General features: G+C 63.2%; 54 protein-coding genes, 3 tRNA genes and 2 pseudogenes (2 of these 59 cut by a window edge). 36 read left to right on the top strand and 23 right to left on the bottom strand.

The genetic code is table 11. The annotated features are described in order from the left end of the window. A protein-coding gene (locus tag DXK50_RS06250; RefSeq protein ID WP_212629711.1) for a carbon-nitrogen hydrolase family protein crosses the window boundary here: on the top strand, positions 1-835 show its 3' portion. The gene continues 188 nt to the left of window position 1, outside the view; 835 of the gene's 1023 nt are visible here — the last part of the coding sequence; its start codon lies beyond the left edge, outside the window; its stop codon occupies positions 833-835. Then, positions 832-1923, top strand: coding sequence for an AraC family transcriptional regulator (locus DXK50_RS06255; protein ID WP_212629712.1), 1092 nt, complete (start codon positions 832-834; stop codon positions 1921-1923). Before DXK50_RS06250 ends, DXK50_RS06255 begins: the two co-directional genes overlap by 4 nt. A 168-nt stretch (positions 1924-2091) precedes the next feature. On the opposite strand, the gene DXK50_RS06260 is transcribed toward DXK50_RS06255, so the two are convergent. The 4 genes from DXK50_RS06260 to DXK50_RS06275 form a co-directional block, all read right to left on the bottom strand. Next, positions 2092-2168 (bottom strand) — tRNA-Asp (locus DXK50_RS06260). 108 nt (positions 2169-2276) lie between these two features. Next, positions 2277-2353 (bottom strand) — tRNA-Asp (locus DXK50_RS06265). 32 nt (positions 2354-2385) lie between these two features. Beyond that, a tRNA-Val gene (locus DXK50_RS06270) sits at positions 2386-2461 on the bottom strand. 88 nt (positions 2462-2549) lie between these two features. Beyond that, a complete protein-coding gene (locus DXK50_RS06275) occupies positions 2550-3023 on the bottom strand; it encodes a MarR family winged helix-turn-helix transcriptional regulator (protein ID WP_161866951.1) in 474 nt (157 codons plus the stop codon). Between the two features lie 108 nt (positions 3024-3131). On the opposite strand from DXK50_RS06275, the gene DXK50_RS06280 reads away from it, so the two are divergent. The 5 genes from DXK50_RS06280 to DXK50_RS06300 all read left to right on the top strand — a co-directional run bounded on the left by DXK50_RS06280 (position 3132) and on the right by DXK50_RS06300 (position 11389). Next, positions 3132-4901 carry an N-acetylglutaminylglutamine amidotransferase gene (locus tag DXK50_RS06280; RefSeq protein ID WP_212629713.1) on the top strand — a complete coding sequence of 590 codons (1770 nt, stop codon included), beginning with the start codon at positions 3132-3134 and terminating at the stop codon, positions 4899-4901. A 130-nt stretch (positions 4902-5031) separates the two neighbouring features. Further along, positions 5032-6771 carry an N-acetylglutaminylglutamine synthetase gene (ngg, locus tag DXK50_RS06285; protein WP_161866953.1) on the top strand — a complete coding sequence of 580 codons (1740 nt, stop codon included), beginning with the start codon at positions 5032-5034 and terminating at the stop codon, positions 6769-6771. A gap of 63 nt (positions 6772-6834) precedes the next feature. Further along, on the top strand, positions 6835-8034 hold the full coding sequence (locus tag DXK50_RS06290; RefSeq protein WP_161866954.1) for an osmoprotectant NAGGN system M42 family peptidase: 1200 nt from the start codon (positions 6835-6837) through the stop codon (positions 8032-8034). A gap of 288 nt (positions 8035-8322) precedes the next feature. Then, positions 8323-11073, top strand: coding sequence for a hybrid sensor histidine kinase/response regulator (locus tag DXK50_RS06295; protein ID WP_212629714.1), 2751 nt, complete (start codon positions 8323-8325; stop codon positions 11071-11073). A 64-nt stretch (positions 11074-11137) separates the two neighbouring features. Continuing rightward, positions 11138-11389 (top strand): YheU family protein, encoded by a 252-nt coding sequence (locus tag DXK50_RS06300; RefSeq protein ID WP_212629715.1) that lies wholly within the window; start codon positions 11138-11140, stop codon positions 11387-11389. Here DXK50_RS06300 and DXK50_RS06305 read toward each other — a convergent pair. From DXK50_RS06305 to ttcA, 3 genes are all read right to left on the bottom strand, one after another. Further along, on the bottom strand, positions 11379-12050 hold the full coding sequence (locus tag DXK50_RS06305; RefSeq protein WP_212629716.1) for a DNA-3-methyladenine glycosylase I: 672 nt from the start codon (positions 12048-12050) through the stop codon (positions 11379-11381). The two genes, DXK50_RS06300 and DXK50_RS06305, sit on opposite strands and share 11 nt — an antisense overlap. A 142-nt stretch (positions 12051-12192) precedes the next feature. Further along, positions 12193-13266, bottom strand: coding sequence for a 3-deoxy-7-phosphoheptulonate synthase (locus tag DXK50_RS06310; RefSeq protein ID WP_212629717.1), 1074 nt, complete (start codon positions 13264-13266; stop codon positions 12193-12195). A gap of 510 nt (positions 13267-13776) precedes the next feature. Continuing rightward, positions 13777-14601 (bottom strand): tRNA 2-thiocytidine(32) synthetase TtcA, encoded by an 825-nt coding sequence (gene ttcA / locus DXK50_RS06315; RefSeq protein ID WP_013716338.1) that lies wholly within the window; start codon positions 14599-14601, stop codon positions 13777-13779. 101 nt (positions 14602-14702) lie between these two features. On the opposite strand from ttcA, the gene DXK50_RS06320 reads away from it, so the two are divergent. From DXK50_RS06320 to DXK50_RS06335, 4 genes are all read left to right on the top strand, one after another. Further along, positions 14703-15296 (top strand): DNA-J related domain-containing protein, encoded by a 594-nt coding sequence (locus DXK50_RS06320; protein ID WP_212629718.1) that lies wholly within the window; start codon positions 14703-14705, stop codon positions 15294-15296. A 166-nt stretch (positions 15297-15462) separates the two neighbouring features. After that, entirely contained in the window at positions 15463-16062 is a 600-nt protein-coding gene (locus DXK50_RS06325) for a Yip1 family protein (RefSeq protein ID WP_161866960.1), read from the top strand. 134 nt (positions 16063-16196) lie between these two features. Then, on the top strand, positions 16197-16859 hold the full coding sequence (locus DXK50_RS06330; RefSeq protein WP_161866961.1) for a Yip1 family protein: 663 nt from the start codon (positions 16197-16199) through the stop codon (positions 16857-16859). 60 nt (positions 16860-16919) lie between these two features. Next, on the top strand, positions 16920-17414 hold the full coding sequence (locus DXK50_RS06335; RefSeq protein WP_212629719.1) for a SprT family zinc-dependent metalloprotease: 495 nt from the start codon (positions 16920-16922) through the stop codon (positions 17412-17414). A gap of 28 nt (positions 17415-17442) precedes the next feature. On the opposite strand, the gene DXK50_RS06340 is transcribed toward DXK50_RS06335, so the two are convergent. The 3 genes from DXK50_RS06340 to DXK50_RS06350 all read right to left on the bottom strand — a co-directional run bounded on the left by DXK50_RS06340 (position 17443) and on the right by DXK50_RS06350 (position 20318). Then, positions 17443-17850: a lysozyme inhibitor LprI family protein gene (locus DXK50_RS06340; RefSeq protein WP_212629720.1), complete on the bottom strand. Its 408-nt coding sequence runs from the start codon at positions 17848-17850 to the stop codon at positions 17443-17445. Between the two features lie 55 nt (positions 17851-17905). Next, positions 17906-19087, bottom strand: coding sequence for a CaiB/BaiF CoA transferase family protein (locus DXK50_RS06345; protein ID WP_212629721.1), 1182 nt, complete (start codon positions 19085-19087; stop codon positions 17906-17908). Between the two features lie 91 nt (positions 19088-19178). Next, positions 19179-20318 (bottom strand): acyl-CoA dehydrogenase family protein, encoded by a 1140-nt coding sequence (locus DXK50_RS06350; protein ID WP_212629722.1) that lies wholly within the window; start codon positions 20316-20318, stop codon positions 19179-19181. Positions 20319-20483: 165 nt separating this feature from the next. Between DXK50_RS06350 and DXK50_RS06355 the strand changes: the two genes are divergently transcribed. The 3 genes and pseudogenes from DXK50_RS06355 to DXK50_RS25355 all read left to right on the top strand — a co-directional run. Then, a complete protein-coding gene (locus DXK50_RS06355; protein ID WP_212629723.1) occupies positions 20484-21482 on the top strand; it encodes an AraC family transcriptional regulator in 999 nt (332 codons plus the stop codon). Between the two features lie 203 nt (positions 21483-21685). After that, positions 21686-22315, top strand: a pseudogene (locus DXK50_RS25350) (PAS domain-containing protein); the annotation flags it as partial. Between the two features lie 150 nt (positions 22316-22465). Then, positions 22466-22897, top strand: a pseudogene (locus DXK50_RS25355) (methyl-accepting chemotaxis protein); the annotation flags it as partial. A 173-nt stretch (positions 22898-23070) separates the two neighbouring features. Here DXK50_RS25355 and DXK50_RS06365 read toward each other — a convergent pair. The 4 genes from DXK50_RS06365 to DXK50_RS06380 form a co-directional block, all read right to left on the bottom strand. Then, a complete protein-coding gene (locus DXK50_RS06365) occupies positions 23071-24453 on the bottom strand; it encodes an ATP-binding protein (RefSeq protein WP_161866966.1) in 1383 nt (460 codons plus the stop codon). Further along, positions 24450-25127, bottom strand: coding sequence for a response regulator transcription factor (locus DXK50_RS06370; protein WP_161866967.1), 678 nt, complete (start codon positions 25125-25127; stop codon positions 24450-24452). Before DXK50_RS06370 ends, DXK50_RS06365 begins: the two co-directional genes overlap by 4 nt. 69 nt (positions 25128-25196) lie before the next feature. After that, entirely contained in the window at positions 25197-25802 is a 606-nt protein-coding gene (locus DXK50_RS06375) for an outer membrane beta-barrel protein (RefSeq protein ID WP_161866968.1), read from the bottom strand. A 112-nt stretch (positions 25803-25914) separates the two neighbouring features. Further along, on the bottom strand, positions 25915-27087 hold the full coding sequence (locus DXK50_RS06380) for an MFS transporter (protein ID WP_161866969.1): 1173 nt from the start codon (positions 27085-27087) through the stop codon (positions 25915-25917). 236 nt (positions 27088-27323) lie between these two features. On the opposite strand from DXK50_RS06380, the gene napE reads away from it, so the two are divergent. From napE to DXK50_RS06405, 5 genes are read left to right on the top strand one after another with little or no spacing between them, the layout of a single operon-like run. After that, on the top strand, positions 27324-27491 hold the full coding sequence (napE, locus tag DXK50_RS06385; RefSeq protein WP_161866970.1) for a periplasmic nitrate reductase, NapE protein: 168 nt from the start codon (positions 27324-27326) through the stop codon (positions 27489-27491). A 27-nt stretch (positions 27492-27518) separates the two neighbouring features. Then, entirely contained in the window at positions 27519-27779 is a 261-nt protein-coding gene (locus DXK50_RS06390) for a chaperone NapD (protein ID WP_161866971.1), read from the top strand. Continuing rightward, entirely contained in the window at positions 27776-30280 is a 2505-nt protein-coding gene (gene napA / locus DXK50_RS06395; RefSeq protein WP_212629725.1) for a nitrate reductase catalytic subunit NapA, read from the top strand. Before DXK50_RS06390 ends, napA begins: the two co-directional genes overlap by 4 nt. An 11-nt stretch (positions 30281-30291) precedes the next feature. Then, positions 30292-30777 (top strand): nitrate reductase cytochrome c-type subunit, encoded by a 486-nt coding sequence (locus DXK50_RS06400; RefSeq protein WP_161866973.1) that lies wholly within the window; start codon positions 30292-30294, stop codon positions 30775-30777. 9 nt (positions 30778-30786) lie between these two features. Next, positions 30787-31383, top strand: coding sequence for a cytochrome c3 family protein (locus DXK50_RS06405; protein ID WP_161866974.1), 597 nt, complete (start codon positions 30787-30789; stop codon positions 31381-31383). A 54-nt stretch (positions 31384-31437) separates the two neighbouring features. Here the strand turns inward: DXK50_RS06405 and DXK50_RS06410 are convergent, their stop codons facing one another. Further along, complete coding sequence (locus tag DXK50_RS06410; protein WP_212629996.1) at positions 31438-31896, bottom strand: TlpA disulfide reductase family protein; 459 nt, start codon at positions 31894-31896, stop codon at positions 31438-31440. Positions 31897-31941: 45 nt separating this feature from the next. Between DXK50_RS06410 and DXK50_RS06415 the strand changes: the two genes are divergently transcribed. Together DXK50_RS06415 and DXK50_RS06420 are read left to right on the top strand one after the other, a co-directional pair. Beyond that, a complete protein-coding gene (locus DXK50_RS06415) occupies positions 31942-33348 on the top strand; it encodes a PilZ domain-containing protein (RefSeq protein ID WP_212629726.1) in 1407 nt (468 codons plus the stop codon). Positions 33349-33461: 113 nt separating this feature from the next. Further along, entirely contained in the window at positions 33462-33854 is a 393-nt protein-coding gene (locus tag DXK50_RS06420) for a hypothetical protein (protein WP_161866976.1), read from the top strand. A 47-nt stretch (positions 33855-33901) separates the two neighbouring features. Here DXK50_RS06420 and DXK50_RS06425 read toward each other — a convergent pair whose 3' ends face one another. Both DXK50_RS06425 and DXK50_RS06430 read right to left on the bottom strand, forming a co-directional pair. Next, a complete protein-coding gene (locus tag DXK50_RS06425) occupies positions 33902-34105 on the bottom strand; it encodes a hypothetical protein (protein ID WP_212629727.1) in 204 nt (67 codons plus the stop codon). A 195-nt stretch (positions 34106-34300) separates the two neighbouring features. Continuing rightward, positions 34301-35518, bottom strand: a complete 1218-nt coding sequence (locus tag DXK50_RS06430; protein WP_212629728.1) for a virulence factor BrkB family protein — start codon at positions 35516-35518, stop codon at positions 34301-34303. A gap of 137 nt (positions 35519-35655) precedes the next feature. Here DXK50_RS06430 and arsC point away from each other — a divergent pair, with 137 nt between their 5' ends. The 4 genes from arsC to DXK50_RS06450 are packed head-to-tail and all read left to right on the top strand — an operon-like array spanning position 35656 to position 37716. Beyond that, positions 35656-36009 (top strand): arsenate reductase (glutaredoxin), encoded by a 354-nt coding sequence (gene arsC, locus DXK50_RS06435; protein WP_212629729.1) that lies wholly within the window; start codon positions 35656-35658, stop codon positions 36007-36009. Further along, entirely contained in the window at positions 36006-36602 is a 597-nt protein-coding gene (gene wrbA / locus DXK50_RS06440; protein WP_212629730.1) for an NAD(P)H:quinone oxidoreductase, read from the top strand. Before arsC ends, wrbA begins: the two co-directional genes overlap by 4 nt. 2 nt (positions 36603-36604) lie before the next feature. Continuing rightward, entirely contained in the window at positions 36605-37015 is a 411-nt protein-coding gene (locus tag DXK50_RS06445; RefSeq protein WP_161866981.1) for a DUF2069 domain-containing protein, read from the top strand. Then, a complete protein-coding gene (locus tag DXK50_RS06450) occupies positions 37015-37716 on the top strand; it encodes an alpha/beta fold hydrolase (protein WP_212629731.1) in 702 nt (233 codons plus the stop codon). The genes DXK50_RS06445 and DXK50_RS06450 overlap by 1 nt, the downstream gene beginning before the upstream one ends. On the opposite strand, the gene hda is transcribed toward DXK50_RS06450, so the two are convergent. The 3 genes from hda to DXK50_RS06465 form a co-directional block, all read right to left on the bottom strand. Continuing rightward, positions 37694-38398 carry a DnaA regulatory inactivator Hda gene (gene hda, locus DXK50_RS06455; RefSeq protein WP_024308852.1) on the bottom strand — a complete coding sequence of 235 codons (705 nt, stop codon included), beginning with the start codon at positions 38396-38398 and terminating at the stop codon, positions 37694-37696. The genes DXK50_RS06450 and hda overlap by 23 nt on opposite strands. After that, the gene (locus DXK50_RS06460; protein ID WP_212629732.1) at positions 38395-39477 is read right to left on the bottom strand and encodes an AI-2E family transporter; all 1083 of its coding nucleotides are present in this window, start codon (positions 39475-39477) and stop codon (positions 38395-38397) included. The genes hda and DXK50_RS06460 overlap by 4 nt, the downstream gene beginning before the upstream one ends. Positions 39478-39548: 71 nt before the next feature. Continuing rightward, positions 39549-40592, bottom strand: a complete 1044-nt coding sequence (locus tag DXK50_RS06465) for a DUF2066 domain-containing protein (RefSeq protein ID WP_212629733.1) — start codon at positions 40590-40592, stop codon at positions 39549-39551. A 238-nt stretch (positions 40593-40830) separates the two neighbouring features. Between DXK50_RS06465 and purM the strand changes: the two genes are divergently transcribed. From purM to DXK50_RS06480, 3 genes are read left to right on the top strand one after another with little or no spacing between them, the layout of a single operon-like run. Further along, complete coding sequence (purM, locus tag DXK50_RS06470; protein ID WP_161866985.1) at positions 40831-41889, top strand: phosphoribosylformylglycinamidine cyclo-ligase; 1059 nt, start codon at positions 40831-40833, stop codon at positions 41887-41889. Then, positions 41889-42533, top strand: coding sequence for a phosphoribosylglycinamide formyltransferase (gene purN / locus DXK50_RS06475; protein ID WP_212629734.1), 645 nt, complete (start codon positions 41889-41891; stop codon positions 42531-42533). The genes purM and purN overlap by 1 nt, the downstream gene beginning before the upstream one ends. Positions 42534-42541: 8 nt before the next feature. Beyond that, complete coding sequence (locus tag DXK50_RS06480) at positions 42542-43258, top strand: DUF3108 domain-containing protein (RefSeq protein WP_161866987.1); 717 nt, start codon at positions 42542-42544, stop codon at positions 43256-43258. Positions 43259-43339: 81 nt separating this feature from the next. On the opposite strand, the gene DXK50_RS06485 is transcribed toward DXK50_RS06480, so the two are convergent. Continuing rightward, positions 43340-44548 (bottom strand): ammonium transporter, encoded by a 1209-nt coding sequence (locus DXK50_RS06485; protein ID WP_212629735.1) that lies wholly within the window; start codon positions 44546-44548, stop codon positions 43340-43342. A 372-nt stretch (positions 44549-44920) separates the two neighbouring features. Between DXK50_RS06485 and DXK50_RS06490 the strand changes: the two genes are divergently transcribed. From DXK50_RS06490 to DXK50_RS06520, 7 genes are all read left to right on the top strand, one after another. Further along, entirely contained in the window at positions 44921-45238 is a 318-nt protein-coding gene (locus tag DXK50_RS06490) for an ElaB/YgaM/YqjD family protein (protein WP_161867667.1), read from the top strand. Positions 45239-45246: 8 nt separating this feature from the next. Next, entirely contained in the window at positions 45247-45606 is a 360-nt protein-coding gene (locus tag DXK50_RS06495; protein WP_161867666.1) for a phage holin family protein, read from the top strand. Then, positions 45603-45899, top strand: a complete 297-nt coding sequence (locus tag DXK50_RS06500; protein ID WP_161867665.1) for a hypothetical protein — start codon at positions 45603-45605, stop codon at positions 45897-45899. The genes DXK50_RS06495 and DXK50_RS06500 overlap by 4 nt, the downstream gene beginning before the upstream one ends. A 96-nt stretch (positions 45900-45995) precedes the next feature. Next, the gene (locus tag DXK50_RS06505; RefSeq protein ID WP_212629736.1) at positions 45996-47159 is read left to right on the top strand and encodes an EAL domain-containing protein; all 1164 of its coding nucleotides are present in this window, start codon (positions 45996-45998) and stop codon (positions 47157-47159) included. A 72-nt stretch (positions 47160-47231) separates the two neighbouring features. Beyond that, a complete protein-coding gene (locus DXK50_RS06510; protein WP_161867663.1) occupies positions 47232-48563 on the top strand; it encodes a deoxyguanosinetriphosphate triphosphohydrolase in 1332 nt (443 codons plus the stop codon). A gap of 6 nt (positions 48564-48569) precedes the next feature. Next, positions 48570-49634, top strand: coding sequence for an FUSC family protein (locus DXK50_RS06515; protein ID WP_161867662.1), 1065 nt, complete (start codon positions 48570-48572; stop codon positions 49632-49634). A gap of 68 nt (positions 49635-49702) precedes the next feature. After that, entirely contained in the window at positions 49703-52654 is a 2952-nt protein-coding gene (locus tag DXK50_RS06520; RefSeq protein ID WP_212629737.1) for an HD domain-containing phosphohydrolase, read from the top strand. Between the two features lie 135 nt (positions 52655-52789). On the opposite strand, the gene DXK50_RS06525 is transcribed toward DXK50_RS06520, so the two are convergent. Next, a complete protein-coding gene (locus DXK50_RS06525; protein ID WP_024308874.1) occupies positions 52790-53131 on the bottom strand; it encodes a YggL family protein in 342 nt (113 codons plus the stop codon). Between the two features lie 245 nt (positions 53132-53376). On the opposite strand from DXK50_RS06525, the gene dacB reads away from it, so the two are divergent. Next, positions 53377-54813, top strand: a complete 1437-nt coding sequence (dacB, locus tag DXK50_RS06530) for a D-alanyl-D-alanine carboxypeptidase/D-alanyl-D-alanine endopeptidase (RefSeq protein ID WP_161867660.1) — start codon at positions 53377-53379, stop codon at positions 54811-54813. Between the two features lie 78 nt (positions 54814-54891). Here the strand turns inward: dacB and rlmKL are convergent, their stop codons facing one another. Beyond that, positions 54892-55415, bottom strand: partial view of a bifunctional 23S rRNA (guanine(2069)-N(7))-methyltransferase RlmK/23S rRNA (guanine(2445)-N(2))-methyltransferase RlmL gene (gene rlmKL / locus DXK50_RS06535; RefSeq protein WP_212629738.1) — the 3' end only. It continues 1657 nt past the right edge of the window; only the last 524 of its 2181 coding nucleotides appear in the window; its start codon lies beyond the right edge, outside the window; the stop codon is at positions 54892-54894.

The following is a 55415-nucleotide window of genomic DNA, read 5'->3' on the forward strand; positions in this document are numbered from 1 at the left end:
CGACTATCAGAGCCTCGCGCGCCTGCGCCTGAAACTCGCTGCCTATCTGGACCACGCCCGTGACCAGGGCCTGCTCAACGAGCGCACCGTCGTCGTGCTGCCCGAGCATATCGGCACCTGGCTTTTGGCCGTGGGCGAGAAGGAAGCGCTACACCGCGCCGCCGAACGCCAGCAGGCCATGCGCTGGCTGGTGGCGACCAACCCCATGGATTTTCTCGGCGCGCTGCTGAATGCGGGGAGCGAAGCGCGCCTGGACGACGCCATGCTACGCACCAAAGCGAAATCGATGGCGCATGACTACCAGCAGCTGTTCGGCGACCTGGCCCGCGACTACCAGATCACCCTGGTGGCCGGCTCGATCGTCCTGCCCGAGCCTCGCGTGGAGCTGGGTCGCCTCGAAGTCGGGCGCGGGCCGTTGTACAACACCAGCCTGGTATTCGACCGGGCCGGCAACCCGTTGGGCCAGCCACAACGCCACACCTTCAGCGCTGCCAATCTGAAAACCGCAGCGCCGGCGACCCTGCAGGTGCTGGATACCCCTGCCGGCCGGCTTGGCGTGCTGCTGGGCGGCAGCATCGGTCAGTTGCAGAACGAAGCGCTCAATGGCGACGCCGCCGAACTTCTGGCCATGCCCAGCGACCTGGATGGCCAGAGCGACGATGCCGAACTCGGCGAGCGACTGCAGGCCCACGGCATTCGTGCGGCAATGAAAGTCCATCTGCGCGGCAGGCTGTGGGAACGCAGCGGCCAGCCTCAAGCCCTGGCGTTCGATGCCGGTCGTAGCGAACGAGGCTCGGACGAGCGCGGCGCGCAACTGATCAACCTCTGGTTATGAAAACCTCTCGCGTTCGTCTCGGCGACCTTTCCGTCGGCTTCACTCTGGCGCTGGCCGATGCACTGCGCGCCAAAGGCCGGCCGCCCGAGCCGCTGTTCGAGCAGTTCGGCCTGGATGCCGCCCGTCTGAGCGAACCAAGGGCGCGCCTGTCGATTCCCCGTTTCATGCGCCTCGGCCACAGCGCCATAACCTTGTGCGGCGATCCGGCATTGGGCCTGGACATGGGTCGCCACAGCCATCTGAGCCAGATCGGCCTGGCTGGCATCTGCGCCATGCAGGCGCCGGACCTTCGCGAAGCAGCGCGCACCCTGACCCGATTCGAACCGCTGTACGCCGCCAATTATCGAGGCCGTTCCGGTTTTCGCGAAGACGCCCGCGGCGCCTGGCTGCACTTCTATTCCATCAGCCCGTACAACGCCTATAACCGCTTCGTGGTGGATTCGGTGCTGGCAGGCTGGCAGACCAACCTGGGCCAGGTGGTCGATCGCACCATCCTCCTGGAAAAGATCGAAATCGAATTTCCAGCGCCGGACTATGGCGAGCGCTACGAGGCGCTGTTCGGCTGCCCGGTAGAGTTCAGCGCTGGCGCCAACCGCCTGCGCCTGAGCAATGAAACCCTGGCGCTGCGCAACCCGCGGCATTGCCCCGGCACCTGGCGGCATCTTGTGGAGTTATGTGAACGCGAACTGGAGCAGCTGACCCGCACGCGAAGCCTTCGCGAACGGGTGATCCAACTACTCGGCCCATTGCTGCACGGGCACGAACCGGATCTGGATGAAGTCGCGCGCAGCCTGCACCTGCCGAGCTGGACGCTACGGCGCAGGCTAACTGAGGAAGGCACGCAGTTTCGCAGCATCCTCAACGATACCCGCCGCGACCTGGCCACGGCCTATATCCGTGACACCGAGCTGGCCTTCGGCGAGATCGCCTACCTGCTCGGCTTCGCCTCGGCCGAAGCCTTCCAGCGCGCCTTCAAACGCTGGCTGGGGCAAACGCCGGGCGACTATCGTCGCGCACAGCGCAGGGCGAGCGGTGAAGCTCAGAGTTCGGTGGCGTCGTCTTCGACATCAGCGTCGGACGCGTCCTGAACGAGGGCATCGCGCTCGAGCAGCTCTTCCTGATAATCGTCCATCGGGCATTCTCCTGGGTCATTTCGCCTGATCGATAGCAAGCTACTTTGCCCGCATGAAGACAAGATGACGAAAAGTCGCAGGCAAAGAAAAACCCGCTGATCTTGCGATCAGCGGGCTTCTATATGGCGCAGCGGACGGGACTCGAACCCGCGACCCCCGGCGTGACAGGCCGGTATTCTAACCGACTGAACTACCGCTGCGTGTCGGCTGGACTTGCGTCCAAAGAACTCTTGAAACTCTGTAGCATCCGATGGCGCCCTTACGGGCCTTGCCATCTCGAACCGAGCCAAGCTCGATCCGGGAAATAATGGCGCAGCGGACGGGACTCGAACCCGCGACCCCCGGCGTGACAGGCCGGTATTCTAACCGACTGAACTACCGCTGCGCGTCGGCCGGACTTGCGTCCGAATTCGCTAATGGTGGGTGGTGACGGGATCGAACCGCCGACCCTCTGCTTGTAAGGCAGATGCTCTCCCGGCTGAGCTAACCACCCATGTGCCTTAGCGAGGCGCGCACTTTATGCAGGTGGCGAAGCTAAGTCAACACCCTGCTTGAATTTTTTCTGAAAAAAGCGCGTCGACTCAGTCCATCTCGCCGCACAGCTCGGCGGCCCTCAGCAACGCCGCCGTCAGATTGTGGCGCTCCCAATCGGCCAGCACGGCAAAACGCTGGTTGAACTCCGGCGGCATCAGTGAAGGCGCCTGCTGAATCAGCTCGCGGCCCGCATCACTTATCAGCAGCCATTGCCTTCGACGATCCTGATTGTCGCGCTGGCGCTGCAACAACCCATGCTCCTCAAGGCGATCGAGCAAACCGGAAAGCGTCGCGGCCGTCAGGCTGACGCGGCTGCTGAGTACGCTGGCAGTCATGCGAGTCTCGCTGGCCAGTACTTGCAGGACCATCAACTGCATGGGGGTCAGACCGCCAAAACGGGCCAGACGCTTGGCGTGCACTTCCCCCGCCTGCTGCAGACGCCGCAGCGCCTGAAATAGTGGCATTTCAAAGGCCATGACAGATGACAGATCTATTTCAGCAGGAACTTTTTTAGCTTCCATAAACACCAATCCTTAACCACCATTACTTTGACATGAAAGCATTTTCTTGTTTTGGTGTAAAAGGCTCGGCCACGAGCCACTCCCCAACGGCAACACCGGTAAGGAACTATGTGCGGAATAGCTGGAGAACTACGTTTTGATCGACGCCCCGCGGACCTGGCGGCAGTCGAACGCATCACCCATCATCTCGCCCCTCGCGGCCCCGACGCCCACGGTTTTCATAGCCAGGGCCCCGTCGCCCTCGGCCACCGCCGCCTGAAGATCATGGATCTGGCCGAAGCTTCGGGCCAGCCGATGATCGACAGTGATCTCGGCCTGTCGATGGTGTTCAACGGCGCCATCTATAACTACCCCGAACTGCGCAGCGAATTGGAAGCGCTGGGCTATCGCTTCTTCTCCGGCGGTGACACCGAGGTACTGCTCAAGGGTTATCACGCCTGGGGCGAAGCCTTGCTGCCCAAGCTCAACGGCATGTTCGCCTTCGCCGTCTGGGAACGCGACGCACAGAGCCTATTCATCGCCCGCGACCGCCTCGGCGTCAAACCGCTGTACCTGTCACGCACCGGCGAGCGCCTGCGTTTCGCCTCGTCGCTGCCAGCCCTGCTGCAGGGTGGCGATATCGCCAAGACGCTCGATGCCGTCGCCCTCAATCATTATCTGAACTTCCATGCCGTAGTGCCGGCGCCGCGCACCATCCTGGCGGGTGTTGAAAAACTGCCGCCGGCCACCTGGATGCGCGTCGATGCCGACGGCAAGATCGAGCAGAAGACCTGGTGGACCCTGCAGTTCGGCCCGCAAGGCGATGAAGCGGCGTACGGCCTGGAAGAATGGCGCGACCTGACGCTGGAAACCATGCGCGAAGCCGTGGCCATTCGTCAGCGTGCCGCCGTGGACGTCGGCGTGCTGCTCTCCGGTGGCGTCGACTCGAGCATGCTGGTCGGCCTGCTGCGCGAAGCCGGCGTGGAGAATCTGCTGACCTTCTCCATCGGTTTTCAGGATGCCGGTGGCGAGCGTGGCGACGAGTTCCAGTATTCGGACCTGATCGCCCAGCGCTTCGCCACCCGCCACCATCAGCTGCGTATCGGCGAGCATGAGATTCTCGACCAGCTGCCGCAGGCCTTCCGTGCCATGAGCGAGCCGATGGTCAGCCACGACTGCATCGCCTTCTACCTGCTCTCGCGCGAAGTGGCCAAGCACTGCAAGGTGGTGCAGAGCGGCCAGGGCGCCGACGAACTGTTCGCTGGCTACCACTGGTACCCGCAGGTCGATGGCGCCAAGGATGCCTTCGCCGCCTACCGCGCCGCCTTCTTCGATCGCGAGCACGACGAGTACGCGGCCTGCGTGCAACCCGCCTGGCTGACCGGCGACATGGCCGGCGAGTTCGTTCGCGAGCACTTCGCCATGCCGGGCGCCGACGCCGCAGTGGACAAGGCGCTGCGCCTGGACAGCACGGTGATGCTGGTCGATGACCCGGTCAAGCGCGTGGACAACATGACCATGGCCTGGGGCCTGGAAGCGCGCACACCGTTCCTCGACTACCGCGTGGCCGAGCTGTCGGCGCGTATCCCGGCACAGTTCAAGCTGCCTGAAGGCGGCAAGTACGTGCTCAAGGAAGCGGCGCGCAAGGTCATCCCCAGCGAGGTGATCGACCGGCCCAAGGGTTACTTCCCGGTACCGGGTCTCAAGCACCTGGAAGGCGCCACCCTCGGCTGGGTGCGCGACCTGCTGCTCGACCCCAGCCAGGATCGTGGCCTGTTCAACCCGAACATGCTCGACCAGTTGTTGACTAATCCAGAGAGCCAGCTCACCCCCCTGCGCGGCTCCAAGCTGTGGCAGTTGGCGGCGCTCAACCTGTGGCTGAGCGAGCAGGGTCTGTAACTGAGACGGAGCGGCCTTTTGGCCGCTCTTGCAGGATCAATGGTCGTAGCCCGGTAAAGCCGGGATTTGTCGCGACTCAATGACGATCCGGCTCAGACCGGACGTAGTGAACACGGACAGGGACTATTCCATGCGCTCCACTGCCTTCAACCAACGCCTGCTGCGCGGCCAGACGCCCTCCTACGAGCGTCTGCAAGCGCGCCTGGCCGAAGACCACGCCAGCCAGCCAAGCCAGCCGCAGGCCATCCATTGCGGCTGGGGCCGCTTGCTGATCGGCCATACTTACCCGGACCCCACCGTGCTGGCCGAGGCGCTGCTCGCCGAGCAACCCGGCGAGCGCGATATCGCCCTGTATGTCGCCGCACCGCACCAGGTGCTGGCCCATGCGCCGCAGCAACTGTTTCTCGACCCTTCCGACACGCTGCGCCTGTGGTTCACCGACTACCGTCCGGCACGGCGCATTTTCCGGGGTTTTCGCATTCGCCGGGCGCAGAACGAGGCAGACTGGCAGGCCATCAACTGCCTGTATCAAACCCGCAACATGTTGCCGATCGACCCGGCCAAGCTCACGCCCTACAACGAAGGCGGCCCGACCTATTGGCTGGCGGAGGATGAAGACAGTGGCGACGTGATCGGCAGCGTCATGGGGCTCAACCACCAACGGGCCTTCCGCGACCCGGAAAACGGTAGCAGCCTGTGGTGCCTGGCAGTAGCCCCCCAGTGCAGCCGCCCTGGCGTCGGTGAAGTACTGGTGCGTCACCTGATCGAGCACGGCATGAGCCGCGGGCTGAGCTATCTTGATCTGTCGGTGCTGCACGACAACAAGCAGGCCAAGCGCCTCTACGCCAAACTGGGTTTTCGCGAGCTGCAGACCTTCAGTCTCAAGCGCAAGAACGGCATCAACCAGCCGCTGTTCCTCGGGCCGGGCCCGCAGGCCGAGCTCAACCCTTACGCACGCATCATCGTCGACGAGGCGCTGCGCCGCGGTATCGAGGTGCAGGTGGACGACGCAGAAGCCGGGTTGTTCACCCTCAGCCACGGCGGTCGGCGCATCCGCTGCCGCGAATCGCTGTGCGACCTGACCAGCGCCGTGAGCATGACCCTGTGCCAGGACAAACGCCTGACCCACCGTGCCCTCTCGCGCGCCGGTCTAAGCGTGCCGGCCCAGCGTCTGGCCGGCAGTGCGGAGGACAACGCCACCTTCCTCGCCGAGCACGGCTCGGTGGTGGTCAAACCGGTTGACGGCGAACAGGGCCAGGGCGTGGCGGTAGACCTGCGCACGCCGGGTGAAGTGCAGGAAGCCATTGAGCGCGCCCGCGTGTTCGACCAGCGCGTGCTGCTGGAGAGCTATCACGAGGGGCACGATCTGCGCATTTTGGTGATCGGCTACGAAGTGGTGGCTGCCGCCATTCGTCGCCCGGCCGAGATCCTCGGCGATGGTCGCCATAGCATCGGCGAGCTGATCGATGCCCAAAGCCGTCGTCGTCAGGCTGCCACCGGCGGCGAAAGCCGCATTCCCAAGGACGCCGAAACCCTGCGAACCCTGCACGGTGCCGGCCTCGACTACGACAGCGTATTGCCGGCAGGCCAGCGCCTGGCGGTACGCAAGACAGCCAACCTGCACACCGGCGGCACCCTGGAAGACGTCACCGCGGTTCTCCATCCCGCTCTGCGCGACGCGGCAATCAAAGCCGCGCGAGCCCTGGAAATCCCGGTGGTCGGCCTCGACCTGCTGGTGCCGGCGGCCGACCAGCCCGACTACGTGTTCATCGAGGCCAACGAACGGGCCGGTCTGGCAAACCACGAGCCGCAGCCGACGGCCGAGCGCTTCGTCGACCTGCTGTTCCCGCTAAGCCAGGCAACGAGCTGAACACTCTCCCACCGGCCCTCTCCCGCACACGGGAGAGGGGCAATCCGAATGCGAGGAGCTTGCATGCAACAGTTACCCGAACCTGATCTGGACTACCTGCAGAAGGTACTGCTGGAGATGCTCGCCATCCCCAGTCCTACCGGTTTCACCGACACCATCGTGCGCTACGTAGCCGAACGCCTCGAAGAGCTGGAAATCCCCTTCGAGCTGACCCGCCGCGGCACCATCCGCGCCACCCTGCGTGGGCGTCAGAGCGAGTACGAACGTTTCGACCGTGCCGTTTCCGTGCACCTCGACACCATTGGCGCCATCGTCCGCGAGATCAAGGACAACGGCCGTCTCGGCCTGGCGCCGGTGGGCTGCTGGTCGAGCCGCTTCGCCGAAGGCAGTCGCGTCAGCCTGTTCACCGACAACGGCGTGATTCGCGGTAGCGTGCTGCCGCTGATGGCCTCCGGGCACGCCTTCAACACCGCCGTCGACACCATGCCGATCAGTTGGGACCACGTCGAGCTGCGCCTGGACGCCTACTGCGCCACCCGTGCCGATTGCGATTCACTCGGCGTTTGCGTGGGTGATTTCGTCGCCTTCGATCCGCTGCCGGAGTTCTCCGAAAGCGGGCATATCAGCGCCCGTCACCTCGATGACAAGGCTGGCGCCGCAGCGCTGCTGGCGTCACTCAAGGCGATTCGCGATCAGGGCCTGCAACCGATGATCGACTGCCACCCGCTGTTTACCATCACCGAGGAAGTCGGCTCCGGCGCCGCCGCTGCCCTGCCCTGGGATGTCAGCGAGTTCGTCGGCATCGATATCGCACCGGTCGCACCGGGCCAGCAATCCAGCGAACATGCGGTCAGCGTGGCCATGCAGGACTCCGGCGGGCCCTACGACTATCACCTGTCACGTCAGTTGCTGCGCCTGGCTGCCGAACAGGAGGTGCCGGTGCGCCGTGATCTGTTCCGTTACTACCACAGCGATGCGCAATCGGCCGTCACCGCCGGCCATGACATTCGCACGGCACTGCTGGCCTTCGGCTGCGACGCCACCCATGGCTACGAGCGCACCCATATCGACAGCCTCAAGGCCTTAAGCCGCCTGCTCACTGCCTACATGATGAGTCCGCCGGTATTCGCCAGCGACGCCCAGCCGGCCCAGGGTTCGCTGGAGCGTTTCAGCCATCAGTTGGAGCACGATGCACAGATGGAAAGCGACACCCGTGTTCCTCCCGTGGACAGCCTGGTTGGCCAACATGATCGCGACGCTTGAAGGCTGCGACACATAGAGGCAAAGTGACGCGCAAGGACCCAGGGGAGCTTCAGCTCCCCTTTTTATGGCCAGCGTTCGCGGTCAGCTACCCTAAGGATGTCGCCACGTGACGTTACAAAGGAACGACTCCCGCTCTGCTGAACGGCCCTTTGAAAAGGCTTTTAGCAAGCCGAGCTAGGATCAGGTCGAGAAACGCGCGGTGCGTGGCGGTGCACGGACATTTCAAGGCTGTTTTCAACGCAGCACGGCCACGCGCAATGATTTGCAGACACTTTCTGAGGTTCACGGATGCCTCGCCTTCACCTGGTTTTGCTGCTGTTGTGGCTTGCCTGCCCGGCATGGGCCCTTACGCCTGCGCCGCTGGATAGCGACGACCTGCGCCTGTCTCTCGGGCCGTACACCGGTTACTACGAGGACGTGGGCGGTACCCTCAACGTCGAGCAGGTGCTGGCCCTGGATGATGACGACTTTCGTAAAGTCAGCGGCGAACATGCCAATCTCGGCAAGAATGCTTCGGTCTGGTGGTTCAAGATTCGCCTGGTCAATGCCTTGAAACATGAGGTGGGCGGCTACCTTGAAATCAATTATCCACTGCTCGATCACCTGCAGGTTCACCTGATCAACCCCGATGGCAAAAGCCTGCAACAGGAAAGCGGCGACACCTTCGCCTTCTCCCAACGGCCGGTGCAGGTGCGCAATTTCTGGTTCCCCATGCAGCTCGAACCCGGCGTCAGCACGCTGCTGGTTCGCGTGGAAACCACCAGCACGGTGTTCGTGCCGCTGTTCTTTGCCACTTATGGCGCAAGCGCGGCGGCGCAGGAGAATCTGATGGGTTTCAACGGCGCGTTCTACGGCGTGCTGTTCGCCATGTTCTGCTACAACCTGTTTCTTTATCTGTCGCTGCGCGAATCGGCTTATCTCTGGTACCTGGCCTACAACCTCAACGTTGGTCTGCTCGCCGCCTGCTTCGATGGCATGCTGTTCAAGTTGCTGCCCGAGCACGTGGCCTTGCAGTCGGTGAGCATCTATGTCCTCATGTACCTGCACTGCCTCACGGCCATCCAGTTCAGCCGCCATTTTCTTCACGCCCGACAGTACTTTCCACGCCTGGACACCTACCTGCGTCTGCTGATGCTGATCTGCGTCGGCTGCCTGCTGTCGGTGCCACTGATTGGCTTCGCGGCGTGGAACATCCTCGCCAGCGTCACCGTTTCCCTGGTCTCGTTGATCCTGCTGCTGACCGGCATCTATGTCTGGCGCCGCGGCGTGCGCTACGGCTCTTATTACACGCTGGCCTGGGCCATTCTGCTGTTCGCCTTCATCCAGGCCACTACCGGTTCGCTGGGGCTGGAAGTATTCGGCGTATTCGGCGCCACTGTGGTGAAGATCGGCGTGACCATTGAGCTGATCACCCTGTCCATCGGCCTGGCCGACCGCATCAACCTGCTCAAGGAAGAAGGCTTCCAGTCTCGCCGGGCAGCAGAGCAGGCAGCCTTCGAGAGCCAGGCCAAGAGCCGCTTCCTGGCCAAGATGAGCCATGAGATCCGCACCCCGCTCAATGGCGTGCTGGGCATGCTGCAACTGCTGCGTGAAACGCCGCTGGATCGCAGCCAGCGCTTCTATGTCGATACCATCTCCAGCTCCGGCAGTTCGCTGATGGCGGTGATCAACGACATCCTCGACTACGCCCGTATCGAGTCAGGCAAGCTCAGTCTGGAGCAGATCGAGTTCGATCTCGAGGACATGATTTCCGAGACCCTCAGCCTGTTCACCGGCCAGGCTCTGGACAAGCGCCTGCGCCTTTACGTCAGCCTGGAAAATGGCGTACCACGGCGCATTCAGGGTGACCCGACGCGGCTCAAGCAAGTGCTGATGAACCTGCTCAGCAACGCCCTGAAGTTCACCGCAGAAGGCCATGTGGCAGTCAGCGTCAGCCGCCGCAGCGACAGCCATGGTAAGCCGCACCTGATATTCGCCGTCAGCGACAGTGGCATCGGCATCAGCGAGCAGGCGCTGGCACAGTTGTTCGAATCCTTCGCCCAGGGCGACTCCAGCACCACGCGCCGTTATGGCGGCAGCGGTCTGGGGCTGGCCATCAGCAAGGAACTGGTGGAGATGATGGGCGGGCGGATCGAGGTACAGAGCACCCTCGGCCAGGGTACTCGTTTTGCCTTCGACATCCCCTTGCTGAGCGAGCAGGACGTGCCTGAAGAGCTCAACCGCCTGCTGGCGGGCCGCACCGCCCTGCTCGCCTCGCTCGATGGCCTTGGGCTGGATGCCATGAGCCGCCTGCTCGGTCGCTGGGGCATGCGCACCGAGCGTTGCCAGACACCGGAGCGACTGCAGGACTATCTGGAGGATTTCGCGGCGCCACCGCTGCTGGTACTAATGGCGCCCTGGCCAGGTGGCGTCAACCATTGGCTCGATTCAATCAGGCCAAAACTACAGGCGCAGCAGCGCGTGCTGCTGATCTGCCCGCCCGAAGCCTGTCCGCAGCTACCGGCGAGCCAGGGCCTGCGTCTGCAACACCTGGCCCAGCCGGTGGCGATCAACGCACTGCGTCAGGCACTCACCGGGTTATACGAAGAACCCCGGGCAAAGGTACATCAGTTGGTCAGAGATATGCGCAGCGACAACAGTAACGCCCCCTGCATACTGGTAGCAGAAGACAACCCGGTGAATCAGCTAGTGGTTCAGGGCTTCCTGAAGAAACGCGGCTACAGCGTGCGCCTGGTCACCAATGGCCAGGCCGCCGTCGATGAATACAGCCGTGACCCGGCTGCCGTGCATCTGATCCTGATGGACTGCGAGATGCCGGTGATGGACGGCTTCGAAGCCACCCGACAAATCCGGCGCCTGGAGCGCAGCCGCCAGCTCCCTGCAGTACCGGTTATCGCCCTGACTGCACACATCCTCGAAGAGCACCGCCAGCATGGACTGGATGCGGGCATGGACGATTTCCTCGGTAAGCCGCTCGATAGCGGCCTGCTTTACAGCACGCTGGAGCGTTTTCTGAAACGCCCCGGCAACCGCGCCTGAATAGACTCGCAGCCTGGCGCCCTCTGGCTCTATCATGGGCGCCAACAACCGGAGCCCATTCGCTGTGCTGATCCCCGCTCACCTGCTGCAAGCCGATACCCTTACCGCCCTGATCGAAGATTTCGTCACCCGCGACGGCACCGACAACGGTGACGAAACGCCGCTGGAAACCCGCGTACAGCGAGTACGCCGCGCTCTGGACAAGGGCGAGGCGGTGATCGTGTTCGACCCGGAAAGCCAGCAATGTCAGCTGGCGATGAAGCGTGACGTGCCCAGGGAATGGCTGGATGCCTTGAACGATGCCCTCAATGATTGACCGTATGCGCCAGCATCACCGATAGCTGGCACAGCGGCCGCCCGCTCTCGGCCTGCCACTGATTGAAGGCTGCCTGCACCGCGGCCAGATCCTTCTGACTGGTGGGCGCCTTGTCGATCACGCCCTGCGCCTTGAGTGCGGCGACCATGTCGTCGGTGGGAACGAAGGTATCCTTGCCCACCATGCGCAGAAAACGCGGCGCCGACAGTCCACCAAGCTGGTTGCCCTGCCTGGCCAGGTATTTCCACAACCCGACGATATCGGTCACCGGCCAGTCGGCGATCAGGGCGCCGAAGCTACCTTTCTCGCGGCGCATGTCGAGGATGAACTGGGCATTGCGCGGCACGCCCTTGAGCTTACCCAGGTGGCGGATCAGCCGCGCATCCTGCATCAGGTTCTCCAGACGCTCGGCCCCCATCAGCACGACCTTTTCCGGGTCGAAGCCGAAGAACACCTCCTCGAACGCCGGCCACTTGGCGTCCACCAGGCTGTGCTTGAGGCCGGCGCGGAAGATGCGCAGGCTCATCAGCGACAGATAGCGGTCATCGCTCAGCGCGCGCAACGCTGCATCGCTGCGCGGCTGCGGCAGCATGGCCTCCAGCGCCTTGGCCGAGCCGAAACGGTTGAGGCAGAACTCGTGCAGCCACTTGTAATCACGCATGAATCGAATCCTTCATGAAACGGATGACGAAGCCTGCACGCAGGAAGCACCACAGTTCAAGCCCAGTGGGAGCCCCGCCCCGGGGCGAAGCTCTTTGCCTGTACGCCTCAGGCCTGAGCACATTCGCCGCGAGGCGCGGCTCCTACAGCAAAACACCGCGCAAACGCTCGGCAGCCAGGCGCAAGGATGCTTCGGTGCCCTCCCAACCCAGGCAGCCATCGGTGATCGACACGCCATAACGCAGCTCGCCGGACAGCGCCTGGCAGCCGTCGAACAAATGGCTCTCCAGCATCACGCCACGCAGACTGATATCGCCAGACAGACGCTGCTCGATCACGCTGTCGAGCACCGCCGGTTGACGCAGCGGATCCTTGCCACTGTTGGCATGACTGCAGTCGACCATGATGCGCGGCGCGATACCCTGATGCAGCAGCGCCTGGCGCGCAGCGGCGACGCTGGCGGCATCGTGGTTCGGCGCGCCATGGCCGCCGCGCAGCACCAGATGGGTGTCCGGATTGCCGGCGGTGTGCAGCAGCGCCGGATGACCGAGGTCGTCGATGCCGAAATGCTGATGCGGATGCGTCGCCGAGCGCATGGCGTCACAGGCGATGCCCACGCTGCCGTCGGTGCCGTTCTTGAAGCCGACCGGCAGATCCAGACCGCTGACCATCTCGCGGTGCACCTGCGACTCGCTGGTACGTGCGCCAATCGCCGCCCAAGCGAGCAGATCATCGAAGTAACCGGCGGCCATGGGTTGCAGCAGCTCGCTGGCCAGCGGCAGGCCGCGCTCGAGAATATCCAGCATCAGCTGGCGCGACAGGCGCAGGCCTTCGGCCATGTCGCCGCTGCCATCCAGATGCGGGTCATACAGCAGCCCCTTCCAGCCCACGGTGGTGCGTGGTTTTTCCACGTAGGCGCGCATCACCAGCAGCAGCTGGTCGGCGACCTGCGGCGCCAGCTCGGCCAGGCGTTCGGCGTACTCAAGCGCAGAAGCGCGGTCATGCAAGGAACAGGGACCGACCACCACCAGCAGGCGCGAATCGCGGCCATCGAGCACGGCGCGGATGGCCTTGCGGTCGGCGGCGATACGTTCGGCAAGTACGGCGGATAGCGGCAGGCGCTGGCGCAATACGGCGGGGCTGGGCAGCGGCTGGGCGCTGCGGCGGGCGATGGTGGTGACAGGGCAAGCGAGTTGAGCGGAGACGGATGCATTCATGATCTGGCGGTTCCTTGGCCGGCGCGGCCTGCGCCGCGCGGCGCTAACTGAGTGTTCGTGGCAAAGGTTTCAGGGCGGTGGTGACGTTGCTAAATCGCCAGTCGTAGCGGTAGTTGCGGTAATAACGGTTCATCTGTGAGTCCTCGATCTGTGGCCATTTTCGGCCGAAAAAACAAAACCCCCGGTCGGGTTGCCGACCGGGGGTTTTCTGGAAAACGTCTCTGGTGGCGACCCTGGTGTCTCAGGCCGCCTGTGGGGTATCAGGCGCGCCTGTGGCTAAACCAATACCCAAAAAAATAATACGCTGCAGCCGCGACCGAATGCGCACGCGCCAACGCGGCGCGCGAGGCACCGGCTTGCAGCGTGGACAGGAGGTTGAGGCTGGCGGACATGAAATTCTCCAAAGCGATGGCCGAACCATACTCCAGGCCTTTGCGGCCTGGCAAGCGTCGCGGCTAAAGCCCCTCCCACATGCGACGCGACCGTGGGAGGGGCTTTAGCCGCGATGATTTACAGGCTCATCACATCGAGAAAGCGCGGCGTGGCGCTGTCGTCGATCTTCAGGCTCTTGAAGTCGAACAGGTTGCGGTCGGCCAGTTGCGAGGGGTGCACGTTCTGCAGGGCGCGGAACATGATCTCGACGCGGCCAGGGCTCTTGCGCTCCCACTCCTGCAGCATCTCCTTGACCACCTGGCGCTGCAGGTTCTCCTGCGAGCCGCAGAGGTTGCACGGGATGATGGGGAATTCCTTGAGCTGGCTGTAGGCCTCGATATCGGCTTCGGCGCAATAGGCCAGCGGGCGGATCACCACGTTGCGGCCATCGTCCGACAGCAACTTGGGCGGCATGGCCTTGAGCGTGCCGCCGTAGAACATGTTGAGAAAGAAGGTTTCCAGAATGTCGTCGCGGTGGTGCCCCAGCGCCATCTTGGTCGCGCCGATCTCGTCGGCATAGGTGTACAGGGTGCCGCGCCGCAGACGCGAGCACAGCGAGCAGGTGGTCTTGCCTTCGGGAATCTTCTCCTTGACCACCGAGTAGGTGTCCTTCTCGATGATGTGGTACTGCACACCGATGGACTCCAGATAGGCCGGCAGCACGTGCTCGGGGAAGCCGGGCTGCTTCTGGTCCATGTTCACCGCGACGATCTCGAACTTGATCGGCGCGACCTTCTGCAGATACAGCAGCACGTCGAGCATGGTGTAGCTGTCCTTGCCGCCGGACAGGCAGACCATCACCTTGTCGCCATCCTCGATCATGTTGAAGTCGGTGATGGCTTCGCCGGCCAGGCGGCGAATGCGCTTCTGCAGTTTGTTCTGGTTGACCGAAAGGGTGCCCATGGTGCGTCGAAATCCGAGGGGGTGGGAACGAAAGCGCAACATTTTACGCACAAAGGCGCCGCACCCCTACCCCGTTGACGGTTAAATGCTAGGCTCGGCCGATGAACGACGACCTCGACCCCAGCCAGGATCTCGCCGAGCAGGTGCTGCAATTATTGCAGAACGCTCCCGACGGTCTGGCCGAATACGCCCTGATCCAGCAGCTCAAGTCCCGCCACAGCGGCCATCTGCCCAACCTGCCGCTGACCGACAAGCTGGTGCTGTTTCGCACCCATTTTCTGCTGTTCAACGCGCTCTACCGCCTGCGTGACCGACTCTGGCAGGAGCAGACGCACCTGCTCGAGATCAGCCCGCTGTGCATTCGCCTGCAGCCCTATCAGGCCGGCAGCAGCGCGCTGAGCGAACGCGACGAGCTACGCGACTACTACCTGGACATGAGCCACCTGCAGAGCACCGACGAACGCGACGTGGAACGCCTGCTGACCAGCTTCTGGACGCGCATGCAGGGCGGCGACGAGAAGCAGGCCGCCTTGGAGCTGTTTGAACTCAACAACGAACGCCCGCTCGATTTGCCACGAATCAAGCAGCGCTACCGACAAATGGTCAGCTTGCACCATCCGGACCGAGGCGGCAGTACAGAGCGCTTGCAGTCGATCAACCTGGCGATGGAAATTCTTGAGCGCTATTACCACTGACGCCTAGAGAGCAATTTGCTCTAAAGCCAGACACCACGCCTGCCCCAGGCCCTGCCTATACTGCGGCATAAGGTCGCATCGATTTGGCCTGACACCCGGTGACGCTGTACACGCGTCCCGGGCGTTCGCTGGGGGGCGACCGTCATAAGAAAAGGAGGTGTCTGGCATGATCCACCACGTTTGGGGGCTCTTCACCCATCCCGATCAAGAATGGCAAGAAATTCGTGGCGAGGAAGAATCCATCAGCCACATGTACCTGACCCATGTTCTGATTCTGGCGGCGATTCCCGCCATCTCGGCCTATATCGGCACCACTCAGGTTGGCTGGGCAATCGGCGACCGAACACCCGTCATGCTTACCGAAGGCAGTGCGATGGTGATGACCATCATGTCCTACCTGGCGATGCTAGCCGGCGTGGCCGTGATGGGCGCCTTCATCCACTGGATGGCACGTACCTACGATGCCAACCCGAGCCTGACCCAGTGTGTGGTATTCGCTGCCTACACGGCGACGCCGCTGTTCATCGGAGGCCTTGCAGCGCTCTATCCGCATCTGTGGTTGGGCATGGTAGTAGGCACGGTCGCGATCTGCTACACGGTCTATCTGCTCTACGTCGGCATACCGACCTTCATGAACATCCCCGAAGATGAGGGCTTCATGTTCTCCAGCTCCGTGCTGGCAGTCGGTCTGGTGGTGCTGGTGGCGATGATCGCCAGCTCGGTAATCCTCTGGGGCATGGGCATCGGCCCGATCTACACCAGTTGATCGCGCTTGGCAGCAATCAGCAGGCCGCCCCCGGGCGGCCTTTTTGTTGCCTTACAGCTTGTAAGGAAATTGAGTTGAACCCTACGCCGTATTGGCTGCCCCAAATATAAAGGCAGTCAGCGGATGGACTTACCATGTATGCGAATCTCTACACCCTACTCACCCGCCCGGATCGTGCCTGGACGGCAATTCGCCAGGATGAAGAACGCAATAGCGCCAACTACCTGCCCTACCTTTTTCTGTTTGCCCTGCTGCCGGCGGTTTGTCTGTTCATCGGCACACACTGGGTGGGCTGGAGCCTGGTCGAAGAAGAGCGTATCCGCCTGGAGGCGATAAGCGCCTTGCAGTTAAGCGTACTGCTCTATGTGGCGACGCTGATCGGCGTCTTCATCATGGGCTATTTCCTGCGCTATATGTCGCGGACCTTCGAGGCCAGGCCCACGTTCAACCAGTGCATCGGTTTCATCGCCTATGCCTGCACCCCGTTCTTCCTCGCCGGCATCGCCGCGCTCTACCCCACCCGCTGGTTGGCGATACTGGTTCTGGCGGCAGCCTGCGCGCATACCTCTTACCTGTTCTATGTCGGCCTGCCGCGCTTCATGCGCATCGACAACCATCAAGGCTTTCTCTACGCCTCCTCAATGGTTGGCGTTGGCCTGCTGGTAGTTGTCACCATACTGGTCAGCACCATCCTGTTCTGGACCTACACGCTCCAGCCGGACTATCAGCGAACGGTCGATCAGGATCAGAGCCGCGGCACGCAGCAGGAGCGTATGCAACCGCCAGGAGACGAGTGATACCTGCGCAGCCGGGCTGCTTGCGGCATAATTCGCCCTCAGCCCGTACCTGCTCCAGTCATGCCCGAACAGATTCACGCCCGAGTCGAAGCCTGCTATCAGCAGGCGGAAGCTTTTTTCAAGCAACACTTCGCCCGCCCCGAGATCAGCTTCAAGTTGCGTGGTCAGAAGGCGGGTGTCGCGCATCTGACGGAAAACAAGCTGCGCTTCAACCTGCAGCTGTACCGCGACAACCACGAAGATTTCCTGCGCCAGACGGTACCCCACGAAGTCGCACACATGATCGCCCACCAGTTGTTCGGCCCGCGCATACAGCCGCACGGCGAGGAATGGCAGCTGATCATGCGCGGCGTCTACGAACTCCCGCCGCATCGTTGCCACAGCTACGAGGTCGAACGGCGCAAGGTTGCCCGCTTCATCTATCGCTGCAGCTGCGTGGATGGCGAGTTTCCCTTCTCCGCTCAGCGTCATGCGCTGGTGGCCAAGGGGCGCCGTTACTACTGCAGACGCTGCAAGGCGACCCTGCATTTCACCGGCGAGCATCGCCAGGAATGATCGGGCGCCAGCGCACCGACAGCGAACTCTACTCTTCGAATGTTTTCAGCCACTCGGTACGCGCACGCGCCTGCTGCGCATGGCACTCCGACTCCCAGAATCCGGTCCAGGGAGAGCCTTGCACGCGGTTGCGGGCGTACAGGCTGCAATCCTGCTCGCGCAGCTTGATCCATCGCCGCTGGGCATCGCGCAGCTCCGTGGCGAGCGCCGGCTCATACGCCTTGAGCGAGGCCATCACACGGTCGTAGGTGCCTTGCAGCTCCTGCTCGGCAGCCTTCCACAGCGGCCCCTGACACATGAAGGCGGCCATGGCGCTACCCTGCTGGCAGGGATCCTCCGAATCCTCGGTAGCATGCAAAGGTGTCAGGGCGAAGACCAAGCCCAACGCCAGGATCAAGCCCGGGGCACCTGGCGCCCTCCCGGTGATTCCTTTCATATCAACGCTCCGCTGCGATAAAGGCGCCCATCCTAAGCGGGCGCCATCGCACGCTTCAACCGAACACCCGTGCCTCGCGCAGCGCAGCGATTCGCTCGGCGTCATACCCCAGCTCGGCCAGCACCTGCTCGGTATGCGCGCCAACTGCCGCGCCCACATGCCGGGGCGGCGGCAAGCCCTCGGAGAACTTCAGCGGGCAGGCCAGTTGCGCCTGGGCCGGCAAGCCCTCGCGCGGGACCTCGACGACCAGCTCACGCGCCTCGATCTGCGGATGCCGTACCGCTTCGGACAATGGCAGCATGGGCTCGACGCAGGCGTCCAGCGCGGCGAAAGCCTCGCACCATTGCGCGAAATCGCGCTTCTCGAACTCGATTTCGATCTCGCGCTTGAGCGCGCGCTGATCCTCGGGCTTCGGCGACAGACCACGCGCCGCCAGCTCGGGCCGGCCAATGGCGGCGCAGAACTGCTGCATGAACTGCGGTTCCAGGCTGCCGACGGAGAACCAGCGACCATCGCGTGTGCGGTAGTAGTCATAGAAGCTGCCGCCATTGAGCGCCTGGTTTTCCATACCGGGTTCGACCCCACCGCCGAGATAACCTGCCCCAGCCATGCCATGCAGGCTGAAGGCGCAGTCGGTCATGCTCACGTCGACCTGCTGCCCCACACCGCTGACCTGGCGCTGCACCACGGCTGCGAGCAGGCCGATCACCCCATGCAGCGAGCCGCCAGCCAGATCCGCCAACTGCACGCCAAGCGGCAACGGGCCGCTGTCACGGCGCCCGGTATAGCTGGCGATGCCGGCCAACGCCAGATAGTTGATGTCATGCCCGGCGCGGTCACGGTACGGCCCGCTCTGACCGTAGCCGGTGATCGACACGTAGATCAGCCGTGGGTTGATCGCCTTGAGCGCCTCGTAGCCAACGCCCAGCTTGTCCATCACGCCTGGGCGGAACTGCTCGAGCACGATGTCGTACTCGCCCACCAGCTGCTTGACCACTTCCACGGCCTCGGGGCGCTTGAGGTCCAGGGCGATGCTGCGTTTGTTGCGGTTCAGATAGGCATGGCTGGTGGACGTTCCGCCATCATGCGGCGGCAGCACGCGCACCAGGTCCATACGCGTGGGCGACTCCACCCGCAGCACCTCGGCGCCCATATCGGCCAGCAGCAGCGAGGCGAACGGCCCCGGCAGCAGGGTGGAGAAGTCGAGAACCTTCAACGAAGACAGTGGGCCGCTCATGGCGTCTCCTGATAAGTGATCGGATGGCCCGCGACATGGGCGCATTTCTGAGCACCCGCCGAGCCTATACAGTGATCGTACGTATACCGCCTCATAGTTTCATGCCGCGACTGATGATCTCCTTCATGATCTCCGAGGTGCCGGCAAAGATGCGCTGGATGCGTGCATTCGCGTACATCTTGCAGATCGGGTACTCCCACATGTAGCCCCAGCCGCCATGCAGCTGCACACCCTCGTCCACTACCTTGCCAAGCAGTTCGGTGGTGAACAGCTTGGCCTCGGCGGCCACTTCCGGAGTGAGCTTCCTCTGGTTGTGATCCATCACGCAGCGGTCGGTAAAGACCTGCGCCACGTCGATCTGTGTGCGCATCTCGGCCAGCTTGAAGCGGGTGTTCTGAAAGTGCGCCACAGGGCGGCCGAAGGCCTGGCGTTCTCTGACGTAATCGATGGTGGTCTGCAGGGCCGCCTCGGCGCCGGCCACCGCGCCGCAGGCGTTGGTCAGACGCTCCTGGGCAAGCATGTTCATCAGGTAGAAGAAGCCGCCCTTGGCGTCGCCCAGGAGGTTTTCCTTGGGCACCCTGACGTCATTGAAGAACAGCTCGGCGGTGTCCTGGCTGTGCATGCCGAGTTTCTTCAGTTTCTTGCCGCGCTCGAAACCCGACATGCCGCGCTCGACCAGAAACAGGCCCATGGCGTGCTTGTTGGCCGGGTCGGTCTTGGCCGCGACGATCACCAGATCGGCCAGGTAGCCGTTGGAGATGAACACCTTGGAGCCGTTGAGCAGCCAGTGGTCGCCCTTGTCCACGGCCGTGGTACGCATGCCGGCCAGATCGGAACCGGCGGACGGCTCGGTCATCGCTACGGCAAGGATGGTCTCGCCACGGATGATGCCGGGCAGCCAGCGCGTCTTCTGCTCTGCACTGCCGTACTCGGCGATATAAGGGCCGCACAGGGCCGAGTGCAGCGGGATCATGAAGCCCGGCTCGTTGATCCGCGCCAGCTCCTCGCACATGATCTGCTCGTAGCGAAAATCCTTGAGCCCGGCGCCGCCGTACTCCTCATCCGCCCAGGGCAGCAGAAAACCCATCTCGCCAGCCTTCGCCCACACGCTGCGATCGACCACACCCGCCGCCTCCCACTCCTCCTGATGCGGCACCACCTCCTTGTCCAGAAAGGCCGCGAAAGCGTCGCGGAACAGATTGTGCTCGGTGTCGAAATGGTTGCGTTGCATGGGGCGGTTCCTCCGCTGATTTATTCTGCAACCGAGGTTAAGTGGCGCCCCCTGCCCCCTCAATGACCCATGCGCTCAGCCTGGATTGACCCAATCGCTCGGCCGGCTTGCTCTGCGCTGCGGCCGCTGCCTACCATCGGCGACCCCGACCATGGAAGCCCATGCATGCGCGAACGCACTATCGCCAGCCACTTCGTCCGCGCCGCCCTGCGCGGTGCCGACCGTCGCGGCCTGGCCTGCGAGGCGATTCTGCGTCAGGCCGGCATACAGAGCGCCGTGCTCGTCGAGCCACGTGCGCGCATCGCTCCCGAGCAGTTCGCCCGGCTGATGCAACTGCTATGGGAAGCGCTGGATGATGAATACCTGGGCTTCGGCCGCCAGCCGAGCAAACGCGGCACCTTCGCCATGATGGGCCACGCCATCATCCACTGCCGCAGCCTGGAAAAGGCCCTGAGCCGTGGCGCGATGTTCTACGGCCTGTTTCCCGACGCCCCAGGCATCAGGCTGCAACGCGAAGGCGACTGGGCACGGCTGAGCGTGGACGACAGCACGCTGTGGGATCCGGATCATTTTCTCGTGGAAAGCCTGCTGGTGATCTGGCATCGCCTCGGCAGTTGGCTGATCGGCCAGCGCATCCGCCTGGAAGAGGCCACCTTTGCCTACCCTGAACCCGCGCACGCTGCCGAATATGAACTGCTGTTTCCCTGCAGCCGCCGCTTCGGCGCCGGACACACCAGCCTGCTGTTCCACGCCCGTTACCTGGCCATGCCGCTGCTACAGGACGAACGCACCCTCAAGCAGTTTCTCCAGCACTCCCCCGCCGACCTGCTGGCCCGCCCCGACGGCGGCGACAGCCTGATCAGCCAGATTCGCCGCCTGCTCGGCCGCGACTGCCGCACCTGGCCCGACCTTGAACAGGTCGCCCATCAACTGCACACCAGCCCGCAAACCCTGCGCCGCCATCTGCGCGAAGAAGGCACCAGCTTTCAGGAACTCAAGGACCACCTGCGCCGCGACCTGGCCATCTACCACCTGGGCCGCGACGAACTGGCGATTCAGGACATCGCCGAACAACTCGGTTTTTCCGAGCCATCGGCCTTTCACCGGGCGTTCAAGAAGTGGACGGGGCTGACGCCGGGGGCTTACCGGACGCAGGAAGGCTGACACCGTCGGCCTGCCATATATGGAAACATTTGCATTGGCGCCCAGGTCAGCTATGCCCTAAATATTAAATCGATGACGCCAACTTCCGGCAAAGGCCTGCCACCATGTTCAACACCCGATTGAAGCAAGAGCTCAAGGCTCTGCGCGAAGAGCTGTCGCTGTTCCAGCAGGTGCGCGCCAGCCTCGACGATGAAATGATCGCCATGACCCTCGATCCACAGGGTCGCATCGACAAGGTCAACGCCAACTTCGAGAACGAAATGCACTACCATGCCGAGCAGCTTCGCGGGCGGCCGCTGCTGGATCTGATACCGGAACAGGTGCGCAATCTCGATTTTCATCATCGTGTTCGCCACGCGCTCGAACGCGGCGAGCATCTGGCCGGCATCATTCGCCTCAAGCGCGGTGATGGCGAGGAAGCCTGGCTACGCTCCATCCTGCAGCCAGCGCGTAACAGCGAGGGCCAGATTCAGTTCTTTTCCATCTATGCCAGCGATCTGACACGCACCATCGTCGCGTCACGTGAGCATGAAAACCTGGTCAAAGCGCTGCAGCGTTCGACCGCGGTGATCGAATTCACCCCAAACGGCGAGATTCTCACCGCCAACAAGCCCTTCCTCGACTCCATGGGCTACAACCTGGCACAGATACAGGGCAAGCATCACCGCATGTTCTGTGACCCGGCAGTGGCCAATTCGGCCGAATACCAGCACTTCTGGGATCAGCTGCGGCGCGGCGAATTCGCTGCCGGACGCTTCAAGCGCGTCGATGCCTACGGCCACGAAGTCTGGCTGGAGGCGTCCTACAACCCGGTCACCGACGCCCAGGGCAACCTCTACAAGGTGGTGAAATTCGCCACCATCATCACCGATCAGGTCAATCGTGAGCGCGCCGTGGCCGATGCGGCCAGCATTGCCTTCGAAACCTCGAAAGATACCGACAACAGTGCCAAGAGCGGATCGGCGGTGGTACAGCAGATGCTCGACGCCATGCGTGAACTATCGGCGCGCATGCAGGAGGCCGCGCAAGGCATCGAAGCGCTGGACAAGCAGTCGCAGATCATTGGTTCCATCGTCAAGAACATCAGCAGCATTGCCGACCAGACCAATCTGCTCGCCCTCAATGCCGCCATCGAAGCGGCACGTGCAGGCGAGCAGGGCCGAGGGTTCGCCGTGGTGGCTGACGAGGTTCGCCAGCTGGCCTCCCGCACCAGCGCAGCGACCGAAGAAATTACCCAGGTGGTCGGACAGAACCAGCAGCTGGCCGAGCGCGCGGTTGGCCTGATCGACCGCGGCAGAACCCAGGCCGAGCGCGGCCTGGAGCTTTCAGCCCAGGCTGGCCAGGTGATAGCGGAAATTCAGGACGGTGCCAAGCACGTGGTCAGTGCGGTGGAACGCTTCGCGACACAATTGTAGTGAATGCGCTGGATCGCGGATCGTTCCTACCCTCCGCGTGAGAGCGCCGCTCTTCGACGCTCCGCCTCCAGCAAAAGGCTGCTGCATTTCTAAAACCAGTAGCGACGCAGAGCGTGGCAGGACTGCTAGGACGCAGGCGCGTGGGAACTATCGCATCCCGGCATCGGCACGACTCAGTCGTACAGGCGCACCCTGAAGCAGGCACCGCCCAGCTCCGAGTCCTCCAGGCTCAACTCGCCGTCATAGCTCTCGATGATATCCTCCACCACAGCCAGGCCGATGCCCTGCCCGGGATTCTGTATGTCCAGCCGCTCGCCGCGCTGCAATACCCGCGCACGCTGGTGCTGCGGCACGCCGGGGCCGTCATCTTCGATGGTGAGCAGGCAGCCACCGGCCAGTGGCTGCAACCTGACGCGTACGCGATGCAGGCACAGACGGTAGGCGTTCTCCAGCAGGTTACCGAGCAGCTCCATCAGCGCGCCACGTTCCATGGTGATCTGACTGTTCTCGGGCACTTCCAGCGTCGCTTCGACACGCTTGTCGCGGTAGACCTTGTCCAGCGAGCGGCACAAGCCATCGAGCAGTGGCCAGACCTGCTCGCGATGGCGCACCAGGCCGCTGCGTCTCAGGCTGGCGCGCTGCAGTTGATAGCCGACCTGCTGGCTCATGCGCTCGATCTGCGCCTGCATCAGCTGCGCCTGATCACGATTCTCAGGCTGAACGGCAATGGTTTCACCGATACCCTGGAGCACGCTGAGTGGTGTTTTCAGGCTGTGGGCGAGGTCTTCCAGCGAATCGCGATAACGCTCGCGCTGACGCCGCTCGCTGTCGAGCAGGCGATTGAGGGAGTTGGTCAGGCGCAGCAGCTCACGCGGGTGTTCATCACTCAAACGCTGACGGGTGCCCGCTTCCACGCCATCGAGTTCGTCGCTGAGACCGCGCAGGCTGCGAAAGCCCCAGGTCAGGCCGAACCAGAGCAGGCCCAACAACACCAGCAATGCGATGCCCAGCCACAGCCGCAACTGCCAGGCGAAGCCATTGAACAGCCCCTGGTACTCGCGCGTCGGCTGCATGGTCACTATGCTCAGCGCGGTCTGGTCGCCACGCAACAGATCCACCTCGATGTCATAGACGAAGTATTCCTGGCCATTCTCGTCGCGAATACGCACGAACTCGTGGCCGCGACCATCGTAGCGCGGCAGGTAACGTACCAGCTCGTCGATGGAAGACCGTGAACGCCAGATCAGCTGCCCGTCGCGATCGAAGATGAAGCCCAGCAGGTGTGAGTCGAGGTTGTCGAATTCTTCGTCCGGCATCTTGTCCGGCATGTGCAGCTGGCCGTTGTGAATACGCGCGGCGGAGATCAGCGCGGCAGCGTCGGAAGCCAGACGCTTCTCCACCGTCTGCTCCAGGGCCATAAGAAAGACGCCCTGCAGGACGGGCATCAATAACAACATGAACAACATCGCCAGCGCCGCACTGGCCAGCATCAGGCGCAGGCGCAGGGAGCCGAAGCGAATGCGCAGCTTGCGTATGAAGACGCGCGCGCGCCTCACTTGCAGCGCTCGTTGAACATGTAGCCCTGTCCGCGCACGGTTTCAATCAATTTTCCTCCCAGCACGGCTTCGAGCTTGCGCCGCAGGCGACCGACCAGAACTTCGATGACATTGGGATCACGGTCGTCATCACCCGGGTAGAGCTGCTCCATCAGACGCTCCTTGGCTACGACCTGCTGGTGGTGCAGCATGAGGTACTCGAGGATGCGGTACTCGTAGGCCGTCAATTGCAGGGACTGCTCGTCCACCGAGGCCTGTTTGCGATTGAGGTCCAGCACCAGCGAGCCGGCCTCGATGGTCGATTTGGTGAACCCGGAAGAACGGCGCAGCAAAGCATTGAGGCGCGCCTCCAGCTCTTCGAACTGGAAGGGTTTGACCACGTAATCATCCGCACCGCAGGAAAGCCCCTCGACCTTGTCCTGCCAGTTGCCACGCGCGGTGAGTATCAGGATCGGAAAGTTCTTGTCCTGGCTGCGCAACTGACGGATCAGATCGATACCGCTCATGCCCGGCAAACCAAGATCGACCAGGGCCAGGTCATGATTGAAGGACTCAGCTCGATACAGCGCCTCTTCGGCAGTGCGCACGGCATCCACAACATGCCCGTTTTCACTGAGGCGAGTGAACAGATGATGACGCAGCAGCGCCTCATCCTCCACCACCAGCAATTTCATGGGACGTCCCCCTTTTTTCAGTTATACGAAGGCCGGGCATAAGCCCGGCCTGGTGACGCTATGCCATCATTAGAAGGCGAAGTTGGCACCGAGGTACAGCAGGGAACTGCTATGCAGGTCCAGCGACCCGGCTTTGCCTGCTCCATGCGGCGCCATTTCGGTGCTGGCGTTGGTACGCAGATAACGATAGCCGGCTTCGATCGAGGTATTGCTGTTCAGTTCCTGAAGGATACCGGCCTGCAGGCCTGCAGCAAATCCGATGTCGCTGTCGCGGGAGAAGCCACGGCTCTCCTGCTCGAGCTTGACCAGGCCACCGGTGACACCGCCGAACAGCTTGGTGTTGTTGTCACCCAGCGGTACGAACATGTCGTAGCTGCCGAGCAGATTCTGCTGGCGCAGTTTGTAGCCATTGTGGCTGTCGGAGACGTTCTCGTAGGTCGCGTAGTAGCGGCTATCGGCAGTCTTCTGACCGGCACGGATGCCCCAGGTCCCCTCGCCATTGATCACCTTGTCCAGCTTGGGATTGCCGAGATTGGCATTCAGCGCATTGGACTTCTGGATATTGTTGTCGGTCTGACCCCAGGTCAGGCCGACAAAGTTGTCGTTGGCCTGGGCAGCGGTTGCGCCCAGGGCCAGGCAGGTAGCCAGTGCGATACGGTTCAGGGTGATTTTCATCGAATCGTTCCTCTCGTTGCAGTTTTGATCAACTCGGCAACAAGTCTGCGGGAAGACTACTGAATCCCCGCTGAACCCTCCTTGAACCTGCACTGAACGAGCGACAAACAGCCTAGATACGCCGGACCAGAGCGGCCGCAGCGATGAACAACGAAGCCAGTACACCGAGCAATGCCAGCCATCCGGCATGCTCCCAGACGTAACCGCCGACATAACCCACCAGGCTTGAACCGAGGTAATAGGCACACAGATACAGTGCCGACGCCTGTGCCTTGGCACCCTGTGCATGCGCGCCGACCTGCCCGCTGGCTACCGCGTGGGCGGCGAAGAAGCCCAGCGTAAACAACGCCAGCCCGACCACCGCAGCGCTCAGCCAGGGTGCAGCGCAGAGCGCCACCCCAAGCAGCATGAGCCCGATACCGCCATGCAGCACCTGGCGCGCGCCAAAACGCGGAACCAGTCGTCCGGCCCAACCGGCGCTGAAGATACCCAGTAGATATACAGTGAACAGCAGACCGATCACCGTCGCCGAAAGGTTGAATGGCGCACCGGCCAGGCGAAAGCCCACGTAGTTGAACAACGCAACGAAACCGCCCATCAGCAGGAAGGCCAGAGCGAACAGAACGCGCAGGCGCGGATTGCTCAGGTGCAGGGCGAAGTTGCGCAGCAACCCGCGCAGAGACAGCGGCTGAGCCGTGAAATGCCGGGAGGGTGGCAACAGCCAGAGAAACAGCCCCATCGCCAGCAACCCCAATCCAGCTATTCCACCCAGCGCCCAGGACCAACCGCCGATATCGCTGAGCAGACCAGCCAGCAGTCGCCCCAGCAAGCCACCCAGGGCCGTGCCACCGATATACAAGCCCATGGCAGCCGGCAGCGCTTCGGGATCGAACTCCTCACCGACATAGGCCATGGCCAGCGCCGGCAAACCGCTCAGTGCCAGGCCCAGCAGTGCGCGCAGGATCAGCAGGCTTCCCCACTCCTCCACCAGCGCACTGGCAATTCCCAGCATCGCCGCCAGGCCCAGCGCAGCCGCCATTACCGGCTTGCGCCCCCAGCTTTCCGCCAGCGCACCGGATACCAGCAGGCACAGCGCCAGGCTCAGAGTCGTTAGCGACAGCGCCAGGCTGCTGCTGGCGGCCGACACACGAAAGTGGGCTGCCAGCAGAGGCAGCAACGGCTGTACGCAATAGAGCATGGCGAAGGTAGCGAAACCGGCGCAGAACAGCGCCAGAGTGGCGCGCCGATAACCGGCGCTGCCACGACTGAGATGGGAAGCGGACATAGACTGGATGACTCTCGGAGCATGTTGCGGACAGACAAGAGTTCGACAAGCGAAGTCGATTCGAGCAACGCCTGCCCGCGAATGGAACGAAGAACAAATATTAGCACGCTATCGATAACTCGAGCCTGTACCCGTGCCCTGACCGTTGCGCCTCTCCCTTGATCCAGCTCAAGTGACTTTGCCCTTACCAATGATAGGGTCTAGCCTGAGATACGGAATGCAATGGAGCCGAGCGAATGGACACCACGCCCGAACGCAGAGCCACGAAAGGCAAGGAAACTCGCCTGTTCGTCTTTCTTGTCGTCTGCCTATTCCCCCTCCTGTCCGTGGCGCTGGTCGGCGGCTACGGATTCATCATCTGGTTCACCCAGATGCTCTTCGGGCCACCTGGCCCACCGACCTGACCCCTTTACCCGACGGAGCCACGGAACATGGCCGCCCCCCTGCACATATCCAGCCTGCTGGTCCACGTTAGGCCCGAGCTGCTCGCCGCGGTGAAAGCCAATCTGCGCCAGCTCGAGGGTCTCGAACTGCACCAGGAAAGCCCTGAGGGCAAGCTGGTGGTGGTACTGGAGACCGAGCATGAGCGCCACATTCTCGCGCGTATCGAACAGATCAACGCATTGCCGGGCGTGCTCAACGCAGCCCTGGTCTACCACGAACTCCTCGAGCCAGAAGGAGACTCAAAATGAAGCTTTCCCGCCGTGAATTCGCCAAAGCCAACGCGGCTGCCATCGCCGCAGCGGCGGCCGGCCTGCCCATCGTCAGTACCGCCAGCAACCTGATCACCGAGGCGGACATGACCCGCCTGGAGTGGAACAAGGCGCCCTGCCGCTTCTGCGGCACCGGCTGCAGCGTGATGGTCGCCACCCGCGACAACCGGGTAGTGGCCACCCACGGCGACGTCAAGGCCGAGGTCAACCGCGGCCTGAACTGCGTCAAGGGCTACTTCCTGTCGAAGATCATGTATGGCGTCGACCGCCTCACCCAGCCGCTGCTGCGCATGAAAAACGGTGTTTACGACAAGCAGGGCGAATTCCAGCCGGTGAGCTGGGATCAAGCCTTCGACATCATGGCGCAGAAGATCAAGCAGGCCATCGCCGAGCATGGCCCGGAGGCCATCGGCATGTTCGGCTCCGGCCAGTGGACGGTGTGGGAAGGCTATGCGGCCAACAAGCTGATGAAAGCCGGCTTTCGCAGCAACAACATCGATCCCAACGCGCGCCACTGCATGGCCTCGGCGGTGATGGGCTTCATGCGCACCTTCGGCATGGACGAGCCCATGGGCTGCTACGACGACATCGAGGCCGCCGACGCCTTCGTGCTGTGGGGCTCGAACATGGCAGAAATGCACCCGATCCTCTGGAGCCGGGTCACCGATCGCCGCCTCAGCCACCCGAATACCCGAGTCGCCGTGCTTTCCACCTTCGAGCACCGCAGCTTCGATCTGGCCGATATCCCGCTGGTGTTCAAACCCCAGACCGATCTGCTGATTCTCAACTACATAGCCAACCACATCATCGAGAGCGGCGCGGTGAACGAGGACTTCGTCGGCAAGCACACCAAGTTCGTACGTGGCGCCGACGATATCGGCTATGGCCTGCGCGCCGACAATCCGCTGGAAATGCAGGCCAAGAACGCCGCCAAGGCCAATACCTGGGAGGACATGTCCTTCGAGCAGTTCGCCGCCTTCGTCAAACCCTACACGCTGGAGCGCACCGCCAGGGAAAGCGGCGTCGCGGCGGAGCGCCTCAAAGCCCTGGCCGAGTTGTACGCCGATCCCAAGCGCAAGGTCATGTCGTTCTGGACCATGGGTTTCAACCAGCACACCCGCGGCGTCTGGGCCAACAACCTGATCTACAACATCCATCTGCTGACCGGCAAGATCAGCGAACCGGGCAACAGCCCCTTCTCCCTCACTGGCCAACCGTCGGCCTGCGGCACCGCGCGCGAGGTGGGCACCTTCTCCCACCGCCTGCCCGCCGACATGCTGGTGGCCAATCCCAAGCACCGCGAAACCGCCGAGAAAATCTGGAAGCTGCCGGCCGGCACCATCCAGGAAAAGCCCGGCTTCCACGCCGTGGAGCAGAGCCGCAAGCTCAAGGACGGCGTGCTCAAGGTCTACTGGACCCAGGTCAGCAACAACATGCAGGCCGGCCCCAACGTGATGCAGGAAATTCTCCCCGGCTGGCGCAACCCGCAGGCGTTCGTCATCGTTTCCGACGTTTACCCGACCGTCTCGGCCCAGGCCGCCGACCTGATCCTGCCCAGCGCCATGTGGGTGGAGAAGGAAGGCGCCTACGGCAATGCCGAGCGCCGTACGCAGTTCTGGCATCAATTGGTGAAGGCGCCGGGCGAGGCCAAGTCCGACCTCTGGCAACTGGTGGAGTTTTCCAAGCGCTTCACCACCGATGAGGTCTGGCCCGCCGAACTGCTGGCCAAGGCCCCGGACTACAAGGGCAAGACGCTCTACCAGGTGTTGTTCGCCAATGGCCAGGTCGACCAGTTCCCCAGCGAGCAGATCGAGGCCGGCTACGCCAATGACGAAGCCGGGGCCTTTGGCTTCTACCTGCAAAAGGGGCTGTTCGAGGAATATGCCCAGTTCGGCCGCGGCCATGCCCATGACCTGGCGCCGTTCGACAGCTATCACGCCGCACGCGGCCTGCGCTGGCCGGTGGTCGACGGCCAGGAAACGCGCTGGCGCTATCGCGAGGGCCTCGACCCCTACGTGGAAGAAGGCAGCGGCGTACAGTTCTACGGCTACCCGGACAAACGTGCGCTGATCTTCGCCCTGCCCTACGAGCCGCCAGCCGAGGCACCGGATGACGACTTCCCGTTCTGGCTCAGCACCGGCCGCGTGCTGGAACACTGGCACACCGGCAGCATGACTCAGCGTGTCGAGGAGCTACACGGCGCCGTACCCGATGCCCTGGTCTACATGCACCCGGACGACGCCAAGGCGCTCAAGGCGCGACGCGGCAGCGAGGTCAAGGTGATCAGCCGGCGCGGCGAGATTCGTGCGCGCATCGAAACCCGCGGGCGCAACAAGCCACCACGCGGTCTGGTCTTCGTGCCCTTCTTCGACGCCAATAAACTGATCAACAAGGTCACCCTGGACGCCACCGACCCGATCTCCAAGCAGACCGATTACAAGAAGTGTGCGGTGAAGATCGAACTGGTCAACCTGGCCTGAGGAGAGCCGTCATGAGCCTGCGTTTCCTGCCTCTGCTACTGCTCGCTGCCTTCGGCCTGGCCATCGCCGGCGAGCTCAATTATCCACTCGACGCCCCCGCGCCGGACGGTCGCCGCCCAGGCGGTACCCTCAGCCAGACACTCCCGGCACCGGTGCTGGGCAACGAGGAGAACAAGGATCTGCGCCGCGAGCGCAACTACCCGGAACAACCACCGACCATTCCGCACAGCATTCGCGGCTATCAGGTGGACGCCAACGGCAACAGGTGTCTGACCTGCCACAGCCGGGCCGGCAGCGCCCGCAGCCAGGCGCCGATGATCAGCATCACCCATTACATGGACCGTGACGGCCAGGCCCTGGCGGCGGTTTCACCGCGGCGCTATTTCTGCACCCAGTGCCACGTGACCCAGCAGGAGGTCAAACCTCTGGTGGGCAACAGCTTCCGCAATATCGACCACCTGCTCGAAGACGAAGCAGCCGGCATGGCGAAACCCTGAGGAGGCCCTATGAAGTCATTACTGGCCCTGCTCAAGGAATACTGGGGCATCCTGCGTCGACCGAGCGTGCATTACAGCCTGGGCTTTCTCACCTTGGGCGGTTTCATTGCCGGGATCATCTTCTGGGGCGGCTTCAACACCGCACTGGAGGCGACCAACACCGAACAATTCTGCATTTCCTGCCACGAGATGCGCGACAACGTCTACGTCGAGCTGCAGGACACCATTCACTACAGCAACCGCTCCGGCGTGCGCGCGACCTGCCCGGACTGCCACGTGCCGCACCAGTGGACGGACAAGATCGCACGCAAGATGCAGGCCTCCAAGGAGGTCTGGGGCAAGATCTTCGGCACCATCAACACGCGCGACAAGTTCCTGGAAAAACGCCGCGAGCTGGCAGAGCACGAATGGGCGAGGCTCAAGGCCAACGACTCCCTGGAATGCCGCAACTGCCATAACTTCGACTACATGGATTTCACCAAGCAGAGCCCACGCGCCCGGCAGATGCATTCCAGCGCGCTGGCCAACGGTGAAGCCACCTGTATCGATTGCCACAAGGGCATCGCCCACCACCTGCCAGACATGAGTGGCGTGCCGGGCTGGTAATCAGGAGGGCGCTGCGCACCGGTTTGTGACGGTGCACGGCGCCATTGAGTGAGCTTATTTGCCGCGCAAGCGCTCAAGATGCGCCAGCAAGCCGGCGGCAGTCTGCTCGCCCACCAGCCGTTCACGCAGCTTGCCATCGGCATCGACGATGTAGGTCACCGGCAGTACATCGTTGTGCGGCAACTCGAAACGCGCTGCCGGGTCCTGCGCCAGTACGGTGAAACGGATATCGAAGCTGTCGGCCGCACGCTTGAGGTCATCGCCCTGCAAGGCGTCGAAGTTGACGCCGATCACCCGCGCCGACCGGGTTTTCAGCTCATCTTCCAGCGCATTGAGCTCGGGGATTTCCGTGCGGCATGGCGCACACCATTCGGCCCAATAATTGATGACCAGCCACTGGCCATCGAGGTTGTCAGCCGTTACCTTTCGTCCATGCTGATCAGGGCCGAAATCCTCGGCGCAAGCCGCCAGCAGCAGACCGGCGCAGATTCCCAAAACAGCCTTGCCGACCATCCGGAGCCGTAAGCCCATGTACTCGATCCTCCACTCGGGGTTGATATGACGCTCAATGCACTGCGCCTGGAAGTACCGGATATCCGCGAGGACACCAGCGTATCGCCAGCGGAGATTGCCCCGCGACTCGCGGCTGCCCGCCATCTGGAGCCGGAACACGGCCTGCAACAGGTGCTGGGGCTGCTGTTCACACTCAACCGTAGCGGCCTGACCTTACTGGAAAGGCAGCGTGCGCTGCAAAGCTTCAGTGACGAGTATCGCCATTACGCCGGCCTCGCCAATCGCCAGCATCCACCCAGCACGCTGTTCGTGCGCCTGTGCGGCGAACTGGCAATCGGTTTCAAGCGCCTGCTGCTGCAGATTCTGCAAGGTCGCCAGCCATCGCTGCCACATCTGGCCTGGTGCCTGTACATGGCCCAGCATTTCCTTGCCCAGCAGCTGCTGCGCCACTACCAGCTGTATCAGGAGCCCCCGCCGGCACTCTGGCGCGACAGCCACTTGCTGTACTGGATCGGCGAACACCAGCAATGCCTGGACGAACCGGTGGCTGCGGCCTTCGAGCCAAAACCGGCCAGCAACCTGCGCGGGCTGTACCAGCAGATGCTGCTACTGGCCCTGAGCAACCCCTTTCACCTCGATGAAGGCGAATGCCTGACCTTGTTCAGCGCACTCGCCCCCCTGGCCTCGTTGGCCAGGCTACAACCCTGGGATGAAGAAGACGAGGCCGAGGGTCCGCTCGTCGACCTCAGCCAGTCCAGGGCCAGCCTGGGTTTCGAACAGCGCGTGGAGGGCGAGGCAGACAACCTGCGCCGTTTCGAACTGGGCGCATTGCTGATCGCCCTGCACGAACCGGCGCCGCTGCAAAGCGCACAGGAGCGTCAGCTCCTCGAACGGGTACGCCAGCACTGGCTGGGTCGCCAACAACGTCGTCACGAGCGCGCCGAGCTGGATGGCCAGTGCAGCCTGGTGGTCGGCCTTGCGGCCATTCACGCGCAACTGCTGGACAAGCTGCCACAGCGCACCGAGGCACAGTTGCTCGATGCCAGCCCCGGTGGCGCGCGCCTGCTGTGCAACACCAATGAAGGCGCACAGCTGCAGGTCGGGCAACTGGTGCTACTGCTCACCGATGGTACTCCGACCCTGGCGCTGGTGCGCTGGCGCCATCAGGGCAGCAAGGGCCTTCACCTCGGCCTGCGCTATCTGAAGGGGCTGCCGCGGCCAGTCTGGCTGCGTCGCGCGCCCAATGCCCAGACCCACCCCGGCGTTCTGCAGAGCACCCCGGCACCAGGCAATGGCTGGCATCACGGCCTGTGGCTGCCCAATGGCCAGTTCAGCGTCGACGAACATCTCTGGCTGCAACTGGCCAACGTACATAACCAGGCGATCGTGCCGCTTCCCGAAAGCAACCTGCAGACGTCGGCAGTCACCCGCCACCCGTTGCGCCTGGCCTGATACGCGAAACTGCGACCCCAGTCACGCCGCCCGTCTGCCGAGTGCACAGTTTCAACACCAGACGCCTGCTTATAATTCCTTGCCAAAAGTCTCACCCAGCCTGGAATTTCGCCATGTCCCAAGTGCAAGACAAGCTGATTGGCTCCGTGCCTGCGCGCATCGTTGACGTCGCTCACCTGCTGGTCACGCCCTATGAGGGTCGCGTGGCCGAATACAACATCGCCACCTGGCTGCAGTTGCCCGGGCTGGCCAACCTGCCGGTATCGCTGCTGGTGAGCTATCGCGACGGCGACAAGCGCCGCGAGGTCAATGTCGACCACGGCAAGGTCAACGCCCACGGCAAGATCCTGCTCTCGGGCATCGCCCGCATGCCGGTGCGGCAGAAGATCGAAGACATGCAGGTACGCCTGCGCTCGTCCGTGCCGGCGCAAAGTCTTGTCGTCGAGGAATTCTTCGTTCAGGCCGTCGAACTGGCCAACAGCGAGAGCCGTCAGGCTCTGGCCTGAAACATCACAGCCAGTTGAAAACCCGCGCATTGTCGCGGGTTTTGTTTTCAGCCAGAGGACGCTTCGGGACTGGACGCTGGGCGTAAATTCGAAGCCTCGGCATCAGACGGCAGGTTTTCGCTGGCTGCATGGTCAAGGAGCGATTCCGGCCAGCGAGCGAAGTGCAGACCGGTAATGCGGTTGAGCCGCGTCAGCGCTTCCTGCGGATCGCGTCGATGGAGGTGGATCACCTTGGTTTTCTTGCCTGTCATTACTGCCTGCGTCCTCAGCGACCCCTGCCCTGCTGGCAGTTCGATAGCAACTGTTTCTCCAATTGCCAGAAGCGTGCCAGCCGCCCAACACTGCATTCACTGACGCCTGGACGTGCGCCGGAGCCACGACAGATCGTGACAGGGCCGTTAAGTGACGCTTTTTGTCACCTCCTGGCACACGCCTCCGTGGTTCCGCTATCCCTTACCCGGCAGCCAGTCCGCCAGGCTGATGCCAAACTGAGCCTCGCGCTCCGCCTGCATGCGCTCCAGCCCCTCGCGCAATGCCGGATACCACGGCTCATCGAGCTGAGCGGGTAGCTGCGACAGGCTCGGCAAAGGCCATGGGCTGCACTCCAGCAGTTTGTACAGCGGGAAAGAATGCAGGTCCCTGCACAGCACCCAGCCGCCGCCAGAAGCTTTGCAGGCCAGATGCTCCCGCTCGAGGAAATCCATCACCTGGCTCCACACCTCTTCCGGCAGACGCCATCCGGCGCGCTGCATATCGCCGTAATGCAAGGCCTCTCCCCTCTGCTGGCGTTTCAGCAACAGGCGCAGCACCACCAGCACTATCAACCCCTTGGGAATGGGATCGCGACGCCAGTCCCGGGGGCGGGAGAGGCCGTACACCAGCTCGGCACCAAGCAATACGATCAACCAGGACAGATAGATCCACAGCAGAAACAGCGGCACCGTGGCAAAGGCCCCGTAGATCAACTGATAGCCAGGGAACAGACGCACATAAAGGCCGAACAGCGCCTTGGCCACCTCGAACAACACGGCGCTGAACAGCCCTCCGAGCAGCGCGTGGCGAAAGGGTACTCGGGTATTGGGCACCGCTGCATAGAGCAAGGTGAAAGCCGCAATGCTGGACAACAGCGGAGCGAAAGCCAGCACCGTCTTGGCCCCGACCAAAGCGTCCGGCCCGGACACCAGCGACAAGGAGGTGATGTAGGTGCTGATCGCGAACCCTGCGCCGAGCAGCAGCGGCCCAAGGCTGAGTATCGCCCAGTAGAGCAGGAAGCTCGACATCCCGCGCCGAGGCTGACGGACCCGCCAGATCACGTTGAAGGTCTTTTCGATAGTCAACAGCATGAGAAATGCAGTGACAGCCAGGAGTCCGACACCAAACCAGGTCAGCTGCCGGGCCTGAGAGGTGAATTCACGCAGATACTCCTGCACCGTCTCCCCGGTGGAGGGCACGAAGTTGCGGAAAATGAAGCCCTGAATGTCTTCACCGACGCCCTGAAACGCAGGGACGGCCGAGAGCATGGCGAAGGTCACGGTCATCATTGGCACCACGGCGAACAGGGTGGTGTAAGTCAGCGCCGCAGCGTTGCCTGCACCACGGTTCTCCACGAAGCGCCGATAAAGATTCAGCCAGAACTCCAGCCAATCCTTCAAACGAACCTGCATGACCTCTCCTTAGCCCTCAAACCTAAACAGACAGTGCGCCGCGTGAAAAAGTCGCAGCAATGCGGCGTATCGGTTCACGTGCATCCACGCACCAGGCGGTTAGAATAGCCGCCACTTCAAGCCGGATGCGAGCCACCATGACCGACCTGACCTTCTATCACAACCCGCGCTGCTCCAAATCCCGCGGCGCTTTGGAATTGCTCGAAGCCCGCGGCCTGCAACCGAACGTCGTGCGCTATCTGGAAACGCCACCCAGCGCCAGCGAACTCAAGAGCCTGCTGGGCAAGCTGGGCATCACCGCCCGTGACCTGCTGCGCAGCGGTGAGGACGAGTACAAGGCACTGGGCCTGAGCGATACCAGCTTGAGCGAAGCGCAACTGATCGAAGCCATGGTCAAGCATCCCAAGCTGATCGAGCGCCCGATCCTGATCGCTGGCGGCAAGGCCGTGGTTGGCCGTCCACCGGAGAAGGTCCTGGAGCTGCTGGCATGAGTACGCCTTATATCCTGGTGCTCTACTACAGCCGCCATGGCGCCACTGCGCAGATGGCCAAACAGATTGCCCGCGGCGTCGAGATGGCTGGCCTGGAAGCACGCCTGCGCACGGTGCCGGCAGTATCCAGCGAATGCGAGGCCGTCGCACCCAGCGTACCCGAGGACGGCGCCGTGTACGCCACCCTGGACGACCTGAAGAACTGCTCGGGCCTGGCTCTGGGCAGCCCGACCCGTTTCGGCAACATGGCCGCACCGCTCAAGTATTTCCTCGACGGCACCAGCAACCTGTGGCTCACCGGCGAGCTGGTAGGCAAACCGGCTGGCGTGTTCACCTCTACCGCCAGCCTACATGGCGGTCAGGAAACCACCCTGCTGTCGATGATGCTGCCGCTGCTGCACCACGGCATGCTGCTGTGCGGCCTGCCCTACAGCGAATCGGACCTGCTCGAAACTCGCGGCGGCGGCACGCCCTATGGCCCCAGCCACCATGCCGGGGGTGACGGCAAACGCGCACTGGACGAACACGAAGTGGCCCTGTGCCGTGCACTGGGCCAACGCCTGGCGCAGATCGCCGGCAAACTGGAGCACTGATCGTGGCCCGAGCCAAGAAACCCCTGCCCAGCCTCGAATGGCTGGAGCCGCGGGTCAAACTCAGCCGAGCGCTGAGCCTGTTCAGTTTCATCGCTCTGCTGACCTTGCTGCTGGTATGGAACCTCGCCTTCGCCGACCTGCATGGTGCCCGCGTCGGCGTGGTGCTGGCGATCCAGCTGCTGCCACTGGCCCTGCTCGCGCCCGGCATACTCATGGGCAACGCCCGCGCTCACGCCTGGGCCTGCTTCGTGGTCAATCTCTACTTCATCCAGGGCGTACTCGCCGCCATCGATCCGGCGCGCGCGCTGTTCGGCGCTCTGGAGGCAGTAATCAGCTTCGGCCTGTTCTGCTGCGCCCTGCTCTACACCCGCTGGCGCTTTCAGTACGACCGCAAGAAGGCCGGGGAAGCCTGATGCGCCTGGTGCTGCTGCCTGGCCTCAATGGCAGCAGCGCCCTCTTCACTCCTCTGCTCGCCGAGCTTGGGGATATCGATTGTCAGGTGCTCGACTTGCCCGAGCACGGGCCGCAGGATTACGACGCCCTGGCGCAAAAGCTGGCCGAGCGACTGCACAGCACCCCGTTCGTACTGCTGGGCGAATCCTTTTCCGGCCCCATTGCTTATCGGCTCGCCATGCGCAAGCCGCCTGGACTGCAGGGCGTGATCTTCGCCGCATCGTTCCTGACCGTTCCTAATGCCGTCTTGCCTGTGCTGAAGCGCCTGCCCATATCCTTGCTGCTCGCTACGCAGCCATGGCCACTACGCGCGGCGTGCCTTGGCCAGATCGCAAGTGATCAGACGTTGCAGCAAGTACAGAGAGAAATCCGCCGTTTGGACAAGGCTCTGATACGCGCTCGCCTCCATACGCTGGCGACGCTGCAAGCACCGCAACAGCGCCTCGAACTGCCCGTCCTGCACCTGTGGCCGCAGCAGGATCGTCTGGTCGCAGACAAGGTGGCGAGACAGGTGGCGCATTTGTGCAACGATCTTCGTCAGCTTCGGCTGGAGGGACCGCACTTCATTTTGCAGGCGCAACCACAGCTTTGCGCTCAGGCAATACGCGGTTTCATGCAAGAGCTGGGAAACAGACGCGTTACCAGCCCAGCGTTTCCTTGAGGAAAGGAATGGTCAGCTTGCGCTGGGCCTGCAGCGAGGCCTGATCGAGGCGCTCGAGCAGTTCGAACAGCGCACTCATGCTGCGCTCGCCGCGGGTGAGAATGAAACGGCCGACCTCGTCGCTCATCTGCAAACCGCGACGTGAAGCGCGCAGTTGCAGGGCGCGCAATTTGTCCTCGTCGGACAGCTCGTGCAGCTGGAAAACCAGCGCCAAGGTCAGCCGGGATTTGAGGTCAGGCAACTGAATCGGCAACTCGCGCGGCGACATGGTGCCGGCCAGCAGCAGGCGTCGGCCGCTGTCGCGCAGGCGGTTGAACAGGTGGAACAGCCCCTCTTCCCAGTCGCTGCGCCCCGCCACCGCATCGAGATCATCGAGGCAGACCAACTCGCACAATTCAAGATTGTCGAGCAGCTCCGGGCCATGCTGTACCACCTCGCCGAGCGGCAGGTACACCACCGCTTCACCACGCTGCTCGAAGCGCAGGCAGGCCGCCTGCAGCAGGTGGCTGCGCCCGACGCCCTCGGCGCCCCACAGGTAGATCAGACTTTCCGTCCAGCCGGCATCGGCCTCGCACAAGCGCTCGACATAGCCCAGGGCCGCGGCGTTGGCACCGGGATAGTAGTTGGCGAAGGTGGCGTCATCGCGCAGACGCACCCCCAGAGGCAGCTGGATAGGTTTCATGCTGGGGGCTCGTGGGAACCGCTTGTCTCTCCATAAAGGCCAGAAAGTTTATACAAATCATGAGCATGGCGCAGCAAAACCATGATCACCGCCGCCACCGGCAAGGCCAACAGCACGCCGGTAAAGCCGAATAGCTGGCCGCCAGCGAGGATGGCGAAGATCACCGCGACCGGATGCAGACCGATGCGATCGCCCACCAGCATGGGCGTCAGCACCATGCCTTCGAGCAATTGGCCGATCATGAACACCACGCCGATACCGATCAGCGGATAGGGCTCGAGGCCGAACTGGAACAGCGCCGCGCTCAGCGCCGCACCGATACCGACGATGAAGCCCATATAGGGCACGATGCTCGCCAGGCCGGCCAGCACACCGATCAACAGTCCGAGCTCCAGCCCGACCAGCATCAGACCGACGGAATAGATCACGCTCAGCGCCAGCATCACCAGCAACTGGCCGCGCAGGAAGGCACCCAGCACCTCATGACATTCGCCCGCCAGTTTGACCACCAGCCCCTCACGCTGCCGCGGCAGCAACCCTCGTACACGCGCGACCAGCACGTCCCAGTCACGCATCAGGTAGAAGCTCACCACCGGAATCAGCAGCAGGTTGCCCAGCCAGGCCAGCAGCGCCAGGCCCGAGGAGGTCGCCTGGGCCAGCACCAACCTGAGCACATCGGTGGTCTTGCCGATGTTGTCGGTGAATGCCTGCTTTAGCTGGGCGAGCTGCAGCACATCGTCCTGCAGCCCGAGGTGCGATTGCGACCAGGGCAAGGCGGTGCCCTGCAACCAGTCGAGCATCTCCGGCGCCAGTTGATACAGCCGCACCAGTTGCCGCCCCAGCATGGGTACCAGCACCAGCAGGAGAATCAACAACAGCAGCGCGAACAGGGTGAATACCACGATTACGCCGCCGGTGCGCGACAGGCGATGCCGTTCGAGGCGGTCGACCAGCGGATCACCCAGATAGGCCAGCAGGACGCCCATCAGGAACGGCGAAAGAATCGGGTGCAACAGATACAGGAGCCAGCCAAGCAGAAACAGCCCAGCCATCCATAGCCAACGGGTGGAATCGGTCATGCTCGCGTCCTCGATGCGAAACGGCGCCCGGAAGGCGCCGCGAACAGGGCTGTGTTTTACCGGCGGGGATTCTACCAGCGAAAGCGCAGCTGATCGGTGCGCGGCTTCACCTGAGGCGCTTCGTCTTGTGGGCTCGCCTGCGAACTCTCCACCGGCTCAGCGGCATCGAGCGGCTCGTTGACTTCCTGCAGCTGAGCCAATGCCAGCTGCGCGCGCAGCTGTTCCGGACTGGCGCTGACCTGATAGACCAGGCGCTGCCCGTCGATTTCCTGCAAACGCGCGGCGAAGGGTTCGAGCAGGCGCTCCAATGCCGCGAAACGGCCCAGGTCAGCACCTTCGATCACCAGCGTCAGGCTCTGCGCGGCGCCCGGTTTGACGACAAAACGCGGCGCCAGACGCTCGGCCACCGCCAGCATCACCGCATCGGCCAGTGCGGCCTGATCCGCGCCCTCGGCCTTGCCCTGCTCACGCTCGTCACCCAGCCACAGGCGCCAGGTTGCCTGCCAGCTACCGCCGCTTTCGGCTGCACGCACCGCCAACAGCGCGTCAGCGCCATAGCGTTCGGAGGCCTCGCGCAGCGCCTGCGGATCGTTGGCCAGCAAGGCATCGGCACTGCCCAGCGCCTGCTCGCTCAGATCGGCCAATGGCAAACGCAGCGGCAGGCCACGGTGCTGAGCGGCATCGCGCAGTGACGCCGAGGTGCCCTGGCTCTCGCCAACCAGTTGGCTGCCTTCCGGCGACTCGTTGAGCCACCAGGCGAGGATCGCCGGACGATTGCCCCCCCACAGGGCCAGGCCGGCCTGACGAAGCTGGCGCTCGGTACTGCCCGGATCGAACTCCACCAGCAGCGCATCGCCTTCGTAACCGTACTGGCTGACGATCTGCTGCGGGTCCTTGCGCAGCCCTTCCAGCGCCGGGTTCTGCAGCGCCTTGGCATCACCGGTCAGGCGCAGCACCAGGGTCAGCAGGGCTTTCTGCATGGCCGCATCACGGCTTTCCGGTTGCTGGTCCGCCACCGGTTCGCGCACCTGATACAAACCGGCAACCGGCGCAGCCAGTGCCGAGAGGCTCAGGAGCGACAAACAGAAGAACATCAGGCGGACAGACAGACGCATGGGGCGGGCTCTCGCAAAGGGATGGCGGCGTGCGCAAAGGCCTATACCTTAAACAGCCGCTCTTGCCCCGGCAACCAGAGCCAGTGCCCGCGACGAAGCGCATGCACGCGAGTGGCCGCTACCGGGCAAGCCTGATAAAATCGCGCGCCTTCGCCAGCCGGTACGCGCGCCGGGCTCCTTGGATGAGCCTGAGCCACGTCGGCGCCTACACGAACTCCCCATCCAAAGGCCCGGATCTATGAGCAAGCAACCCTCCATCAGCTACAAGGACGCAGGCGTCGACATCGATGCCGGTGAAGCCCTGGTCGAGCGCATCAAAGGCGTCGCCAAGCGCACTGCCCGTCCGGAAGTCATGGGTGGCCTGGGCGGCTTCGGCGCCCTGTGTGAGATCCCGGCTGGCTACAAGCAGCCGGTACTGGTTTCCGGCACTGACGGCGTGGGTACCAAGCTGCGCCTGGCGCTGAATCTGAACAAGCATGACAGCATCGGCCAGGATCTGGTCGCCATGTGCGTCAACGACCTGGTGGTCTGCGGCGCCGAACCGCTGTTCTTCCTCGACTACTACGCCACCGGCAAGCTCAACGTCGACGTAGCCGCCACCGTGGTCACCGGCATCGGTGCCGGCTGCGAGCTGGCTGGCTGCTCCCTGGTCGGTGGTGAAACCGCCGAAATGCCGGGCATGTACGAAGGTGAAGACTACGACCTGGCCGGCTTCTGCGTCGGCGTGGTGGAAAAGAGCGAGATCATCGACGGCTCCAAGGTCGTCACCGGCGACGCGCTGATCGCCCTGCCCTCCTCCGGCCCGCACTCCAACGGCTACTCGCTGATCCGCAAGATCATCGAAGTCTCCGGCGCCGACATCGAGCAGGTGCAACTGGACGGCAAGGCCCTGGCCGACCTGCTGATGGCGCCGACCCGCATCTACGTCAAGCCGCTGCTCAAGCTGATCAAGGACACTGGCGCGGTCAAGGCCATGGCCCACATCACCGGCGGCGGCTTGCTGGACAACATCCCGCGCGTACTGCCGCAAGGCGCCCAGGCCGTGATCGACGTCGCCAGCTGGAATCGTCCGGCCGTGTTCGACTGGCTGCAGGAACAAGGCAACGTCGATGAGCATGAAATGCACCGCGTGCTGAACTGTGGCGTCGGCATGGTCATCTGCGTCGCTCAGGATCAGGTCGAGGCGGCCCTCGCCAGCCTGCGCGCCAGCGGCGAGCAGCCCTGGGTCATCGGCCAGATCACCGAGGCGGCCGAAGGCGCGGCTCAGGTGCAGCTGAACAACCTGAAAAGCCACTGATGCCCTGTAATGTCGTCGTTCTGATCTCCGGGTCAGGCAGCAACCTGCAGGCTCTGATCGACAGCGTCGCCCGCGACGGCAATCCGGCTCGCATCGCCGCGGTTATGTCCAACCGCGCCGATGCCTACGGTCTGCAACGGGCGAAACAGGCCGGCATCGCCACCGAACTGCTTGACCACAAGCAGTTCGACGGCCGCGAAGCCTTCGATGCGGCGCTGATCCAGGCCATCGATGCCTATCAGCCCGATCTGGTGGTGCTGGCCGGCTTCATGCGCATTCTCACGCCGGGCTTCGTTCAGCATTACGCGGGGCGTCTGCTGAACATCCATCCTTCGCTGCTTCCCAGGTACAAGGGGCTGCATACGCATCAGCGTGCGCTGGAAGCTGGTGACAGCGAGCACGGCTGTAGCGTGCACTTCGTCACCGAGGAACTCGATGGTGGCCCTCTGGTCGTACAAGCAGTGCTGCCAGTGATGGCAGGCGATACGGCCGAAAGCCTGGCCAGCCGCGTGCACCGGCAGGAGCACCAGATCTACCCCCTGGCCGTACGCTGGTTTGCCGAAGGCCGCTTGCGTCTTGACGCTCAAGGCGCAATGCTGGATGGCCAGCCGCTGCCGGCCAGCGGCCATCTGATTCGAACCTAGGAGACTCTATGCGTCGTGCCCTGCTGTTCGCCATGACCCTGTTCGCCCTGCCAGCCCTCGCCGAGGACCTGCAGCCTTTCTCCGCCAGCTACACCGCGGACTGGAAGCAGTTGCCGGTCAGCGGCAGTGCCGAGCGCAGCCTCAAGCGTGAGGACGACGGTCGCTGGACGCTCAATTTCGAAGCTTCGATGCTGGTCGCAGGCTTGACCGAAGAGAGCACCTTCCGCGTCGACAACGGCGCCCTGCTGCCACTGACCTACCGCCTCAACCGCAGCGGCCTGGGCAAAGGCAAGAAGGTCGAGCAGGACTTCGATTGGGAGCAGAAGCAGGTCATCGGCAGCGACCGCGGCGACTCTGTGCGCTTCCCGCTCAATCGCGGCCTGCTGGACAAGTCGACCTACCAGATCGCCCTGCAGCAGGATGTCGCAGCCGGCAAGAAGAGCGTGAGCTACCAGGTGGTCGACGGTGACGAAATCGAAACCTACGATTTTCGCGTGCTTGGCGAGGAAGTGGTGCGTACCAAGGCCGGCCTGATCGATGCGATCAAGGTCGAGCGCGTGCGCGACCCCACTCAAAGCACCCGCAAGACCGTGCTGTGGTTCGCCAAGGATTGGGGCCACCTGCTGGTGCGCCTGCACCAGGTGGAAACCGACGGCAAGGAATACCAGATCATGCTCAAGGAAGGCACCGTCGCCGGCAAGGCGGTGGAAGGCCGCCGCGACTGATTGGCGCACGAACAAAAAACCGGGCAAATGCCCGGTTTTTTATTGGCCGTTAAGGCGCTGATCGGACAGCGCCGACAGGTATCAATCCTGACTCATCGCACCGATCTTGTGAATCGACAGGTCGGCGCCGTTGTACTCCTCTTCCTGACTCAGGCGAATGCCCAGGGAAGTCTTGAGCAGGCCATACACCGCAAAGCCACCGACCAGCGCGATCACCACACCCAGGGCCGTGCCGATCACCTGGCTGGCCAGACTCACGCCACCCAGGCCACCGAAGGCTTCGAGGCCGAAGATGCCGCAGGCGATACCGCCCCAAACGCCACACAGACCATGCAACGGCCAGACGCCGAGCACGTCGTCGATCTTCCACTTCACCTGAGTCGCGGTGAAGGCCCAGACGAACAACGCGCCGGCGATCGCACCGGTGACCAGGGCGCCAATCGGATGCATGAGGTCCGAACCTGCGCAGACCGCTACCAGGCCGGCGAGCGGGCCGTTGTGCAGGAAGCCCGGGTCGTTACGCCCAACCAGCAGCGCGGCGACGGTGCCGCCGACCATGGCCATCAGCGAGTTGACCGCCACCAGCCCGCTGACGCCTTCGAGCGTCTGCGCACTCATCACGTTGAAGCCGAACCAGCCGATGATCAGGATCCACGAGCCCAGCGCCAGGAACGGGATGTTCGAGGGTGCCATGGCCACCAGCTTGCCGTCGCGGTAACGGCCATTGCGGCGACCGAGCAACAGCACCGCGCCGAATGCCAGCCAGCCGCCCATCGCATGCACCACCACCGATCCCGCGAAGTCATGGAAGCCGGTGCCGAAACGCGCCTCCAGCCAGGCCTGCAGTCCGTAGTTGCCATTCCAGATCATGCCCTCGAAGAACGGATAGACGAACGCCACGATCAACACCGTGGCGCACAGCTGCGGGCCGAACTTTGCGCGCTCGGCTATACCGCCGGAGATGATCGCCGGAATCGCAGCGGCGAAGGTCAGCAGAAAGAAGAACTTCACCAGGCCATAGCCGTGGTTTTCGGTCAGCACCGCGGCCGGCTCAAGGAAACTGATGCCATAGGCGATCCAGTAACCAATGAAGAAATACGCCAGCGCGGAAATGGCGAAGTCCGAGAGGATTTTCGATAGCGCATTGACCTGATTCTTCTGCCGTACCGTGCCCACTTCGAGGAAGGCAAAACCGGCATGCATGGCCAGGACCATGATCGCACCCAGCAGGATGAACAGGGTATTGGAACCGTGGATCAGCGTGGCCACGGCGCTGTTGATGTTTTCCATCGAGGAAGAAAACTCCGGAGGCAGAAGAAAAGGCACCAAACCAAGGCACACCATCGAAAATGCGCACCACAATGCAGCCAAGCCACCGCGTACGCCCTCGAAAAGTGCTTTCGGGCGGCCCTAAAACAGCGCCACCGAAAATCCTCTGATCGGTACTAATCTCTTGTTAATCAAATGGTTATACGCGAAATGGACCATCCTGAGCCGCACCCGAAAAGCCCCATCGCAGGGCATTTCCCGGCCTTCGCGCACCAGCAAATAGCAATCGCTATACCAAATGCCGAACCGGTCACTCAGCGACTATTCTTTCGGAACCCTTGCGCCGCAGTGCACTCGTAAACCATACATACCCAACGCAGAGGACTGCTCGCCATGCCAAACAAAGCCGCTACTTCAAGCACCAAGGACGCCTTGCTGGATGAATTCCAGGCTCTGGTCAGCGACACCGAGAAGCTCCTGCAACACTCGGCCAGTCTGGCCGGCGAACAGGCCGAAGCCCTGCGCGACGATATTCGCAGCAGCCTGAGTCGAGCCCGCGAAACCCTGCATGATGCCGAAGCCAGCTTACGCCAACAGGGCAAGGTCGCCGTCGACGCCACCGAAGAGTACGTTCACAAGCATCCATGGCAGGCTGTCGGCTTGGCAGCCGCTGTCGGCCTGGTGTTCGGCCTTATGATGAGCCGTCGTTGACAGCGCCCATGTCCAAGGACTCTTCAGCCCGTCGTCTGGGAGCAGCGCTGCTCGGCCTTTTGCAAGGCCATATCGCGCTGCTGGCCCATGAACTGGAAGACCAGCGCAACCAGGCACTGCGTGCTCTGCTTCTCGGGGGCCTGTGCTTCAGCTTTGCTCTGCTTCTGTTGTTCGGCTTGTCCGTTCTGTTGCTGGTCATCTTCTGGGACAGTCACCGCCTGGCAGTGGCCATAGGGTTGTGCGTGTTCCATGGAGCGGGCCTGCTAGCCTGCGGTACCTGGCTGGTGCAGAGCCTGCGGCACGCTGAAGCGCCTTTCAGCGCGACGCTGGAAGAATTGCAACGAGACAAGGAGCAACTGTTGCCATGACCACTCCAACCATGCCACCAGGCGCTTCGCCGCGCGAGATGCGCAAGGCCGTGCTGCGCATGCGCCTGGAGATGCGCCGCCAGGAAGTTCGCCATGAGGCGTTGCAGCTCACCAGCCCGCTACGTCAGGCGCGTGACTACGGACAACGCCTGCGTCAGGGTACTGCACCAATCTGGCTCGCAGGTGGCGCGGCGACGCTGACCGCATTGCTGGTTCGCAAGCGGGGCATGCGTAGCTTGTTGCGCCTGGCACTGCTGGTCATTCCGTTGCTTCGGCACCGTCCCATGAGGTAGCAAATGCGGCCACCCTTGCGAGGAGTGGCCGTAATCTTGCTTGGTCGAGCAGTCTGCCGCTTCACGCGGCCAACTGCTCGCAGCTAAGGACATTCAGTGCTCGACGGACAGCCATTCGCCGTCTTCCAACCCTTCATCGACACGGCCACTGGCCGCATAGCTGGCGTCGAAGCGTTGGCCCGGCTGCGCGATGGCAGTGGACGGGAACACTCAGCCGGCCATCTCTTCGCCGATCCGAAAACGCCCACCGCAGCCCTGCGCCGCCTGGACCGCCAGGTCCGCGAAGATGCGCTGCAGCGCTTTGGCGAAGCCCCCGGCGACTGGTTTCTCAGCCTGAACATTTCGCCGCGCTGGATCAGCCTGTTGCGCCCTGCCCAACCCCTTCCCAGCCTGATTCAACTGCAGCGCAGCCGTATCGACCCCGCGCGCATCGTCTTCGAAATAACCGAACTGGGCGGCGCCCGCCAGCGCCTGTCCGATGTGGTCGCACGCTACCGCGAAGCCGGCGCGCGAATCGCGATCGACGACTTCGGTGCCGGCTACTCGCAGCTCGACCGCGTGCTGGCGCTGCAGCCGGACATCCTCAAGCTGGACATGCGCCTGTTTCAGGAAGCTGCGCGTGGGGGCCCCAGCGGCGAAGTGGTCAAGGCCCTGGCGCAGATGGCGGAGAAGACCGGCTGCTGGATCATCGCCGAGGGGGTGGAAACCGAAGCCGAGCTGAACTTCGCCCTCGAGTGCGGCGCGCGCTACGTGCAGGGTTTTCTCTTCGCCAGGCCCGAGCGGGAGCTGTTCGCCAGCGACGCCTTCGTCGGCCGCTTCGCCCGCCTGCGCGACTATTATGTGAAACAGAAACTCGCTGAGCGCGCACGCCTGGTCAACCTGCGCCAGCAGTTGAGCGAACTGATGGCCGAACTGCGGCCCTGGGCTGAGAGCGGCGCCCCTACTAGCGGCCTGCGCGCGCCGGACAGTTATCCTTGGCTGCTGCGCACCTATCAGTGCGATCGCCACGGCACTCAGCTGACGCCGAATCTGGAGTGGCGCCAACAGGCCTGGCACGCCGATGACCGCTACCTGGGCCACAACTGGTCATGGCGCCCCTACTTCTATCAACTGCTGGCCGAAGGCTGGGAAGAGCGGCGCCTGACGCTCTCCACCACCTATCGTGACGCCACCACCAACCAGTACTGCCTGACAGCGGGTCAGTTCATCGATAACGGTCACCGGCTGCTCCTGGTAGACATCGACGCCGCCGGTCTGTAGCCAACACGGGGTTGCAGGCAGCGGCACGAACAACCAAGCTAGGGGTCTGGATCAACCTGGCGAGGATAGGCCTTGGATTGGCACACCCTGCTCACCCGCGAACGTCTCGGCAAACCCGCTCCCAGCTCGGCAGAGCTCGGACGCAGTCCCTTTCATAAGGATCATGACCGCATCATCTTCTCCGGCGCCTTCCGCCGCCTGGGGCGCAAGACGCAGGTGCATCCGGTTTCCAGCAACGACCATATCCATACCCGCCTTACCCACTCGCTGGAGGTCAGCTGCGTAGGCCGCTCCCTGGCCATGCGCGTCGGCGAGATGCTGCGTGACGAACTGCCGGACTGGTGCACACCCAGCGATCTGGGCATGGTCGTACAGTCCGCCTGCCTGGCCCATGACATCGGCAATCCGCCGTTCGGCCATTCCGGCGAGGACGCCATTCGCCACTGGTTCCAGCAGGCCGCCGGGCGCGGCTGGCTGGATGCGATGAGCGATGCCGAACGCGCCGACTTTCTTAATTTCGAAGGCAACGCCCAGGGCTTTCGCGTCCTCACTCAACTCGAATACCACCAGTTCGACGGCGGCACGCGCCTGACCTACGCCACCCTCGGCACCTATCTCAAGTACCCCTGGACGGCCCGTCATGCCGACGCCCAGGGCTACAAGAAACACAAGTTCGGCTGCTACCAGAGCGAACTGCCGCTGCTCGAGCAAATCGCCGCCAAGCTCGAGCTGCCGCAACTGGAGCCCCAGCGCTGGGCGCGCCATCCGCTGGTCTACCTGATGGAGGCGGCGGATGACATCTGCTACGGCCTGATCGACCTGGAAGACGGCGTGGAGATGGAGCTGCTCGACTACACCGAAGTCGAGACGCTGCTGCTCGACCTGGTCGGCGACGATCTGCCGGAGACCTATCGCCAGCTAGGCCCCAAGGACTCGCGCCGGCGCAAACTGGCGATCCTGCGCGGCAAGGCCATCGAGCACCTGACCAATGCTGCGGCCGGTGCCTTCGTCGAGCAGCAGCAGGCACTGCTTGGCGGCGACCTGCAGGGCGATCTGGTGGAACACATGCACGGCGCGGCCAAGCGCTGCGTGCAGAGCGCGAAGTCTCTGGCGCGGGAGAAGATCTTCCACGACAAGCGCAAGACGCTGCATGAGATCGGCGCCTACACCACGCTGGAAATCCTCCTCAATGCCTTCTGCGGCGCGGCGCTGGAACAGCACAGTGGGCGCACGCTGTCCTTCAAGCACCGGCGCATTCTCGATCTGCTCAGCTACTACGCGCCGGAGCCGGGCTGGCCACTGTACCGCTCGTTCATGCGCGTGATCGATTTCATCGCCGGCATGACCGACAGCTACGCTACGGAAATGGCGAGGGAAATGACCGGCCGCTCGAGCCCGGTCTGACGACACATGAAGAACCTGATTCGCAACAGTTTCACCTGGCATGCAGGCCCGCCGGCTTGGGGCCCGGCGGTGGTCGCCGGGCTGGGTTGTGCCTTGCCGCTGCTGCTCGGTCTGTTCACTGCCCATAGTGGTTTCCTCTGGGCCTCGGCCGGCGCCTTCCAGGCCGCGCAGGCCAATCCACTGCACCGCTTCGGCATGTTGCGCATGCTGCTGCTCACCGGTCTCGGTGCCTGCAGCGCCGGCCTGGGGTTCTGGGCCGGAAGTCACCCGCTGGTCAGCCTGGGTATTTTTGCCGCCTTCGGCCTGCTGCTGGCCTGGCTGCAGCGTTTCGGAAGCGAGGCCGGCAAGCTGGGCATCGGCCTGTGCATCTGCCTGTGCCTCGGCCAGGGACAATTCGGCATTGGCAATCTGCACAACCCCTACGCAGTGGCCATGCTTTTCATCCTCGGCGGGCTGTGGGTGATGTTGCTCGCCTTCGGCCTGCGCGGCCTGCATGGCCTGCGTATGTGGCCGTACATGCCGCGCTTTCTCGCCATTCTCAAGGTGCTCAAGCGTCACGCGCAGCGCCTGCCACGCCAGCAATGGCGCCTGCATGCGCTGGCCTGCATGCTGGCCTTCGCCGCCTCCGGTCTGATCGTCAACCTGGCTGGTCTGTCGCGTGGTTACTGGCTGACGCTGACCGTGATCAGCACATTGCAGCTGGAGTTCCGCGGCAGCCTGGTACGGGCGCTGCAAGCCAGCCTTGCCAGTCTCGCCGCCGCCGGCCTGCTGATCCTCTTCGGTCATAGCTTGCAAAGTCCGCCGATGATGGTGATGACCCTGCTGGTGCTGGTCATCCTCAGCCGCGCGCTGCAGGCCAATCACTACGGCCTGTTCGTACTGCAGACCAGCCTGTGCTTCGTGCTTCTGGCCGAAAGCCTGTCACAGGACTGGCACCTGGCCGAGGTACGCCTGCTCAACGCGCTAATCGGTGTCGCCCTGACCCTGACGGTGGCGCTGCTGGTACATGGCCTGCGCCTGCAGCTGAGAAAGCCAGACAAAACCGAGGACGGTTCGCAGCAGCCCTTATAACGTTCCGGCAGATTCGCCCACTCTTCACTATGCTGTGCAAGCACGCAGCGCCCAAGGAGTGAAGTGCGATGCTAAAGCCCGCCGTAGCGCGTGAACGCCGTTTCCCCCTGCACGTCCATATCAGTGTCCTGTTCACACTTCTGTTGCTGTTCACCGGTGTCGTGCTGGGTTTGTTCAACTACAAGCAGACCAGCCGGCTGATCTTCTCCAGCAGTTCGACCCTCTTCGAGCGCATCCAGCACGACGTAGAGCGCGACCTGGACAGCACCTACCGGCCCATCCGCCACCTGCTCAGCCTGCTGGCGCTGCATCCGGCTACCCAGGCCGACACACTCGATGAACGCCTGAAAATGCTGCCGCTGTTCGCCCAGGCACTGCGCGACAATCCCAAGCTGGCCTCGATCTACCTCGGCTACGAAGATGGTGATTTCTTCATGGTCAGACCGCTGCGCAGCGAAATGCTCAAGCAGCGCTTCAACGCACCGGACAAGGCCGCCTATCAAGTCTGGGCCATCGACCGCAGTAGCACGGGAACCGAGAGCGACTACCTGTTCTATGACGGCTCGCTGAACCCGCTGACCCGCCGCCAGAATCTCAGCGAGCCCTACGATCCAAGACGGCGCGAGTGGTTCAAGCGCGCCCGCGACGATGGCGGGCAAATCACCACAGCGCCCTATCTGTTTTTCTCCACTCAGGAAATCGGCACCACCCTGGCCAGACGCAGCGGCCTGACCACCGTACTCGGCGCCGACCTCACCCTCGACGACCTTTCGGCTACGCTGGCGACTCACCGCGTCACGCCCAACAGCCAGGTGGTGCTTGCCGACGGCGACGGTAACGCGGTGGCCTATCCCGAGAGCAACCGTCTGCTCAAGGAGGTCGACGGCAAGGTGTCGCTGGTCAAGGTCAGCGAGCTCAACCCGGCGTTAGGTGAGCTGCTGTCCGGGAAACTCAACGAACAGGACGAGGGCATCATCGAACTGGCCAGGCAGCGCTGGGCCATGGCCCACCGGCACATTCAGGAAGGCGGCCCACAAGGGCTTCACCTGGCGCTGCTGGTGCCCGAGCAGGAGTTGTTGGCCGAGGCCTATCGCATCCGCTGGCAGGGCGCCCTGATCACCCTGACCACGCTGCTGCTGTGCCTGCCGCTGGGCTGGCTGACCTCGCGCCTGGTGGTCAAACCCCTGCGCAGCCTGGTGCAGGAAGCGCAGGCGATCCGTCGCTTCAACTTCAGTTACCCGGCCAGCGGCCGCTCGCCGATTCTCGAAGTCGACCAGTTGGCGGTGTCGATGGGGAGCATGAAGGACACCCTGTCGAGCTTCCTCGATATCGCTGCCAGCCTTTCCGCGGAAACCCATTTCGACGCGCTGATCAAACGGGTGATGGACGCCACCGTATCGATCAGCGATGCCCAGGGCGGGCTGCTCTATCTGCTCGACAACGACAGCGGCCGGCTGGAGCCCCAGGGACTGGTGATCGACGGTCAGAGCCGCAGCCTCGCCGAACTCGACCTTCACGCCCTGACCCACGACGACCCAAGCCTGCCCACCTGGCTGCAACGCCCGGCCAGCGGCGGCGAGAGCATCGCCACCTCCATCGGCTTCGATCAGGCAGGCAAGTTTCAAGGGTTGCTATCGGCGATGGACAGTCCGCGCCTGCATCTGATCGCCACCGGCCTGCACAACCGTCAGGGCGACACCGTGGGTGTGTTGGTGCTGCTGCAACGTGATAACGGCGAGGACAGTGAAAGCATGCTCAGCCCGGACCGCGTGGCCTTCGTCGAAGCGGTCTCGGGCAGCGCAGCTCTGTGCATCGAAAGTCAGCGCCTGCTGGCCAGACAAAAGCAGTTGCTCGATGCCTTCATCCAGCTGATCGCCGGCGCCATCGACGCCAAGAGCCCCTATACAGGCGGCCACTGTCAGCGAGTGCCGGAGCTCACATTGATGCTGGCGCGAGCCGCCGCCGAGAGTGAGGCTCCGGAGTTTATTGACTACGCCCCCAGCGACGAGGAATGGGAGGCGCTGCATATCGCCGCCTGGCTGCACGATTGCGGCAAGGTCACCACTCCCGAATACGTGGTGGACAAGGCGACCAAGCTGGAAACCCTGTATGACCGCATTCACGAGGTGCGCATGCGCTTCGAGGTGCTCAAGCGCGATGCCTGGATCGCCTACTGGCGTGGCCGCGCCGAAGGCGGCGACGAAGCAGCACTGGCCGCACAACGCGATCAGTTGCTGAGCGATCTGGATGAAGAATTTGCCTTCATCGCGCGCATCAACCAGGGTGGCGAGGCCATGGCCGAGGCCGACCAGGCGCGCCTCGAGCAGATAGCCGAACGCCGCTGGCTGCGTACTCTGGATAACCGGCTGGGAGTGTCCTGGGAGGAAGCCAAACGCCTGGAGCGTTCTGCGCCCGCCGGCCTGCCGGTGGAAGAGGCGCTGCTGGCTGATCGTCTCGATCACCTGATCGAGCGACCGGCTCAGGAGCTGATCGCGACGGACAACCGCTGGGGCTTCAAACTGGACGTGCCGCAACACAAATTCAACAGGGGCGAACTGCACAACCTGAGCATCACGCGCGGCACGCTGACCACCGAGGAGCGCTACATCATCAACCACCACATCGTGCAGACCATCCTGATGCTCGACCGCCTGCCCTTCCCCAAACACCTGCAGAGCGTCACCGAAATCGCCGGCGGGCACCACGAGAAAATGGACGGCACGGGTTACCCCAAGCGCCTGACACGCGAGCAGATGAGCCTGCCGGCAAGAATGATGGCGATCGCCGATATCTTCGAAGCTCTGACAGCGGTGGACCGCCCCTACAAGAAGGGCAAGACGCTGTCGGAAGCGCTGAACATCATGGTCGGCATGTGCAAGGGCGCGCACATCGACCCACAGCTGTTCGCCCTTTTCATCCGCAGCGGCATACATCGGCGTTATGCCGAGCGCTTCATGCAGCCCGAGCAGATCGACGAGGTGGACGAGCAGGCAATACTGGAAAAGGCGGGAGTTCTGTAGGAGCAACTGCGCTCGATAGGCCTTACAACGCCTCGGTTCGCGAGCAGAGCTCGCTCCTACAACCTGGTAGTCGCCTGAGTTGGCCGAAAGCCTGTCCAGGCAAGCGGCGCCGGAGAACCCGGCGCCGAATAGCTATCAGGCCTGGTTGATCGGATTTTCCGGATACCAGACGTCAAGCAGCGGGCTGATCTCGTAGTTCTGCAGCTCGTCACGGCCCTTCAGCCAGGCTTCGACGGCGGCGCGCTGCTCCTCGTTGACCGAGCCACGCTTGGCCAGGCAGACCAGACCGTAGTCCTCACCACCTACGTAGTCCAGGCCATTACCGGCGATGGCCTGATCGAGGAACTGATCGACGAAAGCGTCGAGGGTCTGGTCGCTCAGGTCGGCCTTGAAGTTCAGGGTCAGCTCGAAGCCCAGCTCCTGGAATTCATCGACACAGAGCTTCTTGCGCAGACGGCGGGAACGGTTGGTCGCCATGAAACAATCCTCAAAGGTGATAACGCGCGGCACTCTAGCAGTTTCGCCGGCCGAGCGCCCGTTTTGTGTCCTGGCCGGCCCTCACGGATGTTGAACGCCAGCTGTTTGCGACGCCTGTTTTTAAGCGGACGGGGCCGACTGAGGATCGGCTCTTGCGGCATAATGCGGGCAACTTTTTCCCGAGCCAGACGGTCGTTTGTCTGTCTACCTCGTTACTCCCGCCTGATTGCGGAAGGTCCCTGTCGATGATTCAGCGGTTTCGCCAACTGGCGCTGAGCGCCGTGCTTTTCCCCCTCGCCCTCTCCTGTCATGCGGCCAGCGCCGCACTACCTGCCAAGGTGGAGCAGGCGCTGAAGGCCAACAAGATCGCCAACAGCTCGCTGTCCGTGATGACCGTACCGCTAGGCGGGCAGACCGGCGGCCTGCAGTTCAACGCCGATGTCTCGGTCAACCCGGCCTCGACCATGAAGCTGGTGACCACCTACGCGGCACTCGAACTGCTGGGCCCGAACCATCAGTGGAAGACCGAGTTCTATGCTGACGGCCCTCTGAAGGACGGTGTGCTGCACGGCAACCTCTACCTCAAGGGTGGTGGCGACCCGAAACTCAACATGGAAAAACTCTGGCTGCTGCTGCGCGACCTGCGCATCAATGGCGTGCGCCAGGTCCAGGGCGACCTGGTGCTGGATCGCAGTTTCTTCGTCGCCCCGCAATTGCCGGCTTTCAACGACGACGGTGGCGACGCCAACAAGCCCTTCCTGGTCAAGCCCGACTCGCTGCTGGTCAACCTCAAGGCGCAACGGTTCATCACCCGTGCCGAAGACGGCAAGGTGAGCATCGCCATGGACCCTCCCATCGCCTCGGTGCGTATCGACAATCAGGTACGCCTGCTCAAGGCCGCCAAGTGCCCATCCTGGCCGGACATTCGTTACAACGCAGTGGAAGAGTTCGACGGCACCACCCTGATCGTCAGCGGCCAGCTCGCCGAAGGCTGCAGCGCGCAAACCTACCTGTCGCTGCTGGACCACCCCAGCTATGCAGCGGGCGCGGTACGCGGCATCTGGCAGGAGCTCGGTGGCAAGATTCTCGGCAAGGACCGCCAGGGCAGCGTTCCGGAAAAAGCCCGCATGCTGGTACGCGCCTTCTCGCCCGACGTGGTGGAGATCGTCCGTGACATCAACAAGTACAGCAACAACACCATGGCCCGGCAGTTGTTCCTCAGCATAGGTGCGCAGTTCCGCACCGAAGCCGATCAGGACGACGCCATGGCCGCACAGCGGGTGATCCGCAGCTGGCTGGCACGCAAGGGCATCACCGCGCCGCAGCTGGTAATGGAGAATGGCTCAGGGCTGTCGCGCGCCGAACGCATCAGCGCGCGGGAGATGGCGCTGATTCTCCAGGCTGCCTGGCGCAGCCCGTATGCCGCCGAATTCCGCAGCTCGATGCCGCTGGTGGCGATGGACGGCACCATGCGTCGACGTCTGCAGCGCACACCGCTGGTGGGCGAGGCGCACATCAAGACCGGCACGCTGAACAACGTACGCGCCATCGCCGGCTACAGCCGCGACAGCAATGGCCAGGACTGGGCGGTGGTGGCCATCCTCAACGACCCCAAACCCTGGGGAGCCACCTCGATTCTCGATCAGGTGCTGCTGTACACCTATAACCAGCCCAAGCGCTAAATAATCGTAGCCCGGATGCAATCCGGGGGCGCTTCTGGATCCAAGCCCCCGATTGCCTCCAGACCGCAGGCCGACAACCTACCGCGCAGTGAAACGCCAGGCGCGGTGGATCTTCGGATTGCGCGCGAAGTCCGGATCCAGGGTCTGCGCGCTGATCTCCTCGACCTGATAACGCGCTACCAGAGTCTCGTCTAGCTGGAACTTGCGGAAGTTGTTGGAGAAGTACAGCACCCCGCCGCGGGCCAGGCGCGCCATGGCCAGGTCGAGCAGCTCGACGTGGTCACGCTGCACATCGAACACACCTTCCATACGCTTGGAGTTGGAGAAGGTCGGCGGGTCGATGAAGATCAGGTCGTACTCGCCGCGATCCTCACCCAGCCAGGCCATCACATCGCCCTGCTCCAGGCGATGCTTGTCGGAAAAACCGTTGAGCGAGAGATTGCGCCGCGCCCAGTCCAGGTAGGTTTTCGACAGATCGACGCTGGTGGTGCTGCGCGCCCCACCCTTGGCCGCATGCACGGTGGCCGTGGCGGTGTAGCAGAACAGGTTGAGGAAACGCTTGCCGGCCGCCTCACGCTGGATGCGCAGGCGCAGCGGACGGT

Origin of the sequence: Pseudomonas sp. KB-10, from assembly GCF_018221585.1 — a bacterium.
GTDB classification, from domain to species: Bacteria; Pseudomonadota; Gammaproteobacteria; order Pseudomonadales; family Pseudomonadaceae; genus Aquipseudomonas; species Aquipseudomonas yangonensis.

What these genes read in the sequence shown, in the direction of transcription:
- hda (WP_024308852.1), bottom strand. Translation starts at nt 38,398, where the DNA reads ATGAAACCTATCCAGCTGCCTCTGGGGGTGCGTCTGCGCGATGACGCC.
- DXK50_RS06290 (WP_161866954.1), top strand. Translation starts at nt 6,835, where the DNA reads ATGCAACAGTTACCCGAACCTGATCTGGACTACCTGCAGAAGGTACTG.
- napA (WP_212629725.1), top strand. Translation starts at nt 27,776, where the DNA reads ATGAAGCTTTCCCGCCGTGAATTCGCCAAAGCCAACGCGGCTGCCATC.
- DXK50_RS06485 (WP_212629735.1), bottom strand. Translation starts at nt 44,548, where the DNA reads ATGGAAAACATCAACAGCGCCGTGGCCACGCTGATCCACGGTTCCAAT.
- DXK50_RS06305 (WP_212629716.1), bottom strand. Translation starts at nt 12,050, where the DNA reads ATGCGTGATTACAAGTGGCTGCACGAGTTCTGCCTCAACCGTTTCGGC.
- DXK50_RS06400 (WP_161866973.1), top strand. Translation starts at nt 30,292, where the DNA reads ATGAGCCTGCGTTTCCTGCCTCTGCTACTGCTCGCTGCCTTCGGCCTG.
- DXK50_RS06255 (WP_212629712.1), top strand. Translation starts at nt 832, where the DNA reads ATGAAAACCTCTCGCGTTCGTCTCGGCGACCTTTCCGTCGGCTTCACT.
- DXK50_RS06500 (WP_161867665.1), top strand. Translation starts at nt 45,603, where the DNA reads ATGACCACTCCAACCATGCCACCAGGCGCTTCGCCGCGCGAGATGCGC.
- DXK50_RS06310 (WP_212629717.1), bottom strand. Translation starts at nt 13,266, where the DNA reads ATGAATGCATCCGTCTCCGCTCAACTCGCTTGCCCTGTCACCACCATC.
- DXK50_RS06370 (WP_161866967.1), bottom strand. Translation starts at nt 25,127, where the DNA reads ATGAAATTGCTGGTGGTGGAGGATGAGGCGCTGCTGCGTCATCATCTG.
- DXK50_RS06375 (WP_161866968.1), bottom strand. Translation starts at nt 25,802, where the DNA reads ATGAAAATCACCCTGAACCGTATCGCACTGGCTACCTGCCTGGCCCTG.
- DXK50_RS06480 (WP_161866987.1), top strand. Translation starts at nt 42,542, where the DNA reads ATGCGTCGTGCCCTGCTGTTCGCCATGACCCTGTTCGCCCTGCCAGCC.
- DXK50_RS06460 (WP_212629732.1), bottom strand. Translation starts at nt 39,477, where the DNA reads ATGACCGATTCCACCCGTTGGCTATGGATGGCTGGGCTGTTTCTGCTT.
- ttcA (WP_013716338.1), bottom strand. Translation starts at nt 14,601, where the DNA reads ATGGGCACCCTTTCGGTCAACCAGAACAAACTGCAGAAGCGCATTCGC.
- DXK50_RS06390 (WP_161866971.1), top strand. Translation starts at nt 27,519, where the DNA reads ATGGCCGCCCCCCTGCACATATCCAGCCTGCTGGTCCACGTTAGGCCC.
- DXK50_RS06275 (WP_161866951.1), bottom strand. Translation starts at nt 3,023, where the DNA reads ATGGAAGCTAAAAAAGTTCCTGCTGAAATAGATCTGTCATCTGTCATG.
- dacB (WP_161867660.1), top strand. Translation starts at nt 53,377, where the DNA reads ATGATTCAGCGGTTTCGCCAACTGGCGCTGAGCGCCGTGCTTTTCCCC.
- DXK50_RS06420 (WP_161866976.1), top strand. Translation starts at nt 33,462, where the DNA reads ATGTCCCAAGTGCAAGACAAGCTGATTGGCTCCGTGCCTGCGCGCATC.
- DXK50_RS06450 (WP_212629731.1), top strand. Translation starts at nt 37,015, where the DNA reads ATGCGCCTGGTGCTGCTGCCTGGCCTCAATGGCAGCAGCGCCCTCTTC.
- purN (WP_212629734.1), top strand. Translation starts at nt 41,889, where the DNA reads ATGCCCTGTAATGTCGTCGTTCTGATCTCCGGGTCAGGCAGCAACCTG.
- DXK50_RS06495 (WP_161867666.1), top strand. Translation starts at nt 45,247, where the DNA reads ATGTCCAAGGACTCTTCAGCCCGTCGTCTGGGAGCAGCGCTGCTCGGC.
- DXK50_RS06320 (WP_212629718.1), top strand. Translation starts at nt 14,703, where the DNA reads ATGAACGACGACCTCGACCCCAGCCAGGATCTCGCCGAGCAGGTGCTG.
- DXK50_RS06330 (WP_161866961.1), top strand. Translation starts at nt 16,197, where the DNA reads ATGTATGCGAATCTCTACACCCTACTCACCCGCCCGGATCGTGCCTGG.
- DXK50_RS06490 (WP_161867667.1), top strand. Translation starts at nt 44,921, where the DNA reads ATGCCAAACAAAGCCGCTACTTCAAGCACCAAGGACGCCTTGCTGGAT.
- wrbA (WP_212629730.1), top strand. Translation starts at nt 36,006, where the DNA reads ATGAGTACGCCTTATATCCTGGTGCTCTACTACAGCCGCCATGGCGCC.
- DXK50_RS06425 (WP_212629727.1), bottom strand. Translation starts at nt 34,105, where the DNA reads ATGACAGGCAAGAAAACCAAGGTGATCCACCTCCATCGACGCGATCCG.
- DXK50_RS06525 (WP_024308874.1), bottom strand. Translation starts at nt 53,131, where the DNA reads ATGGCGACCAACCGTTCCCGCCGTCTGCGCAAGAAGCTCTGTGTCGAT.
- DXK50_RS06340 (WP_212629720.1), bottom strand. Translation starts at nt 17,850, where the DNA reads ATGAAAGGAATCACCGGGAGGGCGCCAGGTGCCCCGGGCTTGATCCTG.
- DXK50_RS06355 (WP_212629723.1), top strand. Translation starts at nt 20,484, where the DNA reads ATGCGCGAACGCACTATCGCCAGCCACTTCGTCCGCGCCGCCCTGCGC.
- DXK50_RS06345 (WP_212629721.1), bottom strand. Translation starts at nt 19,087, where the DNA reads ATGAGCGGCCCACTGTCTTCGTTGAAGGTTCTCGACTTCTCCACCCTG.
- DXK50_RS06295 (WP_212629714.1), top strand. Translation starts at nt 8,323, where the DNA reads ATGCCTCGCCTTCACCTGGTTTTGCTGCTGTTGTGGCTTGCCTGCCCG.
- DXK50_RS06325 (WP_161866960.1), top strand. Translation starts at nt 15,463, where the DNA reads ATGATCCACCACGTTTGGGGGCTCTTCACCCATCCCGATCAAGAATGG.
- ngg (WP_161866953.1), top strand. Translation starts at nt 5,032, where the DNA reads ATGCGCTCCACTGCCTTCAACCAACGCCTGCTGCGCGGCCAGACGCCC.
- DXK50_RS06515 (WP_161867662.1), top strand. Translation starts at nt 48,570, where the DNA reads ATGAAGAACCTGATTCGCAACAGTTTCACCTGGCATGCAGGCCCGCCG.
- DXK50_RS06350 (WP_212629722.1), bottom strand. Translation starts at nt 20,318, where the DNA reads ATGCAACGCAACCATTTCGACACCGAGCACAATCTGTTCCGCGACGCT.
- DXK50_RS06280 (WP_212629713.1), top strand. Translation starts at nt 3,132, where the DNA reads ATGTGCGGAATAGCTGGAGAACTACGTTTTGATCGACGCCCCGCGGAC.
- DXK50_RS06430 (WP_212629728.1), bottom strand. Translation starts at nt 35,518, where the DNA reads ATGCAGGTTCGTTTGAAGGATTGGCTGGAGTTCTGGCTGAATCTTTAT.
- DXK50_RS06405 (WP_161866974.1), top strand. Translation starts at nt 30,787, where the DNA reads ATGAAGTCATTACTGGCCCTGCTCAAGGAATACTGGGGCATCCTGCGT.
- arsC (WP_212629729.1), top strand. Translation starts at nt 35,656, where the DNA reads ATGACCGACCTGACCTTCTATCACAACCCGCGCTGCTCCAAATCCCGC.
- purM (WP_161866985.1), top strand. Translation starts at nt 40,831, where the DNA reads ATGAGCAAGCAACCCTCCATCAGCTACAAGGACGCAGGCGTCGACATC.
- DXK50_RS06465 (WP_212629733.1), bottom strand. Translation starts at nt 40,592, where the DNA reads ATGCGTCTGTCTGTCCGCCTGATGTTCTTCTGTTTGTCGCTCCTGAGC.
- DXK50_RS06520 (WP_212629737.1), top strand. Translation starts at nt 49,703, where the DNA reads ATGCTAAAGCCCGCCGTAGCGCGTGAACGCCGTTTCCCCCTGCACGTC.
- DXK50_RS06410 (WP_212629996.1), bottom strand. Translation starts at nt 31,896, where the DNA reads ATGGTCGGCAAGGCTGTTTTGGGAATCTGCGCCGGTCTGCTGCTGGCG.
- napE (WP_161866970.1), top strand. Translation starts at nt 27,324, where the DNA reads ATGGACACCACGCCCGAACGCAGAGCCACGAAAGGCAAGGAAACTCGC.
- DXK50_RS06415 (WP_212629726.1), top strand. Translation starts at nt 31,942, where the DNA reads ATGACGCTCAATGCACTGCGCCTGGAAGTACCGGATATCCGCGAGGAC.
- DXK50_RS06335 (WP_212629719.1), top strand. Translation starts at nt 16,920, where the DNA reads ATGCCCGAACAGATTCACGCCCGAGTCGAAGCCTGCTATCAGCAGGCG.
- DXK50_RS06380 (WP_161866969.1), bottom strand. Translation starts at nt 27,087, where the DNA reads ATGTCCGCTTCCCATCTCAGTCGTGGCAGCGCCGGTTATCGGCGCGCC.